Raw genomic sequence first — 57,671 nt, 5'->3', positions numbered from 1 at the left:
GTAAGTTCTTCTGTCATTTTTTTGATCTCTGCTTGTGGTCGACGGTTGGGATCGACAAAGGGGAAGAAGGTCATAGTTACTATCCTTTCTGTTCAAGATTTTATTTTTTGAATAAACTGTTAAAATAAAGTCCACCATTCTTTATCTTCACGTATTTTACTTTGAAATTGTTCTGGGGTATAGGTTTCCCGCCAGTAGTATTTGTTGTAAAGCATATATTTTCTCATAATCACTTCAATCGCATCATCTAACACCTTATTTAGCCCCAGATACTTAACATTAGTAATTCCACCATTAAAGAAGTCGCCATGAAAACACGTTCCTATACTATTAGGAGAGAGACTGTAAATAGGTATCTGGTTAAAATAAATATTATATTCATAATTAGATATGGTAGCAATTGGATCATCAGGCTCATCTTGTTCAGAGTCATAAGGCGCATCAGCTAATAAATGACCAATTTCTGGTCCAAAATCAATAAATGAATCATCGTGAGTAAGAGTTAAGTGAAAATCTAACTGTCTCAGCTGTGTCTCTAGAAATTCAGTATTTTTTTTAACAGCTGCTAAAGGTCGGTACTTTGGATCACTGAAATCAAATGGGGAGTTCCATATATTTGTGTCTCCGATTATTTGTTGATTTTGTTTATATAGGGCCAAAGCATGTTGTGCGAATTGTTTTTGTGAAAACAAATCTTTCCAATAAATAAGATTATGAACTTGACAATCTCGAATGACTTCAAGAATTGCATCATTAATGCTACTTACTTTTTTTTGCAAATTTTTTTCATGACTATCTGGTAATCGTGATTTATCAATAATCACACCATAAGGGGTAACCCAATAAGCAGTATAGAACTTACCTTTTAAACGATACTCCGAATACACAAAATATTCCATCGGATGATTCGGTACACGAGGGTCCCAATAAATTTTCGATAGCTTTGGAAATACCTCTGGACCATAATCAATAAAGTTATCATTATGTATCAAAGTCAAATCTGGATCGATTGCATGGAACTTTTGAGTGAGTTCTTCTGTCATTTTTTTGATTTCTGCTTGTGGTCGACGATTGGGATCGATAAAGGGGAAGAAGGTCATAATCGTTTTTCCTTTCTATGCTATAAAAGTTTTTTAAATTAAAGTATGACATGTAAATAAGGAGTGTGGGGGACTGTTTTTTCGTCAATCAGAAAAAAGTGGGGATTTATAATGGAACAAGCAATAACTGCCTAATTCAAAGTGAACGAAGCTTTATATGATTTTTAGCGCTTGTTGTGTTTCTCCATGAGATTTGTATTTATTCTACTAGTGGAAAACATTACTATTGTTGTTTCTATGAGGCATTGAGTGCGAGGTATAGCGGAACTTTCGTAGTAACTGAAGGTTAAGTCAACTTGAGAGAGGTTCATGGATCTTCTCCAGTATTGATTTAAATAAAAAAAGATGCTGGCAAATTTCACCAACATCAAAAAATATATATACAATTACTATCTGTTATGGCATTTAAAAAATTGTTGCTGTAGTGGGATGATGCAAGAAGTTTTCAACTAACTGCGCATCTTCATCATCTTTTGAAATAATGATCGTTGTATCGAAACCAGCGATGGTACTGACGATATGTGGCGGTTTGATTTCATCTAAGACAGCAGCAAACAACGGGGCATTATCTGGTAAGGTATGGACGATAGTCAAAAAATGAACTCGTTCCACTTTTAACACGATATCTTCAATCATCTGGATCAAACGTTTTTCATCTTCGCTTTTTGATTCAGCTGTCTCCTTTTCTTTGAACAGGACAAAATGGGAAACACCATTTTCATCAGGCGCCTTGACGATTTTTAAGTCACGTATATCTCTGGAAATCGTCGCTTGAGTCGCAGATACACCCATTTCAGTCAGCTTAGCTAACATTTCATCTTGTGTACGGATCGTATAATCTTCAATGATTTGTTTAATCAACAAGTGTCGCTCAGTTTTTCGCATTTTAGTTCTCCTTTAACGAAACTTTTCACAAGTATCATAACAAAAAAACGTTGAATTGCCCATCTTTATTTTCCAGTTACCTGTTTATTTTTTCACGAATTGCTTATAAAAAAACAAAGAAATAAAGTAAAAAAATGAGAGGGAGAAAAAGAAGACACAAAAAAATAAGTAAGTTGATTTTTTTTCTTGAAATTTATGCCCAATTCAGTTAAACTATTGAATGTTGAGCAGAAAAAGATCACTTTGGTGTATCTTACGTCACTACTCAATAAATCCACATTCTTGTTGGATCGTTGGTCGGTGCTTGAAAAAGTTGGCTAGCGAGTTGGAAGACAAGAAGAGGGAAAATAAAAACCAAATCGGAGGAAACAAACATGGCAGTAATTTCAATGAAACAATTACTAGAAGCCGGCGTACACTTTGGTCACCAAACTCGTCGCTGGAACCCAAAAATGAAGAAATACATCTTCACAGAAAGAAACGGAATCTACATTATTGACTTGCAAAAAACAGTTAAATTAGTAGATGCAGCTTACGATTACATGAAGAGCGTAGCAGAAGAAGGCGGCGTTGCTTTATTCGTAGGTACGAAAAAACAAGCACAAGAAGCAATCAAAGATGAAGCTACTCGTGCTGGACAATACTTTGTAAACCACCGTTGGTTAGGTGGAACATTGACAAACTGGGATACGATCCAAAAACGTATCGCTCGTTTGAAACAAATCAATGCAATGGAAGAAGATGGAACTTTTGCAGTTCTACCTAAAAAAGAAGTTGCTGGTTTGAACAAACAACGTGAACGTCTTGAAAAATTCTTAGGTGGTATCGCTGATATGCCAAGAATCCCAGATGTAATGTACATCGTTGACCCACGTAAAGAACGCATTGCCGTTCAAGAAGCACACAAATTGAATATCCCAATCGTAGCAATGGTTGATACAAACTGTGATCCAGATGAAATCGACGTAGTTATCCCATCAAACGACGACGCAATTCGTGCCGTTAAATTGATTACTTCAAAAATGGCTGATGCTTTCATCGAAGGAAATCAAGGGGAAGATCAAGTAGTTGAAGAAGATTTTTCAGCAGAAAACACAGCGACTTCAATCGAAGAAATCGTTGATGTTGTTGAAGGCGACAACTCTTCAGCAGAATAATTTTTAAATGATGGAGCTGTTTCAAAGGCTAGGCGACAAGCCTCACTCTCCTTTGAAACAGCTTTTTTTAAAGAAAAAGCATACAACTAGGAGGAAGTAAAAATGGCAGACGTTACAGCTAAAATGGTAAAAGAACTACGCGACATGACTGGCGTAGGTATGATGGATGCGAAAAAAGCATTGGTTGAAGTTGAAGGTGACATCGAAAAAGCAGTAGATCTTTTACGTGAAAAAGGAATGGCTAAAGCTGCGAAGAAAAACGATCGTATCGCCGCTGAAGGTCTTGCTTCAGTTGCAGTGAAAGGGAATACTGCAGCAATCGTTGAAGTTAACTCAGAAACAGACTTCGTTTCTAAAAACGAAATGTTCCAAGATTTAGTAAAAGAAATCGCTGAACTAGTTGCTGAAAACAAACCAGCTGACATGGACGAAGCAATGAAAATCAAAACATCAAAAGGAACAGTTGAATCTGACTTGATCGAAGCAACACAAGTTATCGGTGAAAAAATCAGCTTCCGTCGTTTTGAAGTAATCGAAAAAGATGACAACGCTGCATTTGGTGGTTACCTACACATGGGTGGACGTATTGCTGTATTAGCTGTTTTAGAAGGTACAACTGACGAAGCAGTAGCTAGAGACGTAGCGATGCACGTAGCAGCGATCAACCCTCGTTATGTAAACGAAACACAAATCCCTGAAGCTGAATTAGATCACGAACGTACAGTCTTGACTGAACAAGCATTGAACGAAGGCAAACCAGCGAACATCGTTGAAAAAATGGTTGAAGGACGCTTAAACAAATTTAAAGCTGAAATCGCATTGGTTGACCAACCATTCGTTAAAGATCCTGATATGACTGTTGAAAAATATGTTGCTTCTAAAGGCGCAACTGTGAAATCATTTGTCCGCTTTGAAGTCGGCGAAGGTATCGAAAAACGCGAAGATAACTTTGTAGAAGAAGTAATGAACCAAGTGAAAAAATAATCCGGTTTACGGACTTGTTTAATGGTACGATGTTTGGTCCAAAGAAAATAGAGATCATTCTGCATTTTCTTTGTGACCACATCGGTTCCATCGCTTATTTGAATGAAATGAGGAGCAGCGACATTCGTCACAGCTCTTTTTTTTAGGGCAAGAGATATCAAGAGCATAGGTATTTTCGTGCCTAAACTATCTGGATATGGTAGAATGTCAATAGAAAATATTGGAGGAATGAACATGGTCACACCAAAATATCAGCGTGTCGTCTTAAAATTAAGTGGAGAAGCTTTAGCTGGAGATGAAGGGTTTGGAATCAAACCACCAGTTATCAAAGAAATCATCCAAGAGATCAAAGAAGTCCACGAGTTAGGCGTAGAGATGGCAATTGTTGTCGGCGGTGGAAATATCTGGCGCGGTCAAATTGGCGCACAAATGGGGATGGAACGTGCACAAGCGGATTACATGGGCATGTTAGCAACTGTGATGAATGCTTTAGCATTACAAGATACATTAGAAAATGTTGGTGTTCCTACACGCGTCCAAACCTCAATTGAAATGCGACAAATCGCAGAACCATACATCCGTCGTAAAGCAGAGCGTCATTTAGAGAAAGGGCGCATCGTTATTTTTGCCGGTGGTACTGGAAACCCTTATTTTTCTACAGATACAACTGCGGCATTACGTGCAGCTGAAATTGGCGCTGATGTTATTTTAATGGCTAAGAACAATGTTGACGGTGTTTATTCTGCCGATCCAAAAATCGATTCAACAGCAGTGAAATTCGATGAATTGACACACATGGAAGTCATTGCAAAAGGATTACAAGTAATGGATTCAACTGCTAGTTCATTGAGTATGGACAATGATATTCCGTTACTTGTGTTCAATCTTAATGAACATGGAAACATTCGCCGAGCAATCTTAGGTGAAAATATCGGAACAACCGTAAGGGGGAAATAAACAATGGCAGATGCAATTATGACAGAAGCAAAAGACAAGATGCAAAAAGCAGCACAAAATCTACAACGTGAACTTGGACAGATCCGTGCCGGCCGTGCGAATGCGAGCTTATTAGATCGTATTACTGTTAATTATTATGGCGCACCAACACCATTGAACCAATTAGCATCGATCCAGATCCCAGAAGCAAGAGTATTGATGATCACACCATTCGATAAAAGTGTGCTTCAAGACATCGAAAAATCGATCATGGCAAGCGACATCGGTATCAGCCCAACAAATGATGGAAATGTGATTCGTTTAGTCATTCCTCAGTTAACAGAAGAACGTCGGAAAGAATTAGCGAAAGACGTGAAAAAAGAAGCTGAAAATGCGAAAATCGCTGTCCGTAACATTCGTCGTGATGCAATCGATGAATACAAAAAACAACAAAAAAATGGCGATATCACAGAAGATGATTTGCGCGACTTAGAAAAAGAAGTGCAAACTTTGACAGATAACAGTATCAAAGAAGTGGATAATATCGCTGCAGACAAAGAAAAAGAATTGCTTGAAGTATAAGAATCAATAAAGACAGGTGGACAGTGTGAAGTGCTGTCTCCTGTTTTTTACTTTTTGACTAAGAAAAACTAAAAAATCCTTTGAATTTGCGTAAAAAAAGGGCTATACCATAGGAAATAACGATAGATATTGCTATAATGGTAAAGATAGTTGTAATTTTTTAGTATGGGAGGAAAAAGAATGTTACGTTTTTTTCCGCAAAAAAACAAATATATTCAAGAAAAAAGTGAGCACCATTTTGATGCGCAGAGAGATATCCCGAAACATATCGCCATCATCATGGATGGGAATGGTCGTTGGGCACAAAACCGTCGTCTTCCACGAGTGGCTGGCCACAAAGAAGGCATGGAAACCGTTAAGAAAGTCACTAAAAAAGCTTCTCGACTTGGGGTAAAGGTGTTAACGCTCTATGCGTTTTCAACCGAAAATTGGAAACGTCCAAAAGAGGAAGTCAATTTTTTGATGCAATTACCTGTAGACTTTTTTGATACGTTCGTCCCTGAGTTGATTGCTGAAAATGTCAAGGTACAAGTGATGGGCTATGAAGAACTCTTACCGGAACATACGCAAGATGCAGTACGCCGTGCCATTGAACAAACCAAAGAAAATACGGGAATGATCTTAAACTTCGCACTGAATTATGGTAGTCGGGCAGAAATCATCTCTGCAGTCAAAGCAATCAGTGAACAAGTAAAAGAAAACGATCTTTCTACGGAAGACATCGACGAGGACATGATCGCGGATCATTTGATGACCGGTTTCTTACCTCCCGAACTTCGCGATCCAGGATTAGTCATCCGGACAAGTGGCGAAGAACGGATCAGTAATTTCTTATTGTGGCAGATTGCTTATAGTGAATTATATTTTTCAAAAGCCTTATGGCCAGATTTTGACGGTGCCCATTTAGAAGAAGCAATTGCTTCTTATCAACATCGAGACCGTCGTTTTGGTGGCGTAAAAAGTGTAGATAAAGGAGAACAATCATGAAGCAACGTGTGATCACTGCGGTCGTAGCATTGGCATTATTTATTCCGATCATTTGGATCGGAGGAATTGGTCTTGAGCTAGTAGCGGCTTTATTAGCAGTAGTTGGTGTCTATGAACTTTTTCGTATGAAAGGATTGACACTATTAAGTTTTGAAGGAGTTCTTTCTGCTGTTGGTGCAGTTTTTCTTGTCCTGCCGAAAGAGCGCTGGTTTTTCTTTTTACCTGAACAAACAAATGAATTTATGTTGTTTTATTTGACTGTGATGATCCTATTGGGTGCCGCTGTCTTCTCAAAAAATATGTATACGATCGATGAAGCTGGTTTTCCAGTTGTTACCAGTTTATATGTCGGTTTTGGTTTTCAAAACTTTGTTAGTGCGCGTACAGAAGGAATCAACGTATTGCTTTTTGGCTTGTTCATCGTTTGGGCAACCGATATTGGCGCATATCTAGTTGGTAGACGTTTTGGTAAGCGTAAGCTATGGCCAGATATCTCACCCAACAAAACGATTGAAGGTGCATTAGGGGGAATAGGTAGTGCGTTAGTTGTTGCCTTACTATATTTCTTACTTTATCCACCACAAGAATTGTTTGGACATGGCTTATTCGTCATGTTACTCCTAACGATCATTCTATCGATCGTAGGCCAATTTGGGGATCTAGTCGAGTCGGCAATTAAACGCCACTATGAGGTCAAAGATTCAGGGAACATTTTACCTGGACATGGTGGGATCTTAGATCGATTCGATAGTCTATTGTTCGTCTTTCCAGTCATGTACTTATTTGGATTGATATAAATAAAAATTCTGTAAAAGAAGCTTCCGAAGCCAAAAGTTTTTCGTCCGTCAATCAGACACGATCGGTAAGGAGATTCTTTACAGGATTTTTATTTTTTACATCTTAATAGGTGCTTGGTGAAGTGTCGATAATATGGTAAAATTAAGTAGTTTTATTTTAACTGAATAAAAAATAATGATTAATGTAAAGGAGAATAGGATGAGAACAATTATCACGTTCATTATCGTTTTTGGCATCTTAGTGATCGTACATGAATTTGGCCACTTCTTCTTTGCGAAACGATCAGGAATCCTAGTTCGCGAGTTTGCGATTGGCATGGGACCTAAAATCTACGGTCATCAAGCAAAAGACGGCACGACTTATACATTGCGTTTGTTACCGATCGGTGGCTATGTGAGGATGGCTGGGAATGGGGACGACGAAACGGAAATGGCCCCAGGAATGCCGTTATCACTCTTGATGGATTCAGATCATGTCGTAAAGAAAATCAATTTAAGCAAAAAGATCCAATTGACCAATGCGATCCCGATGGAATTGATCCGTTATGATCTTGATGAAGCACTTACGATCACAGGTTATGTGAATGGTGATGAAACGCAAGAAGTAACGTATGCAGTGGATCACGATGCTTCGATCATCGAGGCGGATGGGACTGAATTGAGGATCGCACCGAGAGATGTGCAGTTCCAATCAGCCAAATTATGGCAACGAATGTTAACGAACTTTGCAGGTCCAATGAATAATTTTATTCTAGCGATTCTATTATTCATCGTATTAGCGTTCATGCAAGGCGGGGTGACAGTCACAAATACCAACCAAATTGGTGTTGTTACGCCAGACGGAGCTGCGGCTGCAGCTGGACTGAAAGAAAATGATGAAATTCTTTCAGTAGAGGGAAAATCAATCCGAACATGGAATGATCTGACAGCGATCATTACTGAAAATCCAGATAAACCACTTGATTTTGAAGTTGAACGAAATGGACAGGTTTCTTCTGTTGAAGTGACACCGAAAGCAATTGAGTCGAATGGTGAAAAAATTGGTCAACTTGGGATACAAGCACCAATGAAAACTGGCTTCTTCGATAAGATCATCGGTGGAACACAACGTGCATTTAGTAGCTCTTTGGAAATATTCAAAGCATTAGGTTCATTATTTACCGGCTTTAGCTTGGACAAATTGGGTGGACCGGTGATGATGTTCCAATTGTCTTCTGAGGCAGCGAATCAAGGGATCATGACAGTGATTGGTTTGATGGCGATCTTATCCATGAATTTAGGGATCGTCAATTTATTACCGATTCCAGCATTAGATGGTGGAAAACTAGTCTTGAATATTTTTGAAGGTGTCCGTGGTAAACCACTTAGTCAGGAAAAAGAAGGCGTTTTGACGCTCGTTGGTTTTGGCTTCCTGATGCTATTGATGGTATTAGTAACATGGAATGACATTCAACGATTCTTTTTCTAGAAAAAGTAGGGTATAATGACATGCGTTAGATTATTTGAGGAATAAAGGAGTTTATATAATGAGACAATCAAAAATGTTGATTCCAACATTAAGAGAAGTTCCAAATGATGCGGAAGTATTAAGTCATCAAATCTTACTACGTGCCGGTTACATTCGTCAGGTTTCAGCTGGGATCTATTCTTACTTACCACTTGCAAATCGTGTATTAGAAAAATTAAAAACGATCATGCGCGAAGAATTTGAAAAAATCGGCGCAGTAGAAATGTTGATGCCAGCGATTCTACCTGCTGAGTTATGGCAAGAATCTGGTCGTTATGAGACATACGGTCCCAACTTATACCGCTTGAATGATCGCAACGATCGTCAGATGATCTTAGGACCAACACATGAAGAAACATTTACAGAATTGATCCGTGACGAAGTCAATTCATACAAAAAATTACCTTTGAATCTTTATCAGATCCAAGCAAAATACCGTGACGAAAAACGTCCTCGTTTCGGACTATTACGTGGACGCGAATTTATCATGAAAGATGCATATTCTTTCCATGCGTCTCAAGAGAGTTTGGATGAAACATACAAAGATTACGAAAAAGCATATACAGAGATCTTTAAGCGTTGTGGTCTAGAGTTCCGCGCGATCATCGGTGACGGTGGCGCGATGGGCGGAAAAGACTCAAAAGAATTTATGGCGATTTCAGAAATTGGTGAAGACACGATTTGTTATTCAACAGAAAGTGACTATGCAGCAAACTTAGAGATGGCGACGAGCTACTATGTGCCAAAAAAATCCCATGAAACACAATTGGAAATGGAAAAGAAAGAAACATCAGATGTGAAAACCATCGAAGAAGTTGCAGCTTTCTTTGACGTTCAACCACAAAAAATCATTAAATCTGTACTCTTCACAGCAGATGAGCAGCCTGTTTTAGTTTTAGTTCGAGGCGATCATGAAGTCAATGATGTGAAATTGAAAAACTTCTTAGGTGCAGATTTCTTAGAAGAAGCAACAGAGGAAGAAGCGAAAAACTATTTAGGCGCTGATTTTGGATCCGTTGGACCAATCGGAGTGTCTGAAGAAGTCAAAGTTTATGCGGATCGTCACGTACAAGATCTGGCAAACGCAATTGCGGGAGCGAATGAAACTGGCTACCATTATATCAATGTCAATCCAGAACGTGATTTCAATGTCCTAGCATATGAAGACTTACGCTTTGTCCAAGAAGGCGATCCTTCGCCAGATAATAATGGCGTATTAGCTTTCACTCGAGGAATCGAGATCGGGCATATCTTCAAACTAGGTACACGTTATAGTGAATCGATGGGCGCTACTGTTCTTGATGAAAATGGTCGTGAAAAACACGTGATCATGGGTTGCTATGGTATCGGTGTGAGCCGTCTGCTTTCAGCAATCGTTGAACAAAATGCAGACGAAAACGGTATTCACTGGCCAAAAGGCATTGCACCATTTGATCTACATGTCGTACAAATGAACTTAAAAGATGAGTTCCAAACGAACTTGACGAATGAAGTGGAAAAAGCAATGAACGAAGCTGGTTATCAAGTACTTGTTGATGATCGCAATGAGCGTGCAGGTGTTAAGTTTGCTGATTCTGACTTGATCGGATGTCCAATCCGTATCACCGTCGGTAAAAAAGCAGTAGATGGCATCGTCGAAGTGAAAATCAAAAAAACAGGTGAAATGGTCGAAGTTCGGAAAGAAGAACTTGTGAATACATTACCGATTTTATTGAATCAAGGCGAATAAACAGAGTGGAAAAGTCGTATCAGTCTTTTAGAAGACGGAAGCGACTTTTTCATTTCCTTTGGTGATTAGGATAAAGGGTGTTCAAGAAGCAACACTTCAATAATAAGCCAAAAAAATCAAAAATGAAAAAGCCATTTTCGATTTTTCTGTCTTATTACTCAGTGCTGACCGCTTCTTTCACAACCTGATAAACGGTGTTCGAAAGCTAACTCCTACGATATTAAGCCAAAATTTGAAAAAATATGAGAAGCTATTTTCTCAAATTCTTTCTTAATACTCGGAGTTGACCAGCTTTCTCACAACCTTGATAAACGGTGTTCAAGAAGCATCACTTCAATAATAAGCCAAAAAAATCAAAAATGAAAAAGCCATTTTCGATTTTCCTGTCTTATTACTCAGTGCTGACCGCTTCTTTCACAACCTTAATGAAAATTTCCCCAAAAAGGGTTATACTAAATAGTATTGAAAAGTAAGGGTCGGAAATGGAATGATTTCTGGTCTTGACAGAAAGGGCGTATATTTTTGTCAGAAAAACGAGAGTTATTTGAGAAATTATTGGAGCAGATCCAATTAGAAGAAACAGAAAAAGCACATCCGCTTATTTCTGCTGGTGAAATGGAACAGGTGGTGGTCCATCGTAAATCTCGTCTGTGGGAGTTTACGTTACGTTTTCCAGCTATTTTGCCTGTGATGCTTTATCGCTCGTTGGTGCAGCATGTCATGCTTGCTTTCAAAGAGATTGCTGAGGTGAAGATCACAGTTCAAGCGGCGGATCAAACATTCGATGAACAACTCTTACAAGATTATTGGTCGCAAGCACTGGAAAGTCAGCAGTGCGATACGCCTTTAGTGCAAAAGGTGTTAAAGACGCAAGTGCCAACGATCAAAGATCATAAGGTGATTTTGCCTGTTGATGGTGAGGGAGCGATCGGCTATCTTAAACAACAATATCTACCATTAGTAGAACAGTTATTTGTCAGTTACGGCTTTCCTAAGTTTCGGATCGAACCAGAAGTTGATGAGCAGCAAGCAGAAAGAGTCCTAAAGCTTTTTGAAGAAAGACGACAAGAACAGGCTGAGGCGTTTATGAAACAAGCGGCTGAAAGCTTGATTGTCCATGAACAAAAGAAAAAAGAGCGCAAAGAGCAATTGCCAGCGCTTGACGGTCCGATCCAACTAGGTAGAAATATCCCGAACGATGAGCCAATCACACCGATGATCAATATTTTGGAAGAGGAACGCCGAGTAACGATCGAAGGCTACGTGTTCGATAAAGAAGTACGCGAGCTTCGTTCCAAACGTAAAATTTTGACATTGAAGATCACAGATTACACTTCTTCATTTATCGTCAAAAAGTTTTCAAATAATGAAAAAGATGAACAAATCTTTGAAGCAATAAGTACGGGTAGTTGGTTGAAAGTTCGTGGGAGTGTCCAAGAAGACACGTTTGTTCGTGACCTAGTGATGAATGCCCAAGACATTTTAGAAGTCAAACATGCACCACGTAAAGATTATTCTCCTGAAGGGGAAAAGCGTGTCGAATTACATCTTCATAGTAATATGAGTACCATGGATGCGACGAATAATATCGCAGATCTTGTGGCACAAGCAGGTAAGTGGGGACATAAAGCAATTGCAATCACTGACCATGGCGGTGCACAAGCATTTCCAGAGGCACATAGTGCGGGGAAAAAAGCTGGTGTGAAGATCTTGTATGGTGTCGAAGCGAATGTGGTCGATGATGGGGTACCGATTGCGTATAATGACGCCCATGATTCATTGAGTGAATCTACTTATGTCGTGTTTGACGTGGAGACAACAGGTTTGTCTGCTGTTTATGATACGATCATCGAGCTAGCTGCTGTTAAGATGTACAAAGGAAATGTCATCGAAAGTTTTGATGAATTTATCGATCCTGGACATCCCTTATCCCGAACGACGATTGATTTGACAGGGATCACGGATGAAATGGTCCGCGGTTCAAAATCAGAAGAAGAAGTTTTACGCTTATTTTTAGAATTCTCAAAAGATGCGATCTTGGTCGCCCATAATGCGGCATTCGATATGGGATTCTTGAATACAAGTTATGCCAAATACAACATCCCAGAAGCAGCTAATCCAGTTATAGATACCTTAGAATTAGCTCGTTATTTATATCCACAATTCAAACGGTTTGGTTTAGGTGTGCTATCCAAAAAATTCGGAGTTAGCTTGGAACAGCATCACCGCGCGATCTATGATGCGGAAGCAACCGGACATCTGGCTTGGATATTTATCAAAGAAGCGATGGAAAACCATGAAATGTATTATCACGATCAGTTGAATGCCCATGTTGGTGAGGGGGATTCTTACAAACGTGCGCGACCTTTCCATGTCACATTATTGGCTAAAAACCAAGCTGGATTAAAAGACTTGTTCAAATTGATCTCGATGTCAAACGTTGATTATTTTGAACGTGTGCCACGAATCCCTCGGTCGCAACTGAAAAAATTCCGACAAGATCTATTAGTTGGCTCTGCCTGTGACAAAGGTGAGATTTTTGAAGCCATGATGCAAAAAGGGGTAGAAGAAGCACGTAACCGCGCGAAGTTCTATGACTATATCGAAGTCATGCCTAAAGCTGTCTATGCACCACTCCTGGAGCAAGAGCTTGTCAAAAATGAACATGATCTAGAAGAAATCATCCGTAACTTAGTAGAAATCGGTAAATCATTGGATAAAATCGTTGTAGCGACAGGAAATGTCCACTATCTAAATGAAGAAGATGCGATCTACCGTAAAATCTTGGTCAATTCGATGGGGGGAGCCAATCCATTGAATCGTCATAGTCTGCCTGAAGTGCATTTCAGAACGACGGATGAGATGCTGACTGCATTCACCTTCTTAGGTACAGATTTAGCAAAAGAAATCGTGGTAGAAAATACCAATAAGATTGCGGATATCTGTGAAGAAGTCGTGCCAGTTAAAGATGAGTTGTATACGCCTAAAATCCCTGGGTCGGAAGATGAAATCACGGATCTAAGTTATACGAAGGCAAAGCAAATGTATGGTGATCCATTACCGGATATCGTAGAAAAGCGTCTGAAAAAAGAACTGGATTCGATCAATGGTAATGGCTTCTCAGTGATTTATTTGATTTCGCAGAAGTTAGTGCATAAAAGTAATGAAGATGGCTATTTAGTTGGTTCGCGTGGTTCTGTCGGCTCTAGTTTCGTCGCAACCATGACCGGGATCACAGAGGTCAATCCATTGGCACCCCATTACTATTGCCCGGATTGTCAGTATTCGGAATTTTATGAAGATGGAACTTATGGTTCAGGATTTGATATGCCTGAGAAAAAATGTCCAAAATGCGGCACTCGTTTAAACAAAGATGGGCATGATATTCCGTTTGAAACATTCTTAGGTTTCCATGGCGATAAAGTACCCGATATCGATTTGAACTTCTCAGGGGATTATCAAGCAGAAGCCCATCATTATACGAAAGTATTGTTTGGCGAAGAGTATGTCTATCGTGCGGGAACGATCGGTACTGTTGCGGATAAGACGGCGTATGGATTCGTTAAAGGGTTTGAACGTGATCATAATTTGCATTACCGAAGCGCCGAAGTGGATCGCTTAGCCAAAGGTGCTACTGGAGTCAAGCGGACGACTGGTCAGCATCCAGGGGGGATCATTGTTATCCCCGATTATATGGATGTATATGACTTCACGCCGATCCAATATCCGGCAGACGATCAGAATTCAGAATGGAAAACGACCCACTTTGATTTCCACTCGATCCATGACAATGTTTTGAAACTTGATATCCTGGGGCACGATGATCCAACGGTGATCCGGATGTTGCAAGATTTATCCGGGATTGATCCACAAACGATCCCAACAGATGATCCGGAAGTGATGCGGATCTTTTCTGGTCCCGAAGTCTTGGGAGTCACACAAGAACAAATTTATTCTAAAACTGGTACGTTAGGGATACCGGAATTTGGTACACGCTTCGTTCGTGGAATGTTAGAGGAAACACACCCAACGACTTTTGCGGAATTATTGCAGATCTCTGGTTTGTCTCACGGGACTGACGTTTGGCTTGGAAACGCAGAGGAATTGATCAAACGTGGCGACGCGACGCTTGCTGAAGTAATCGGCTGTCGTGATGATATCATGGTTTATTTGATCCATGCTGGCTTAGATAGTGGGATGGCGTTCAAAATCATGGAGACGGTGCGTAAAGGATTATGGAATAAGATCCCTGACGAATTGCGTGAAACGTATTTGACCGCAATGAAAGAAAATAATGTACCTGACTGGTACATTGATTCTTGTTCGAAGATCAAGTATATGTTCCCGAAAGCCCATGCGGCTGCTTATGTCTTGATGGCGCTACGGGTTGCGTATTTCAAAGTTTATTTCCCGATATTATATTACTGTGCTTATTTCTCTGTTCGTGCAGATGACTTTAATCTTGTCGCTATGTGCAAAGGAAAAGAAGCGGTCAAAGAAGCCATGAAAGAAATCACGGACAAAGGGTTAGATGCTTCTGTGAAAGAAAAGAATCAGTTGACGGTTTTAGAGTTAGCTAACGAAATGTTGGAACGTGGGTTGAAATTTGGGATGATCGATTTATATAAATCCGACGCAGTAAACTTTGTGATCGAAGGGGATACGCTGATTGCGCCATTCCGCGCGGTACCAAGTTTAGGAGCCAACGTAGCGAAACAAATCGTTGAAGCGAGAAAAGATGGTCCTTTCTTATCCAAAGAAGACTTGGCAACTCGTGGGAAAGTCTCAAAAACGTTGATCGAGTATATGACAGAAAATGGTGTCTTGAAAGATTTACCCGACGAAAACCAATTATCGTTATTTGATATGTTATAAAAGTCAATCCAAGAAATGAAAATGAATCAAAATGAAAGCAAAGACTAGTAATGCTCGCTGCAAGTTGCATCTAACGATATGGCTTGTCATTTAGAGTAATTTATGTTATAGTTATTTAAGGTAATGATACTAACTGTGAGTGAGCGGAATTTTCGCTCACTCTTTTTAATGGAATTACGGATCTAATTTTAAGGAGGCGAAATCTTTGAGTAGCGTCGTTGAAACAGTCACAGAAATGGTGACACCGATCTTAGATGAACAAAAGTTTGAGCTAGTAGAAGTAGAATTTGTCAAAGAAGGAAAAAACTGGTTTTTACGGGTGTTTATAGATAAAGAAGGCGGAATCGACATTGAAGAATGCGCATTTGTCAGTGAAAAATTAAGTGAAAAACTTGATACGACAGAGCCAGACCCGATACCACAAGCATATTTCCTAGAGGTATCTTCTCCAGGCGCAGAACGCCCTTTGAAAAAAGAGGCAGATTATGAAAAAGCACGAGGAGAGTATATCCATGTGTCTTTATATCAACCAGTTGACGGAGAAAAACAATACGAAGGGTTTCTCCAATCATTTGATGCTGAACAGCTTACATTGAAGATACGCATAAAGACACGGGAAAAAGAAATTGTTTTTGACCGTAAGAATATTGCCAAAGCTCGCTTAGCAATCCAATTTTAATCACGGAGAGGAAACAGAAGAATGAGTAAAGAAATGTTGAACGCGTTAGATGCTTTAGAGGCTGAAAAAGGAATCTCAAAAGAAATCGTGATCGACGCTTTAGAAGCTGCGTTAGTTTCTGCATACAAACGCCATTACGGGCAAGCACAAAACGTAGAAGTAGAATTTGAACAAAAAAAAGGCAAGATCCATGTCTATGCAGTGAAAGAAGTCACCGAAGAAGTGATGGACTCACAATTAGAAGTATCTTTGAAAGACGCCTTGTTGATCAATCCTGCTTACGAGATCGGTGACAAGATCCGTTTTGAAGTCACACCAAAAGATTTCGGTCGTATCGCTGCTCAAACAGCGAAGCAAGTCATTTTGCAACGTGTACGTGAAGCAGAACGCACGATCATCTATAACGAATTCAGTGCTTATGAAAAAGACATTATGCAAGGGATCGTTGAACGTCAAGACAAACGTTATATCTATGTCAATTTAGGTAAAATCGAAGCAGTCCTATCAAAACAAGACCAAATGCCAAATGAATTCTATCAACCACATGATCGTATCAAAGTATATGTATCTCGTGTTGAGAATACATCAAAAGGCCCTCAAGTCTTTGTTAGCCGTAGTCATCCTGATCTTTTGCGTCGCTTGTTCGAACAAGAAGTACCAGAAGTTTATGATGGACTTGTTGAAATCGTCAGCGTTGCTAGAGAAGCAGGCGATCGTTCAAAAGTGGCTGTTCGCTCAACTGATCCGAATATCGATGCTGTCGGGACTTGTGTCGGTCCTAAAGGCCAACGTGTCCAAGCAATCGTGAATGAGTTGAAGGGCGAAAACATGGATATCGTTGAGTGGGATGAAGACCCTGCGGTGTTCATTGCGAACGCATTGAATCCTTCACAAGTCGTGGATGTCATTTTTGACGAACAAAATCCAAAAGCTTGTACGGTCGTTGTACCGGATTATCAATTGTCATTGGCAATCGGTAAACGCGGACAAAATGCGCGTCTAGCAGCCAAATTGACGAACCACAAAATCGACATCAAATCAGAGTCAGACATGACTGAATTCTATGAGAAAAAAGCTCAGGCAGAAGCAGCGATCTCTGAAGAATTACACGATGAAGCAATCATCCAATCAGATTTGACAGATGATGAATATCAAACAATCGCGTTTGAAGACGAAACAACTGAAGTAACTGAACAAGAAGAAATTTAACTGCTAGTGAAGGAGGCAAAGAGATGAAACAAAGGAAGATCCCTTTACGCAAATCTGTGGTTTCAGGTGAAATGAAACCAAAAAAAGAGATGATTCGTGTCACACGTTCAAAAGAAGGTGTGGTATCGATCGATCCTACTGGAAAAATGCCTGGACGAGGAGCGTATGTCTCACTTGAGCCGGAGGAAGTACAACAAGCTTGGGATAAACATCTCTTGGATCGTGTACTTGAAGCTAAGCTAACAGATGAATTTTATCAAGAACTATTAGATTACGTCACTCACCAAAAAGCCCGAAAAGAGCTATTTGGCGAATGAATGGAATGAATCGGCAAAAAGCCATGAATCTTATTGGTCTAGCGATGCGTGCAGGGAAAATGATCACAGGTGAAGAATTGACGATCGGAGACATCCGTCGCCAAAAAGCCAAGATCGTTTTCGTCGCAAGTGATGCCAGTGAGAATACCAGAAAAAAAATCAAAGATAAGAGTTCGTACTACGAAGTTCCTTGCTTTGAGCTGTTTTCTGAGGAAGAAATCACGCAGATGATCGGTAAACCTCGGAAAGTGATAGGAATCACGGACACCGGCTTTGCAAAAAAGGTCAAGGAGCTAATTGAAGGTTAGGAAGGTGATTGCATGGGCAATAAACGAATTTATGAACTAGCGAAAGAATGGAACAAGTCTAGTAAAGAGGTCGTTGATAAAGCGCAGAAACTTGGAATCGATGTGAAAAATCACATGGGTGCAGTCAGCACACAAGATGAAAAGAAACTGCAACAAGCGTTCAACCAACCACAGCAGAAAAAGCAACCAGTACAAAAAGCAAACCAAAAACCAGCCGGACAACAGCCAAGTAACCAAAAGAAAACAAACGAACCATCGAACCAACAAAAAAATAAAAGTAACCGCAACTATCAAGATCGCGGTCAAGGGAGCGGTCAAGTGAATCAAGGAAAAAACCAATCAACAAATCAGAATAAGAGTAATCAGACAGGTGGAAACAATCAAAACCGTCAAGGAAATACTCAAAACAATAATCAAAATCGCCAAGGAAACAACCAAGGCAGTAACCAAAACCGTCAGGGAACTACCCAAGGAAACAACCAAGGTAGCAACCAAAACCGTCAGGGAACTACCAACAGCCAAGGTAGCAACCAAAACCGCCAAGGCTCTACCCAAGGAAACACTCAGGGCAGTAACCAAAACCGTCAAGGAGCGAACCAAGGCGGTGGACAAAATAGAAACAACAACAATCGCGGCAAATTCAACAATAACAACCGCAATCGTTTCAACAAAAAAGGGAAAAAAGGCAAACAACAAACGTCAAACAAGCCAGCAGTCCCACCACGTAAATTCCGTGAGTTACCTGAAGTATTAGAATATACAGAAGGTATGAACGTTGCAGATATCGCGAAGAAAATTCATCGCGAACCAGCAGAGATCATTAAAAAATTATTTATGTTAGGTGTAATGGTCAACCAAAACCAAGCATTAGATAAAGATACGATCGAATTGTTAGCAACAGACTACGGTATGGAACCACAAGAAAAAATCCAAGTAGATATCGCGGATATCGACAAATTCTTTGAAGCGGATGAAGTGAATCCAGAAAAATTAGTTTCACGTCCGCCAGTTGTAACGATCATGGGTCACGTTGACCATGGGAAAACAACTTTACTAGATACTTTACGTCATTCACGTGTAACAAGCGGAGAAGCCGGTGGTATCACACAGCATATCGGTGCGTATCAAATCGATATCGATGGCAAACCAATCACATTCTTGGATACACCAGGACATGCTGCCTTTACAAGTATGCGTGCGCGTGGTGCAAGTATCACTGATATCACGATTTTAGTTGTTGCCGCAGATGATGGCGTAATGCCACAGACTGTAGAAGCGATCAACCATGCGAAAGCAGCTGGTGTCCCAATCATCGTTGCAGTCAACAAAATCGATAAACCTGGTGCAAATCCACAACATGTGATGCAAGAATTAAGTGAATATGAATTGATTCCTGAAGCATGGGGTGGCGAAACGATTTTTGTAGAAATCTCAGCGAAATTCGGTCAAAATATCGAAGAACTATTAGAAATGATTCTTTTAGTCGCTGAAGTGGAAGACTTAAAAGCTGATCCAACACAACGTGCAATCGGTACAGTGATCGAAGCACGACTAGACAAAGGAAAAGGTCCTGTGACAACATTACTTGTTCAACAAGGTTCATTGAATGTTGGAGACCCAATCGTTGTCGGAAACACTTACGGTCGTGTACGTGTAATGGTCAACGACTTAGGACGCCGTGAAAAAACAGCTGGACCAGCAACACCAGTTGAAATCACAGGATTGAATGATGTACCTCAAGCAGGCGATCGTTTTGTTGTCTTTGAAGACGAGAAAACAGCTCGTGCGGCGGGTGAAGAACGCGGCAAACGTGCGATGTTAGAACAACGTGCAGCAACTAGTCGTGTAACATTGGATAACTTGTTTGAAAGCTTAAAAGAAGGCGAATTAAAAGAAGTCAATGTCATCATCAAGGCTGACGTACAAGGTTCAGCAGAAGCATTAGCTGCTTCATTGAAGAAGATCGACGTTGAAGGCGTACGTGTCAAGATCGTCCATTCAGCTGTTGGAGCAATCAATGAAAGTGATGTGACGCTTGCTGCGGCAAGTAATGCGATCATCATTGGTTTCAATGTTCGTCCGACACCACAAGCGAAAATCCAAGCAGATACAGAAGAAGTGGATATCCGTCTTCACCGTATCATCTACAAAGCCATCGAAGAAATCGAAACAGCGATGAAAGGGATGCTAGATCCTGAGTTTGAAGAGAAAATCACTGGTCAAATGACTGTCCGTGAAACCTTCAAAGTATCAAAAGTTGGAACGATCGCTGGTGCCTTTGTCACTGATGGTTACATTCGTCGTGATAGCGGTGTGCGTGTCATTCGTGATGGCATCGTCATTTTCGAAGGACAATTAGCAAGCTTGAAACGCTTCAAAGACGATGTTAAAGAAGTGAAAATGGGCTTTGAATGTGGAGCAATGGTTGAGAAATTCAATGATCTTAAAGTAGACGATGTTATCGAAGGCTTTATCATGGAAGAAATCAAAGTCGACTAATTTAAAAAAAGGAGGCCGCTCAATATGGCTAACTATCGTGACCGCAGAGTCGGTCAAGAAATTTTAAAAGAAGTGAATGATATCTTACGCAAAAAGGTACGTGATCCACGTGTGGAAAACGTAACGATCACAGATGTGCATGTCACAGGTGATCTGCAACAAGCAACGATTTATTATAGCCTTTTATCTGACTTAGCCTCAGATAAGAAAAAAGCGCAAGAAGGGTTGAATAAAGCAAGTGGACTGATTCGTCGGGAATTAGGACATAACATGAGCATTTATAAAACACCTGAATTGACGTTTGAGCTAGACGAATCAGTTGTATATGGTAACCACATCGATGAATTATTGCGTAATTTGAACAAAGACTAATGTTCTGACGAGTTGACTCGTTCGTATCAATGGTCAAACAGAGGTCGGGACAGAAGTGTTCAGCCTCGAGAAATAAGGCGCCATCCACGAAAATTGTTCTTCAAATTTTTGTGGATGGCGCCTTATTTCCGAAGAGGTTACTTCTGTTCCCGCCGTTTATTCGGTTTTAGGTGGTGGGAGAGAACTAATGTCCCACTCCCTGTTTTTTTGTTGTATATTTTCATTCGACACTAGTGAGAGCAAGACGAAATACAACGAAAGAATCAAAAATTGAAAGTGCCATTTCCGAATTTTTTCGTTGTATTCGTAGCAGATGATCATCGCTGAATTGTCCGCTTTTGGGGAAAACATGTTTCATCATAAAAGCAAAATATGAGAATTGACTGATCAAAGAATCATCCGATCATTTACCAGATAACCACTTGTATAACCAATCAAAAGGTGCAAAGAAAAGATTTTCCATAGGTGCTCCCTCCTTTACAAAAAGAATACCACCTTTCTATTTACAACAGTGTGAACTTTTGTTACGTTTATGTTTCTAAAACAAAATAATCGTACATTTAAGGATCAATCCCGTCAGTTATTGTTCCTATGTGTTATAATAATTCAGTTAATACTTAAAAGAATGGAGAACAAAAGATGGAAGGCTTATTACCTTTATGGAAAGAACGCGGCATGACTAGCCACGATTGTGTATTCAAATTACGAAAAATTTTACATACAAAGAAAATCGGACATGGTGGGACATTAGATCCTGATGTAGATGGTGTTCTTCCAATTTGTATTGGTAAAGCCACTAAAGTCATTGAATATCTGACGGATTCGGGGAAGACCTACAAAGGAGAAATCACACTTGGCTACAGTACGACGACTGAAGATAAATCAGGAGAAGTCGTCGAACAGCGAGCTGTAATTGAAGCGTTGACAGAGGACCAAGTAGATGAAGCAATGGCTGCTTTTGTCGGTGAGATCACACAGATCCCTCCGATGTACTCGGCTGTGAAAGTCAATGGCAGACGTTTATATGAATATGCGCGAAACAATGAAACGGTGGAACGACCTGTTCGCAAGGCACAGATCTATCGTTTTGAACGAACGAGCGAAATCATCTGGTCAAAAGAAGCAGGGACCGTTTCGTGGCGGTTTGAAGTCGAATGTGGCAAAGGCACCTATGTTCGGACGTTGGCTGTTGATACGGGGAGTAAGTTGGGCTATCCGGCGCATATGTCAGATTTGACGAGAACAGCTAGTGCTGGCATGGATGAATCCCAAGCAATTACTTTAGCTGAAGTAGCATCATATATGGAAAATGGCACGATCGACGAATATTTATTACCCATTGAAACAGGTGTAGCAAAGTTCAAACAGGTCGATATCGATGAAACAGTGTGGCAGAAAGTCAAGAATGGTATGCGTTTAGATTACCAAGTATTCGGTTTATCAGAGATGCCATCAGAAGAAATTGCCCTTTTCTATCAAGGAAAAGTAGTGAGTATCTACCAACCAAATCCAAAAGAAAAAAATAAGTTGAAACCAAGTAAAGTTTTAAGAAATGAGGTTTAATGTAAAAATGGAAATCATCAAAATCAGACACCCTTATCAAGTTTCTCAAATTCCGAAAGAAGACGTCGTATTGATCTTAGGTTTCTTTGACGGAGTTCATTTAGGACATCAGAAAGTGATTGAGACGGGGCGAGAGATTGCTCAAAGAGAGGGTCTGAAATTGGCACTGATGACATTTAATCAACATCCGTCAATCGTCTTTAAAAAAATCAATCCAAGTAGTGTCAAATACTTGACTACGTTAGAACAAAAAGAAGCAAAAATGGCAGAACTTGGTATCGATTATCTTTACGAAATTGAATTTACTTCTGCTTTTGCCCACTTAGCCCCTCAAGATTTCGTTGATCAATATATTGTGGGACTCAATGCTAAGTATGCTGTTTCTGGTTTTGACTATACGTATGGTCCAAAAGAAATTGCGGATGTTCCTCATCTTCCTGGTTATGCAGAAGGTCGCTTTGAAGTGGTCACTGTACCAAAAGAGCAACAAGAAGGGGAAAAAATCAGTTCTTCACGGATCCGTCAAGACTTGGATGCTGGGGATGTCGCGAGTGTGGCTCATTTACTCGGTTACATTTATGAAATCGACGGTGTGGTCATCCATGGGGACGCACGTGGTCGTTTATTAGGATTTCCGACAGCCAATGTCAAAGTCAAAAGCACCGTGCATTTACCAAAAGTGGGTGTCTATGTTTGTGAAATCAAAATCGGTGACACGTGGTACCCAGCGATGGGATCGATCGGTCATAACGACACGTTCGGTGATGGACGTGAATTGACAGTCGAACTGTATATTCTAGATTTTGACCAAGATATCTATGGAGAACATGTCTACATTCGTTGGCACGAATTTATCCGAGATCAAGTGAAGTTTGATGGAGCAGAAGCTCTGATCGAACAATTGAAAGCTGACGAACAAGCAACTGCTGATTTTTTTGAACATGTTGAGTGAGCCAATATCGTATTCGAGAATAAGGAAGAAGCCCGATCAGTGATGCTGAAGGGCTTTCTTTTTTTGGAAAGAATTTTTTAGTGCGTATGATTTGCTTTCACCTACACTGCGTAGTGTACACTGTCTTTATAGCTAATAACGAATGTTTTAAAAAATTTGTTATTAATGTGATAAAAGAAAGGGTGTCTTCTATGTATAAAGAATTAGAACAGAAAGTAGCTGTAGTAACTGGCGGGTCCAAAGGGATCGGTACAGCCATTTCTCAGCGTTTTGGAGAAGAGAAAATGAAAGTCGTTGTAAATTACCATTCTGATGCTGATGGAGCCGAAGAAACAGTAAAAACGATTGAAGAAGCTGGAGGTCAAGCTTTAGCAGTCAAAGCTGATGTGGGGACAGAAGAAGGCGTGCAGACTCTGATTGATCAAGCGATAGAAGCCTATGGTCAGTTGGATGTTTGGGTCAACAATGCTGGAACGGAAAACCAAAAGCCAACGCATGAATTAAGCTTGGAAGAATGGGAAACCGTGATGCAAGTCAACTTGACTGGTGTGTTTTTAGGAACAAAAGCTGCTATCAATTATTTCAAGAAATATAAAGTAAAAGGAAACATCATCAATCTTTCCTCTGTCCATGAACAAATCCCGTGGCCGACCTTTTCACATTATGCCGCTTCAAAAGGTGGGGTAAAACTATTCACACAAAGTGTAGCCATGGAATATGCACCTGAAGGAATACGTATCAATAGTATTGGACCAGGAGCAATCAAAACACCGATCAATGCCGAAAAATTTGATGATCCAGAGCAAAAAGCAACGACAGAAAGCATGATCCCGATGGAACGTATCGGAAAACCAAGTGAAGTTGCGGCTGCGGCTGCATGGTTGGCTTCAGATGAATCAAGCTACGTCACAGGTATCACATTGTTTGTAGACGGTGGTATGACTCTTTATCCTTCATTTCAAGGTGGGAAAGGGTAGGGATTGATTGATGGGAATCTTAATTGCATTAATACCAGCGATTGGCTGGGGGATCCAACCACTGGTTTTGAAAAAAATCGGTGGGCGTCCTACCAATGAAATATTAGGTACGGGTATTGGCGCGTTACTCGTTGGTCTAGTTGTTCAATTGTTCATGTCACCCGGTGGTATTTCGATTACTACATTTTTGATCAGTCTTTTATCGGGAGCATTTTGGGTCATTGGCCAAATCGGACAATACACCACGTTCAATTTGATTGGTGTATCAAAAACAATGCCCATTTCTACTGCGATGCAGCTTGTCGGAACGTCACTGATCGGTGTTTTCGCTTTTGGCGAATGGGCAGGAACAACAGGAAAAGTGATCGGTGGAGTGGCGATCGTCTTACTAGTGATTGGTTCTGCGTTGACAGCAGTAAGCGATGGAGGAAGTAAACAAGGCGGAATAACTAAAGGAATTTCAATTCTTGCTTCTACGAGTATTGGTTATTGGGTATACAGTGCATTACCTAAATTAGTCAATGCAGACGGTGTTGCCATCTTCTTTCCACAAATGTTAGGTGTTTTCTTAGCAGCAGCTATTTACGTAGTCTTGAAGCAACCAAAAGCTTACGGGGATGGAAAAAGTTGGAAAGCAACGATCGTCGGAGTCATTTTTAGTTTAGCTGCATTTGCTTATATATTTTCAGCTAGCGCCAATGGAGTGGCCACTGCCTATATCATCACGCAACTGAATGTAGTGATCTCTACACTAGGTGGTATGGTTATTTTGCACGAAAAGAAGAGCAAGAAAGAATTAAGGTACACTTTGATCGGCTTAGCTCTGATAGTTGGCGGAAGCATGATCACCGTATTGATTTAAATAAAGCAGTGTAAGACATTAATCGAATGTCTTACACTGCTTTATTTTGGGGTGGTCAACGAAATATCGGTTTGTTTTGAAACAGCTTCGTTGAACCATGTACCGAAACTTTGAACATAGTTGAAATTTCCACTAATAATAAATTCCGCACATGTATCATCTAAAACATTATAAAAAAAGTAACGATCTTTTTTATTTGAATAAACGTCTTGATGATAGCTGATCATACAATCTCTAAATTGATGCAAAGATTCCAAAGTTTCGTATTGAAGGTAGAATTTCAGGACTACTGCACTTTTTATTGGTTGATCAGACTCCATGAAGCTTGGTTTAGTTTTAAGGGAGAACTGTAGAAACTCCGACAAATTTTCTTCTGAAAACTTCCATTTTCCTCCAACTTTTATTCCATGTAGTTTCCCTTCGCGTAAATAGTTCCGTACAGAACGAGTGGTTACTCCTAGAATTTCTGCAAGTTCATTGACTGAATAATAATTTTTCATCAGTTTGCCTCCCCCATTTTCTTGAATGATAGAAACAAAAAACTATCGCCAAGTATGTGTTAAATAAATAATTATTGATGTTATTACTTCCCTATCAATTATATAAAAGGTAGTTTGATATGATAAATAAATAGAGAAAAATTAAGGTTATCTTTCAAATTATTATACTCAATATAAAGCATTAAGACCATATGTTTTGAAGATTATTGTTATGTTTTTAAAAATTTGCAAGAATATCAACAATTTAAATATCAAGTCTAACGTCAATCATCGAAAAATTTTTTCTAGACATTACTTTGGAACTCGAAAATATTTCAAAATCGAATGGTCAGTTACTCTTCAGTATGATGGCATAAATCCTACGATCGATGAAAACATCTAAGGTGAAATAATTAAGAGAAATAAATTTATTCCTATATTTTCCTAACAAATATATTGACTTTTGTATTGATCGCGTTATACTAATGTTAGGAAAAAAAGAGAAAATTTTTCCTAAATACTAGAGAGGAGGACAGTGATAGTTAGCCAAAAGGAACTGAGAAAGGTATCTCAGAAAATCGAATGACTGTTATACCCAAGTAACGTCATGTGATTGCTCTAGATGCTTAACAAATGGACCAAAGCTTACACCGTTCTTTTTTATGGTAGAAACAAAGTTAGCACACTAAAAAACTCCCCTTTTTTATATAGACTAACTTTAGTTTCCTAAAAATTCCCTTTTTGTGAGGCAAATTATTTCGTCTATGATTTGCCTCACAATGATTAATTAAAAATCAACGAGGACAAAGATTAGCTAGTAAGGACACACCTGATCTATATAGGAAATCTTATGTTTTTACATAACATCCTGAGATGAGAACTATTACTTATTCGGTTTTGACTTCTCTACTATGTAAAATAAATGCAGGAATCAATCACCCAACAAGAATAGTAAGACTATTATCTTTGAAAACAAGAACGAGTAATATTTAATACTTATGAAAAGACAGTTCAAGTAAAGTAAGCTTCAGAACACAAATAAATTCGAATACATACTGTCAAAAGAAATCGAGCAATATAAGAAATATTGGTTACCGTGTTATATGCAAGGAGGAAAAACAAATGAAATTGAGCAAAACAATCGCTTATGAAAAACTAGGAAAAATAATCTACTTGTCATCAGATGATGGAATCCTGCTATTGGAGGATGAAGTAGCGACGTATATCTTCGAGCTTCTGAAAAAGGAACAGACCCTCCAAGAAATTAAACAAAAAGTGAAAGAAAAGTTCAAACAAGCAAATGGACATACAAAAGAAGTAACTGATTTATTTATTGAAAATTTTTTAACAGATTTATCGAACCGATCGATCGTTTGTTAAATGAAAGTCACATGATCTAACTCTATGTTTGATGATTCAACATCAAACAGCTCTAATTGTTTGCTACCAAGAAAGTATGCCTGTTACAGCTGAAGGTGCAAAAAAGCTTAAAGCTGTTTTATTTTGAGTTATCGAACGATAAAATAGATCGCAAGTCATACTTGCGGTCTATTTATTTTGTATAAAGGTATATATATAGTCAGGTTCGATGATCACCATTGAACTTGGCTATATAGAATCATTGCTTTCTTGCTGACGATGGGAGACAAAGACATAAAAAAACTGATTGGTGGTAAACGAAAAGTAGTGTTACTATGCTTTTTTCTATCAATGAAAAAACCTCTATGCTATATTGGGATAAATATGGTATATTTTACTTAAATAGAAATAGCGGAAAGATACTAGCTGTATCGTATGAAAATCGAAAGATTAAGTAATTTTTATAAAAATTTTTATTGCGGAATGATACCGGTTACATCCAGCTGCTATTTATTTGCTCGACATGAGAAATGAAGATTACTGGTGAAGATAGGTAGCGGAACTGACTTAGCATTAAAAATCAATGGACGAATATAGTGAGGGGAAAATGAATATGGCGAAAAAATTTGGGATTTTATCAATAGAAGGATATGTAAAAGGGGGAGAGGGGCTAGTGGAACAGCTTGTGCTTTCCATACCTGAACAAGAAATTGAATTATTCGCAATCAATTACTTTGAAGAACAATATACTCAAACGAAACTTGATCAAAAGACAAATAACTGGCGTTTATTTGATTGTTCCTATTTATGTACAGAAACGGATTATGTTAAGGATCAATTTATTCAATCAATGAAAGAGGAAAATTACGACTGTTTCATAGTCTTAGGTGGTACTTCGAGTGTCGAATTTGCAAATGTGCTACGTAGCCAAGGGCTTTCGGTAGTCACTGTACCAGTATCTAACTATCTTGATTACCCAAGTGGTGACTATACAGTAGGATCAGATACATTTATCAACGGAGTAACAAAAGTGATTGATCGAATCGTTGATACTGGACATTCCCATCAAAAAGTAACCTTCATCCAAATTGACGATACCATCACAGGCAAAGTGACAAGAGAATTATCTTTGACAAATGAAATCGATGTTTGTATTGCGAATCAACTTGATTTAACGAATAACAAAAAATATCTTTTGAAACATATGAATAGTCATCCCATGTACTTTTTATTGAACCGTTCAGTTAGTTCAATCGAATCTTTTGTTGAAACATTTTGTCCGACTTTATCAGACTACCGAAGCATCGTTTTAGATAATTTAGCAATTGGCCAGTCGATGATCACCGCTTTTGATCGTATTGCAGTGATCAAATTAGGAAATGCGTTGATCGATTTACTTAAAGACAGTCAATGTTTGGATGCTGAATTGTATTTTTCGCATGGGAAAGTGTTGCTTGAACAATCTCCTTATCATCATCATGTGAAAAAACAAGTGGTGAAGTAACTATGAGTAAGTATATGATTACAGGATAGAGCCCTGCGTTTTACGCCATTCTTTTCAGAAAGCAGGAATTGATCAAGCTAGGATCGATGAACTTTCCTCGCTATCGGTCGACCATAAGATTCCAACTCACATCGACACTTGAGTTGGGATCTTTTTTATTGTTGTTATTTAGTAAAAAAGATAAGATAAAAATTTTTATAAAATAATCTTTTAAATCACTTTGCATCATGTTATTATATTTATGGAAAACAGTTATTTTATTTGCACATACATTTAAATAGTCAATAGGTTTTTTACTAACCATTTATCTATATAAATGGAAATATAAAAATATATGCTATTTAGTTAGGTTTGTAATAGTAATAAAACAACTGTTTTATATTAAAAAATAATTGTTATCATAGGGGGAGAAATGAAAAAAATTAGTTATCGAAAAAAATACGAATGGATCGGATTAGGTATGCAGTTAGCTTTAGTAGCAATCGGTTTGATTTATTACTTTTTTATCTATCGTTAGGGGAATGAAAATGAAAATAATAGTAAAAAAACGGTGGAATGGTGTTTATCTTGATAAAAAGAAAAACACAGCAAAAAAAGCCATCGAGAAACTAACGCCACCGAAGAAAATTATTTTACCAATGTCTATGCATCTTGGAAAACCTGCTAAAGTTGTCGTTGAAGTAGGCGATAAAGTGGCAATTGGAACAGTCATTGGTGAAAAAGATGGAAGAATATCTGCCAATGTGCATAGTTCAGTGGCAGGAGTCGTAAGAAAAATCGAGAACCGTATGATCAATCAGCAGTCAACTAAGGTAGTCATCATAGAAAATGACTTTTCTGATCGTATGGAATTATTACATACAAAAAACAAAGATTTACATAACATCGTAGCGAATGCAGGAATCATAGGAATGGGAGGTGCTGGCTTTCCAACTGACATAAAGCTACTACCTAAAGAAGAACAAAAGATCCATACCTTGATCATTAATGCGGCAGAATGTGAACCCTCTATTACTAGTGATAGAAGACTATTGATTGAAGATACCGAACAAATGATGAAGAGTATACAAATCATTTTGGATACTTATCAAATCCCCAAAGCAAGGATTGCGATCGAAAAATCATCTGTACAAGCGATTGAACATTTACGCAAGCATCTGATTGATCCAAGAATCCAGTTACATATCCTAGGCGATCTATATCCTCAAGGTGCGGAAAAATTAGTGATCAAGCATGTATTATCTCAGGAAATCCCTAAAGGTAAACTCCCTTTTGATGTCGGTGTGATCACATTGAATGTAGCGACGATACACAGTATTTTTAGTGCTGCGCTGAAACAAATCGCTTCATTTGAACGAGTAGTAACAGTCTCAGGTACACCAATCAAAGAAGGAAAAAATTTACGTGTTCGAATCGGCACGCCAGTAGAGGAATTGATTGATGCTTGTGGTGGGTTTGTGTCATCACCTCTTAAAGTATTGAATGGTGGGCCGATGATGGGGAAACTGATCCAATCATTAGATGAACCAGTCACAAAAACAACTAATTTGATTTTAGCATTGTCAGAAGCAGAGGCAATGATACCTGAGGAACAAAAGTGTATCAAATGTAGCGAGTGTGTGAATGCTTGTCCAATCGGTCTGCATCCAATCTTGATCAGTCAAGCCTACCGTCATCAGGATCTTCAGACAGCTGAACAGTTAGGCGCGTTGAATTGTTTAGAATGTGGTGCTTGTTCATTTATCTGTCCTTCAAAAATCGATTTATTAAAAGATATCAGAGCGGTAAAAAATCAGATCATGGAGGCAAAAGGATGAGTACGAAATTTCTAGGAAGCGGAACAATCAATGGTCCGCATATCCGTAATGATTGGACAAGCCAATGGAAAATGAAACAAGTGTTGATTGCCCTTATATTTCCAACGATTGGCGCTATTTACTTTTTTGGTTGGCGTTCGTTAGTAATGATCATTACCAGTATCATCACATGTATATTACTTGAAGCGATTATCCAAAAAGCGAGTAAACAACCGATCACGGTCAGTGATTTGACTGCTGTGATCACTGGTTGGCTGTTAGCTTTGACATTGCCTACTAGTGCACCTTTATGGACAGTACTTGTCGGGGATTTTATTGCTATCGTCCTTGTAAAGCAACTAGGAGGTGGGTTAGGACGGAATTGGATCAATCCCGCAGTAGCAGCACGAGTCCTGTTAAAGCTCTTTTTATCTCCTTGGATCACCAATTGGATCGCGCCAGGACCAGATGTGATCACAACTGTGACGCCGCTTGTGGCACTTGGTCATTTTTCTCGAGAAATCAGCGCAACTACTCCTGAATGGTGGAAACTTTTCTTAGGGATTGATCTAGGCGGTCCAATGGGGGAAACAAGTAAACTGCTCTTATTGATTGCAGGGGGCTATTTGATCGTGCGAAAAATCATCCATCCATTCGTTCCTCTGTTGACCCTAAGCTCTTTCTATCTAGCGATTTTAATTTATAGTGGGTTTAATTTTAGCTTTGCTACAGCCCATTTGCTCAGTGGAGCATTGATTATGGCAGCTGTTTTCATGGTAACAGACTATACGACTTCACCTGCAACCGATAAAGGGAAATATTATTTCGCTATCGGCTGTGGTGTCCTGTGTGCCGTTTTAAGAATCGTTTTAGATTTGCCAGGCGGTATCGGCGTAGCGATTGTTGTTATGAATCTAACGGTACCATTCATCGATCAGTGGACGATGCATCGGGTGTATGGTGAAAAAGGGTTTAAGATAACACCGATAATTGATAAAGAAAATAGAAAAGGATTATCAAGCTTCAAGTGATAATTTATAATGAATATGACTGTCACCCGACTAGAGAAATTTAGTCGGGTATTTTAAGGTTAAATTGCTACTCAACTATATTTTTTTGCGAAAGAACTCAATAATTTCACCTGTGAATGAAATTATTGAGTGTCAAACCATTTATTAATCTGCTACGCTACAGATGGATATCGTTCGTTATTTTATAGTGTATTGAAACAAAAGTTACCTAACACCCAAATACTTCATGTTTAGAACGATAGCCAATCACAGCTAAAAAGAATGGAGAGACAAATGAACAAACGACAACTAAAAATGATGTTATGTTTTCTGGTTCTGTTTTTAATAAGCATACCAGCAAATATAAACGCAGAAGCAACGAATGAGTTAGAGGGCCAAAGAACTTTTCCGGTTCAGCACACCGAATGGTTAGATGCAACAGATGCGACGATTTTTGGGGAGCACGCGTTGCGACGTGAGAGTTTAGAAGATCAGTCAGATCAATTACAAACGATTATTGATCACACCAATTCTTTAACAAAACAGTTATATATTCCAACTGGTACGTATATCATCAATAAAAATGTGGTGTTAAGAAGCGGTCTCAAGATCAAAGGAGAAGAAGAGAATCCAACGATATTGAAAAATGAAACAGGACAAAACGTTTATTTGTCAGATGAAAATTACCAGACAAGCCACAATATTGAGATTCATTTATTGTTTTTTGATGGAGTAGGAATTTTTACGCGTTTAGCAAATAACATTACCATCAATGATAATGTGTTTTATCATCCTGTGTCTTTATATCCGATCAACCTACAGACATCCAATGGGGCGACCATGCAAAATAATATATTTATGAGAGATCATGAACATGCCACGCCAGATACAGAAAATCGGGCAATCTATATTGGTGGTTTTTCGACGGTTGGAAGATATGAATATATGGAAAACGTACAGATCACAGATAATCTATTTGGATTACGGATCAATGAGTTAGAGGCAATCAAGAGCTTTAGCAATCCTGAGATTATCAAAACCATCAATCGTCTACAATCTGCGTTGGAGTCTGAACAAATGTCTCTTGAACATAACGAACAAAACTATCTTTCTTGTGGTGTCAATTCATATAGTAATTCGAAGAATGTTTTGATAAAAGATAACTTCTTCCAGCAAATGTACGAGAACGAGGATCGATATGGTGTGGTAGGTGATCATGCCATCTATCTAAGAGGATCCCAGAATGTACAGGTTGTAGGCAATCACGTTCGTGGATTGCACAATGGACCTTATGGTGGATTTAAATTCAAATCAGGACGTAACATCACGATCATGAATAATTATCTACGTAATACCGGTATTATTATGTATGAAACACCAGAATTTGGATTAGGAGATAGTTTTGCTCAAGGTCAAGTAGCGGAGTTATCGAATTGGTTAGTCGCAAATAACGTGTTTGATTTTAAAGAATGGCAGGATAAATACGCGATTGGGATAGAGTATAATCGGCATACTGGAAAGGACAACGTATACAATGGGGTATTTATTGATAATAAATTTATCAATTATCACAACATTCCAGCCAACCGCCGTAGAGAGCTACTGATCATGAATCAAGCCTCTGAAGGTTTTAAAGGAGAGACAACGTATGTTTCTGGCAACACACGTGATGACATATCTGATCGTCAATTAAATGTTGAGTATTGGACCTCAGCAGAGTATGAAAAAATGCCAAAGGATTGGAGAAGTTTGATCGATTCTACGTTGTATGATCAATATAAAGAAACGCAAATACCAATACAAGATGCATTTCCTGTTGGCCGGACGGTTGAGATTATTTTAGGTGAATCTTATGATCCATTTGATTTTGTTGAGCAAACCCATATAGAAGAAAACGATCGTCCTGAAATCACTATTTTGAATCCTGAAGTTCTATCAAAAGTTGGTCAACATAAGCTAGAGCTAATGCTGTCATATCCAAATGGACGAACAGTGCGTGTGGTTGCAAATGTGACAGTCCTGTTTCAATAATATAAAAAATTAAAGCGATTCAAAAACCAGCTGAAACTTCTGGGCATATCACTTTCTAGCCAAAGTCGAAAGAGTTAAAATATTTCCGCCCGATAAAGATTCACAAGTAGTCATTTTATCAGAAACACCAAGTTTTACCGCTTAATTTTCGATTGAAAAGGCGGCATTAATGAGCTTTGCTAAATAGGTGATTTCGGCAAAAGAATAGAAGCAGGAAATTACTCATATCTCTTCTATTTTTTCGCACCAAAAAACAAGGTTGGTTGAACATTTCCTCTTTTTATAGACATAGTATAAAGAGGGAGGATGTTCAACTGATTTTTATTTTTCCTAAGTAGTTTATCAATCAGTTAAATAAAAATACAATTATGAAGTGAAAAGGAAAAGGTACAAGAAATGTAAAATAAAAGTATTGTTGATTTAGTAGAGATTATCATAGCAAAAGAATTTTTATGCTGTGATGAAATATGTAGCAGATGAAGCGAATAAAAGACAGAGAGGATTAGTTGGTAAGGATAAAAATGGATTGGTTACTGAAGTCATACAGGAAATATGTGTATGGCTTTTTTTGTTTTACTGATTTTATCATACTTGATTGAGATAAATTTAACGTTTATGCGTTCAAAATAAGTTTTTATGATTAGTTTAAATAATAACGATGTTATTAGGCTATATTAAGCTTATGGTTTAACGGCAATTCATGATTTTTTGTATATTATGAAAAATAGTTCTAAAGATTAAAAATTTTTTGTGATTAAAATTTTATTTGTTACTAGTATGAACCATGGTTAAGAGAATTATTACAGAAGGTATAGCTAGAATGGTCAGAAAAATAATAGTTATCTTTTGGAATAAACCTTTAACATTACATACATAGAAGGTCTTAGGTATAAAATAATGATATATTTAATGGTTCGGATAAGCTTATGCTTTTTTAGTATGATGTGTTTTAGTATGGGTATTTGCTTTTTATGGAGAATAAAAAAATTAGTACGACAAAACCTTGGGAAAAGTTTATCAAGGTCAGACTATTTTAAAAGCAAAATCTATTTAATGAAATGTAAGTTTTATGTCTATATAGGATTTTTTGTGATTTCAATAAACATAATACTGTTACGCTTTCATTAGTACAATCTTTAATTTATGCAAATCGAAACTAATGTAGGTAGCCTTAAAGAGCATATACATAGACAGTTCCTCATTTTAGTGAATGGTTATAATAAATAAGGAATAAAAAATATTAAGACAGAGAAAGTTTTATTGGCGATTGCGCAAAATACACAAAAAAAGTTTTTGATATCTGTCAAAAGAGGGGAGAGAATCAGTGAGATTATGAATGATATGCTAATTAATAATCAATCAAAATGGATTCGATTCAAAGTAAACTGAAGAAAGAAAAAACAAATCCTCGGAACATAAGGTTTCTGCTTATATCCATATTACATTTTGCGAGCATATCTGTTATTACTGTAACTAGCTCCTATAAGAATTAGATTTATCGCTATCTCTTTTTTTAAAATATCGTATAATAAGTATAGAAATAGCACAATGAGAGAAGGTGCACTTTTTGGAAAGCAACGACCAATATTTAGAATATGCAAAGCTAAATAAAGATAAATTTATTGAAGCAATCATTCAGAGTAAAATTCCTGATGATGAAAAAGATGCGGTTTTTATGGCGGGAAGCCCAGGAGCAGGTAAAACAGAAGTGGCACTAGGTTTAGCTGAAAACTATGATAATCATGTTGTGATTGATGCTGACTACTTTAGAACACAATTTCCTGAATACAATGGGAAGAATTCAAGTGTTTTTCAGAAAGCTTCTTCTTGGTTGGTGGAACAATCCTTAAAATATGTATTAGAAAAAGGTTATTCTTTTATATTAGATGCTACTTTTGCTATTCTTAGTGCTGAAAAAAATATCCTTAGAGCGTTGAAAAATAATTTTCGTGTGACGATTTTTTATGTTTATCAAGATCCACACACTGCTTGGGATTTTACTCGAAAACGTGAAGTTGCTGAGGGACGTCATGTACCAAAGAAAATTTTTATCAATGCATTTTTCAAGTCTAGAGAAAATATAGAAAAAGTAAAGGAAAGATATCCTGAAGTCGTTCTTCATATCATGATCAAAGACTACAAAAATAATATTTCTGAAGTACATTATGCGGCAGATAATATTCGTTTAGTACTACCAGTACAATATACTTCAGAGGAATTGGAGGAGGAATTACATGACTGAAAAAGAACAAGTACAGCAAATAGTAAAAAAATATAATAAAAGTATTGCTGACTTATCAGAAAATGCCACCGCTAAAGAGTTTAAAACGGTGATGAAATATGTAGCGGACGAAGCGAATCGTAAACAACGGAAATTAGTTGGATTGGATAATTAACTTTTTTGAACCACTCTAGGCTAGAATTTTATATTCACATTTAAAAATAGTATAAAAAATGTATGAGACTTACAAAAAAAGGGATAAACCTATAGAAGTGAATAATCTCATGCATTTTTGCTGAGTTTTACTTGTAGTAGAACTCCTATGATATCGTAACTTAGGATAATGTGCATTATGAAAACTAGATATAATGCAATACTTGTGATTCTAGTAATTAAAATTCCTAATCTAATCATTAGATTTCCAAGATGTATTACTTAATTTAGTAGTATTCTTGGGAATCTTTTTTAATAGCACGGAGTCCTGTTTTCTGGTATTTAGTATACGATTATGATGTAAAAGACACTTTTTCTGATGAAAATTAAAAATAATCTGTGATCTAAGATATAATAAAAATAAATACACATTCAATGTTGTAGAAATTTTTATCTATTTTAAAGGTCGGAGATAATATTATGCATTATTTTAGTATTGGAAAGAAGTATACGAGAAAAGAGATACGTAAAGAGCTAGGTTTTATAGAACCTGAAAAAATTGGTGGGATCTGGAGTACTGGTTACTTGCAACACGAAGAAGATTTTTTTATTTTTGCTAATATTTCGACAGCCGGCAGAACTGGACATGATTATGGAAATCGTTTAGACGAGAACAGGCTGTATTGGTACACTAAAAGAAACACAACAATTAATTCTCCAACAACACAAAAGTTGATCAGCGGAAAATTTCCAGTTCACATCTTCATTAGAGAAGATAGTAATGATCCTAAATTTGAATATAAAGGATTAGGAGTTATGATGGATTACGAAGATGGTACACCTACTGCAATAACATGGAAAATTATACCATCAAACGATATATCTACAGTTAAAAATCAAACAATAGAAAGATTAAAATTTCTAGAAGGCAAAAAAATTAGTAAGAAAGTCAATGTTTATGAAAGAGATCCTAAAGCACGTAAGGCATGCTTAAATCATTATGGTTACACTTGTGTAGTATGCAATTTTAATTTTGAGGAGAAATATGGAGAAATTGGAAAGGAGTTTATTCATGTCCATCATGAAAAAGAATTAAGTAGAATTGATGATTCTTATGAAATTGATCCAATTGAAGATATGAAGCCTGTTTGTCCTAATTGTCATGCAATGATTCATAGAAAGAGGCCTGCATATACTGTAGGGGAACTGAAAAATCAATTGAATTCGAAATTATATAATTCATAGTATAAAAAAGAAGTGAAACGCTTAAATATAAATTCTCTTTAGAATTCCACCTAATAAACAAAGAAAGATCTTAGAAGAATTGGAACTGTCTAGAATAACAGACGGTTTTATTTATCCAGAAATTAGTCAAGTAGTCCGGTTCTTAAAAACAAAGTACTGTTAAAATCAAAAAACATACTTATATAGAACTAATCATTTGAACGATAATCATAGTAATTTTATTGTTTAACCCGCACCTTCCGCTACACCCATATCTCTCTACTCGCCGAAGCAGGCATGCCAATCAAGGCAATCATGGAACGTGTGGGGCATGCCAACATGAAAACTACATTGGAAATTTACAACCAAGTCTCCAATACAACTAAAGAAAAACTGATCCAAGAAATCGATTCTTGGATTTTTTAGTGGATTTGTTTGCTAAATACGTATAGTATGCTTTTATAAGAGTGGTCGAAAAGCGGTACGACTTTTTGACGTAAGGAGAAAGAAAAACTAATGAAAGAAACAAACAAATCCGCAGAACATAAGGTTTCTGCTTATATCCATATTCCATTTTGTGAACATATCTGTTATTACTGTGACTGCCGTGTATTTTTTGATAGTCTAAATTAATATATTTTGTTTTATATGTATTACTTTGAGTATATGATATAATTTTTTTTGAAATTGGTACCCTGAATAAAAGTATTATATTCTCATCAAAATTTATCATAAACATCTCTATAAAGCCTATGAAAGACTTTGTTCAAACACATCTGATTATTTCTTTAGTGTACTAACTTATATTGTGAGGAAAAAAATGCAACTTATATACATTTATATAAATCAACCAAATAAAGAAGCAATTAGTTTAAATTTATATAGTGACTATTTTTATCGAATAGAAAACAATGAATTGAAGAGAGAAAAAAATCAGCAATTTTCTTCTTTTATCTTTCAAAATAACATAAAAAGTATAAGTGCTTTTATTGGAGAAAATGGAACGGGAAAATCAATATTATTGGAAAATATAATTTCTACACTTCTTAATAAAGGAGACAATGGATATTTTTTACTATATAAAGAAGACGATAATTTGTACTATACAAGTAATAACTTAAAAATCCAATATTAACAAATTTGAAACTAACTAAGATCTCTAATAAAATTAAAATCTTTTTGAGTTCCAATATTATTGACAGCAGTAAAAGATATAGTGAAATTAGCGGTGATAGCAATTTAACTTTGAAATATAAAATGGATACTTATAAAGAAAACTATAAAAAAGAAGAGTTTAAAGCCCAATTAAAATTTGTACTAAAATACAAAACTGAAGTAGAGCGTATTATTAATATACCTTCGGAATTACAAGTCCAAGTGAATTCAGAAATTCAAAATTTGCTATATAGCCAATATTTAAAAACTTTGGATGAAAAGATAAGTAAGTTTGAAAAGTTATATACAAATATTAATAGTATAGAAATAACACTTCAAAAAAGTAGCTTTTTTGAACTTGATTCTTCTTCTATCATTTCTTTGATTGGGCTTAAAGATTCACAAACTTCTTTTCCCGATGAAAAAAAACAATTCAATCAATTTTTCACTGAATTAATACAAAATAAAAAGCAAGAAATAATTGGAAATTTAAGTAAGCTTAAAAAACAGAGTAGGATTATAGGAGATATAGTCAAAACTATTGAAAAAATCTCTCGTGAGTCATCAAATAATAATCAGGTGAAAGAAGGAAGTTATTTTTATATATATAATTATTTAGTTGTTCAAATTATTTCATTTTTTGATTTTTTATATGATGAGTCAATTTTAAATTTTACTGAATCAAGTAATTCTAAAAATTATATCATTGAATGGGCTGAAGATTGTTTACGTGGACTTACAGGTAATGATTACTTTATAAAAATTTTTAGTTATGAAAAATTTCTCAAAAGGCTTCATTCTATATTAGAAGATTGTTATAGAACCATGGTTGAGAATAAAGAAAATTTAATTTTATGTGTTAATATAGAAAATAAGAAAAGTTTAATTTATCAAGTAAGTGTAATTTTTTATACTGTTTTGCAGTTGTTTGAAGATTCTCCATTTTATGATAAAAGGCAGAGTTTAAGATATTTGGGGTTTAACATTTTTAGTGAGTGTTTAGCTGGTCTATTAAACAATACCGAGAGAATGATTTCGATGATTGATGACATTTGTAAAAATGAGCCAAATGATTCTATCGTATCTATGGAGTTAAGCGAGGAAAATATAGAAAACTATTTTTGGGAAATGCAAAATATAAAATATGTATGTAATCCACTTTCATTTAGTTGGAGAGATATGAGTAGTGGTGAATATGCTATGCTTAACTTATTTTCTTTTTTTCCAGAAGAGCATGAAATTGAAGAAGAAATACTACTAATTATTTTTGATGAAGGAGAATTACATTTCCACCAAAGCTTACAGATAAAGTTTATAAATATTTTGAAACAATTTTTCAAAAGAATGTTTCCAAATAAAATTATTCAAATATTGTTAGCTTCCCATTCTCCTTTTATAATTACAGACATACCAAATTGTGATGTTTATCTTTTAAATAGTGATTCGAATGATGTACTATCCAGACTCACACAAAAAACATTTGGTGCTAATATCCAAGATATATTATATAATCCTTTTCAATTAAAAAGAGGTATGGTAGGAGAATATGCCAAATCTAAAATAAACTTACTACATGAAGAGATTAACAAAAAACAATCTGAATATCCTCATGAGGATATATATGGTGCTATCAATATTATTGGAGAGCCTTTAATTAGAAACCGGCTATTAAAAGAAATGTATGATAAAAGAAAGGAAAATTATTTTGATACCAATAAGGAAATTGAATATTTAAAACAACGTATCAAAGAACTAGAAGGGAACTCAGATGCTAACAATAACTAATGAGGTAATTATTGAACATATTAATTATTTAAAAAAAAAAAATAAAAATGGATCTTACAGTCAAAGCTCAACTTATTTTAAATGTATTACACTAAGCTGTTATGAAGATTTGGATATAACAGAAGAGTCTAAGCAGTTTATTGTTGACTTTTTTTCGAAAAAATTTGATTCTATCATTAAAAGTCCTCTTGATCAATTGATAGAGATTGAAGAAATTTTTTATAGAACATTGATTAAATACGAAGATAAAGAGTTAGCAGGTGTAAAATCAGCAATAGATAAGAAACTTGAAAATATTATGGGATATAGAAATTTTTCTAATAACTCCGGAGTATGGAACGCATTAGAGTTTTGTAAATGTATAGAAGTAAATACCTGTCCATATTGTAATCTTCAATTCACATATAGCATAGATGAGAATAATAAGAGTATACGTCCGCATTTAGATCATTTTTATCCTAAAAGTAAGCATCCTATATTATCAATGTCCTTATATAATCTAGTCCCTTCATGTTACACATGTAATTCATCTTTAAAAAGGGATATCGAACCATTAGAAATACTTGATTGGTATCCTTATGATAATGATATATATAGTAAGTTTAATATTAAAAGAACGTTTGATAGTGATATTAAGGATTTTTACTCTGCATTATTAGGATATTCTGACGAATATACTTTAGATTTTTATACAAAAGAAGATAGATTAAAAGAATCGCTTAATAAATTTATTGATTTGTTTTTTTTGAAAGAAAGATATAGTATGCATAAAACCAAACTAAATAAGGAGTTAGTAAATTTCTTTTCTTATTCTTCATCATATATGAAAAGTTTAGATCAAGCTTATGATTTTGGCTTGACATATGATCAATTAATTAATAGCTTTATTACAAATGATTATGATGATTATGTATTGTCAAAATTGATAAATGATATTATATTGGAAGAACAAAAGTTTATATACTAATAGTTAATGATGTACCATCAGGAAAGCTAGTAAAAGAGACACTAAAAAATAGTGAATAATGTTGATATTAGATGCTTATAATCATCTAGTATCAACATTATTTTTTTATTATATTGTTCTATACTAAAAATTATTTAAAATGAAAATAGTACATAGTGAGTATTGACATTCAAGTAGTATTCTTAGATTTCATATTTTATATAATACGAGATGTTGAATATTGATATTCCATAGGCATTATTGATTTCAAAAGTAATTTTTCTGGAAAACATAAATATTCTATGATTTAAGGCACGATAATGATCTCAAATCGATAGTTAATGACATATTTAATTTAATTAATCTATCAAATGTTATAGTTAAAAAGTAAACTAGCACTGTTTGTTTATGTGAAAAAAAACACAATGGAGGGGTAAGATGAAATTAGTAGAATTGATAGTGAAAAACTTTAGAGGATATAAGGAGGAGACAAAGCTTTCAGTGGGAGAACTAACGGCACTAATTGGGAAAAACGATGCAGGAAAGTCAACCTTGCTTGAAGCCCTAGAAATTTTTTTTAATAATAAGCGAGTGGTTTGTGAAAGAGAAGATTTGTCTGTAGATTGTGACTCAAGCGAAACAATTGAAATCTCATGTTTGTTTACAGATTATCCTTTAAATTTAACAATCGATTCAGGTTCAACAACTACCTTGAAAAATGAGTATTTATTAAATAGAAATAATTTGTTACATATAAAAAAAAGTTATAGGTGTACCTCTCAGAAACCTAAGCCAGAAGTGTCAATTATATGTGATCATCCCGTTAATAAAGAATATGATGATGTATTACAACTTAAAAAAACTGAATTACGGGATAGAGCAACAAAATTGAAAATAAATGAAAGTGAATATGATGCTCGAAATAATGCTTCAATAAGAAAAGCAATCTGGAAAAACTGTGAAGACTTGAAACTTATGGAGAGAGGGATTGTTGTTAACGACCCTGAATCTAAGAAAATATATACAGTGTTAGAAACTTACTTGCCTTCTTATGCATTATTTCAATCTGATCGTAAAAGTAGTGATAGCGATAATGAAATTGCTGATCCAATGAATGTTGCTATTTCAAAAGCTCTGATGGGGCTGGAAGATGAAATTGTTAAAATCAAGGAATCGGTTCAAAAAAGTGCTATTGAGTCAGCGGAAAGAACTCTAGAAAAATTAAAAGAAATGGATCCTCATTTAGCTGATTCACTTATTCCAGAATTTAAATCTGAGCCAAGATTTGATTCTCTTTTCAAACTATCTATAAAATCGGACAAAGGAATATCTATAAACAAACGTGGAAGTGGTGTTAGGAGGTTGATATTACTAAATTTTTTTAGAGCTGAAGCTGAAAGACAATTATCTGAAAGTGAGAGGAAGAGTAATATTATTTATGCATTTGAGGAACCTGAGACATCTCAACATCCAACACATCAAAAAGTTTTATTTAAGTCATTTTTTGAATTATCAAATAAAGAAAATTGTCAGGTGCTATTGACCACCCATACACCTGCATTAGGTGAATTACTTCCATTAGAAAGCTTAAGGCTGATAACAAAAAATGAACTGAATAAAAATATAATTAAGCAAGATAATGAAGATATCTATGAAGAAATTGCTAATAGTTTAGGAGTTCTATCAGAATATGTACCTAGTAATTCAAAAGGTATTTTGTTAGTTGAAGGAAAAGAAGATATATACTTTTTTAATCATTTGACAGAGATATTAAGAAAAAACAGAATTATAGATAAGACTTTCGATGAAGTGGGAGTGGTTCTATTGCCAACTGGTGGATGCAATAATTTAAAAGAGTGGGTAACACTTAAATTGATAGAAAAATTAAATTTGCCATGGGCAGTATTTCTTGATTCAGATAGAAAAAAAGAAAATGAAGGAACTAAAAATGTAGAAAGAATTATAGAATTAAATGATCAAAATATTACTGCCTTTACAACTAAAAAAAGAGAAATTGAAAACTATTTTCATCCTGCAATATTTGATGATGCAGTACTAATAGAGGATTATAATGATGTGAAGAAAGCAGTTAATGATTATGATAGTAAAGTAAGCAAAAACAAAATTATTTCAACATATTGGCATAAAATGACATTTGAACAACTTCGTGAAAGGGAAACTTTTAATGATGAAAATGGAAATGTACGTTATGAGTTAACCGAAATAATACAAAATTTATTACAATTATTTGCTTGATTTTGTTTAATAGTCTATTAATTCCAAAAAAAAACTATAACAGGATTAGGTAAATAAATTTTAAAAAATAAATTTAGGGAGAGAAAAATTATGTCAAATAATTCGACATGGCTAGGTAGAGCAAGTAAAAATCTATTATCTCTAAGTGAGGAAAAAAACAGTTTCATTAAGGCTAAGTCTGAGTGGGTTTATTGTGGTTTAGAAGATACAGAAACTGTAGAATCTACGTGTCAATTATGTGAACAAGAAAATTTGAGATATGAATATACAATTCGAAATAAATTCAATTTCAATGAAATTATAGTAGGAAGTTCTTGTATAGAGAAATTTATAGATGAAATGAAAGCTACTAAAAATACTTTGTTGGATATCCAAGGGAAAGTTGTTTCTAAAGAAAGGCTAAAAAAAGATAAAAAGAAATACTGGGAGAAAATTTTATTTAAAGCATTGGATGAAAAATTTTATAAAAATGATTTTCAGCAAGGTATTACAAATAAAATTAAAGATGCAGAAGCAATATCAATCAACCAAGCAAAATATTTACGAATACTATATAATGAATTAAATGAAAATGAAAAAACAGCATTCAAAAATTTGGTCATAATAAACTTGCGCAAAAAAAAATTTAAAGAACAATATTATGAACTGCAAAATTCAAAGGATTTAATTTTTATTAATACGATTTTGTCTTCTCAACAGAAAAAATTACTAATAAAAGAAACAAGTTAATTTTCTAGTGTTATAAATTTATATTAAAGTACAACTATTATAATAATAATTTCTTAAAAGCTGGTAAGAAGATTTATATGTATGATTTTCTGCAAATTCTAAGTATTGAAAAATTCTTATTTTTAAAACCTTCCTACTTATAGAAAAATGCTTGGCAACTGCGTTAAAGTTTTTAAAATTCAACAAAGCGTTTTTTAATGCTTGGTCATTTACCATTAAAATCCCTGCTCCAATATCAGCTGCAACTTCTTTATCAAAATCTTCTGGCAAGTAGTCTTTTTGAGAAATAAAATCAGAAAATGCATGAGATTCATTAAGATAGGAATAATCCCTATAATAGTGAATAATCTCATGCATTTTTGTGAAGTTCTTATATTCATCTGATAAATTTTGATTTGTCGTGATAATAAATTCGTCTTGAACTTTGCTAATTGATCCGAGCAATAATTTATTTAAATTACTTTTGAATTTATAGTCAATGAATTCAATATTTTCAACCTCAGTCATATATTGCTCGATGTCGGAGCATCTAATGTATTCGACTTTCTTTGATAGATGTTTTGCTGCTTTGTTTGCAATGTCATTAGCAAGATCTGATACTTCGAAATAAAGACCATCGCAAATACAGTCCAAAACAAAGGCTCTCCAAAATCATTTCTTATTTTTCTTGGCTTTAGCTCGTTGAATTAAAAACTCCATGTATTCATTTATTTCTTCTTCAAGTTCTTGAATATCCTCAACTTCCATGTCAGCAGTATTGAGCTTGAAGTGAGAAAGAATGTTATTACCAACACTTTCGTCACTATCAGTAGGCGCACTAGGATCAGAAGTTCGATTTAGTAGGTAGTCAGCAGAAACGTTAAAGAAATCTGCTACCATAGCAAGTTCGTTTTCACGTATAGGGCGAGATCCTAGTTCTATTTTTTTGTAAACACTTATATTAATGTTTAAAGCATCAGATACTTCTTTTTGAGTAAATCCTCTATTTTCTCTTAACTTCTTTATTTTCTCGTATGTTTCCATTTCAGAACTCCCAGATCTATTTTAATATAGTTTATCATATGAACTTTTGAATAAATAAAAAAGTTCTATTTTACTCTTGACGGTTCTATATAGAGATGTTATAGTTCTGATATAGAACTTAAGGTTCTTTAATTCTATAAACAAAAAAGCGTTCACGAGAAGAAAATAAATTTCTGTTCCGCAAACACTTAAGATAAATCCTAGACAAATTTATTTTAAGCGATTTGAAGGAATAATACAAGAAAGATATTTTCCTTAACGGTTATAAGTCTTGTTGAGGTGGTGTGTACCAACCGTTGAATGGCGCACAAGGTGGCAATGGAATCTTTAAGTAGAGCCATGTTAATGATCAATTGAATTAGAAGGTTTCTAGCTTTTATCAAGGTCTAGGTTTTCCGTTTTGACTACATGTTGTGGTAGGGCATTGAAAACATGGAGTGATTTCCGCTTGATAAATGAAGGGTGTCTATTTTTGAACGGTCAGATGACTTCTGATAACAATGTCGTGAGACCGGTTGGGAGTGATTGCTGAAGCATATCGAATGAAAAGATATGTAGAGGCTTAGCAAAAGGAGGAGTGTTGTACACCGTATGTCGTAGGTCTATCTAACGTGCCGTGACACGAGAAATCGTGAGCCGTTGAAGGATGATTCTATGAAACGAATGGATGATAGTTTATTTCATAGCGTAAGCGAACTTTTAAACTATTGTCAGCAGTACCCTGCACATTCTACTACGATGAACAAAGAATCTATTATCTTGAAAAAGGTTGTTGCATATAAGTGACACATAGCAGCAATCTTTGATAATTACTTTAAGCATAGCTAGATTATTCTAGCTGTGCTATTTAAATTTATTCTATAAAGGAGTAGTGAATGAGAATCTTATTATCAGAAATCAAGCAGAATCAAATCAAGAAAGATGAGTTTAGATTAAATGTGTTGAATTCTGTTATTAAAATAATGCTGGATGAAGGTATCGATTTAAAGGGTTGGAAATTAGATGAACAGCCCACAGATAATATTTTTTGCTTCTACAATCCTGATAGCAATAAATCCTTCGATATCTTAGTTGCTGGAAAAGATAGATTTATACCATATTATGTTGGAGAAAGTGATGAACAAGATATCAACTCATTTCCAGTATCTACTATAAAAGAAGCTATCGAAAAATATATTAATGAATAATATTATAAATAACGTTGTAGTTTAACTATGTTTGTTATATTATGTAGTTATCAGGATGAACGTTATAATCAATATCATTCTTTCGCTAATTAGGTTCAAGTAATGTTCTTCTGAAATTAAAAACTCGAAGGTGATTACTATGAAATTCAGTTATGCCGTGTACAAAGATGAAGAAACAGAAATTCAGATGCATGTAGATGAGCTTCTTCGTCACCCCGATTATTTGAAAATTAAAATGAACCTTTACTGTCCTGGAGAAGAGTGTGATGCAAAGCTAAGTATTATAAGATTGAGTAACGGGACTGACTACTTTAGAAGGCATAGAGGATATGATCATAGTGAAACTTGTGGATATTTGGAGTTGGATCAAGTACCAGTTAAAAGCATAACTGAATATGTAACTGAAAATGGAAGAATGACTGATGACGGAATAAATAGACGAAAGCAAGATGCTATGAGAACACTTGATAATTATTTAAATCCTCAAATACCAATTAGAGAAGAAATTAAACCTAAAAATAAGCCAAGAAAGGTAAGAGAACCTGGAGAAGAAACTGAAATAAATGTAGGTACCAAAGTGGTGTATGATCCTAATGCTGAAATAATAGAAAAAGATACTAAAAATGGAGATAGAAAAATTCTTGAGACTCGGTTTTATTCTCGGATGCCCCATCAAATATCTATGAAGAATTCAAATAAAAATTTGAAAACTTCGGCAGTTTTAGATCAAATCATATTTAGTGAGAGTAATCTATATGTGGAAATAAAAGCAAATTTTGAAAATATAAGTTTAAAATTTATACTACCTGAGGCTTTTTTTAATAACTCAAGAACGAGACTAATGCCTGATGAACTATTGAATTATTTGAAAATTATTAATGAATATATTCAAAAAGAAAATAAAGAGATCTTCATCACTACTATGTGCCAATCACAAGAAATCGATTTAGAAGATTTAGCCCTTTGGATATTTGAACCAGAGTTTATGTCTTTTCAAACTAGAAATGGACAGAAATTTGCAACACTAACAAGTCTGGTAATTGCGATACAAACAAAAAGTATATAGGACTACATTAAGATACAACTAGACATTCTGGTTGTATCTTTTATTTTGTAATAGGAAGGAGCAAAATAATGTTTAAAACTGTATCTGACAAAAATGAATTAGAAGAATTCTGGATTCAATTAGAACAAGATTTTTTTGGACGAATTGATAGTGCTATCTATAAAAGTAAAATCGATAAAGAAAAGAAAGCAGATGAGATCCACCTTGCAAAATTGGAAGTAGAAAGAATAATTGAACATCGTTTTAATAAATTGAAGGATAAGTTTTTGTATGAGACTTTGACATGCCAAGATGTTCGTCAATATTTCAATAAAGACGAAAAATCCTATCGAAAGCCAATTAATGATTTTATAACTAAATGTTTAAACGATGGAGATATTTGGAATTAATTCATACGAAAAAAATATTACACAAGAAAGAAGGTCAATTATTTGGCAAATCGTATTCAAGAAATTGCCTTAACTGAAAAACAGTTAGGTAAGAAAATCAAAGCAGTATTTAACATGGAACGTGATATGTACGTGAACGGAAATCAGTTGAGAGGACGTATTTTTACAGCTTCAAGCGCTGAGCAACGTGATTTTGAGATCTATGTACCCAATTTAAGAAACTCGCAATCATTTGTGGGGAGAAAAGAAATTCGTCTGATTGAACCTGTTGTACGTGTAAACGCAAAACGAAATAATATTGGTAACAGTCGTTCGCTGGATCTAGTTGTTTATGCGAAACGTTTAGAAGTAGTGCAGGAGGGATAAGAAAAATGGGTTTAACATTTGAAAATAATACGATTCAGAATTTTGACATTCAAGCAACTTTTGGAACAATGAATTTTCTTGAAGTAGATCAAATTTTTGAAAGAGATGAAGAAAATCGGGTAACTGATACAGTACGTGAGCAACGTGTGACTGTTTATTCCGAAAAGTTAAATGATCAAATCGAAATTGCGATTACACCAGATTATAAAGTAGAAGGCATTGAATATGATGACAGAATCGAACTGACTGGTGAAGTGACTGCGTTAGCTTGGTTAAGTACGTATGAGGGCTATAACAATACGATCCAGTCGGAACAAGCTTTTAAAATTCGAGCTGCCGGTATTAAGAAGTTTGGTATTACTCGAACAGTGGCTCCAATCAAAGAAAAGAAGGAAAGCTAATATTGGGGCCTAGCTTTCCTTCTTGCATCAAAAGTCATAGAGTAACAGATTTTAGCCATTCTATAACTTTTTGATAGTTTTCTATCGTTGTATCGTATTCATCTAGAAAAGAAGGCATATTTTCTTCAGTCGTTTGTCGTTCCCAAACGAGTTTATCAAAAATTTCAATATCAGTGAAAGTTAATGAATGATCTTGATAATTTTCATTCTTTGTACCTAGTTTAAAAAGTAATGTAATGATTGAGTATGTTTGATTTTGTCCTTTTGTAACTAAAAACGAGGAAGAAGCTTTATCATGATCCATGTCTAAGAAACTATCAGAAAAAAATATAGCTAATGAATTATCCTTTGTATACCAAACAACAGAAGCACCAGAGTCCATATCGATGTGCATGTCAGGATGTGGTTTCATTGAATTCTTTGAGTTTTCTATAATTGGAGCATGAACTTTTATCTGCTGGTCACTGCTGAAGGTGATAAGAAATAAATCTTTTAAAAGACCTCCATCATTTCTTTGAAGTTTGAAATTAGCATAAGGACTAAGAGTGAAAAATACATCACTATCCTCATCGGGATGTGGAAGATATTTCGGCACATCACTAATTAGGTCTAACGAATAATTTAAAGGGGCATTGTCTCGAGCATTATTACTATTAATTAAAAAGAAGGCAAGTGAAATAATGGTTCCAGGTGCTAAAAGTTTTACAAGATAGGAAGAAATTCTTTTAAGCTTTGTTTGTTGTTCCGATTGAGAATTTTTTGCCACTAGACTTAGTTTTGAAGAAATTGAATCTAATGACTCTTGTATTCGGCTGTTTTCTATGTATTCTAGAATCTTTTTTAGAGTAGGTCTTGGATCATGATTAGCCACTTATATTCACCTCAATATTTTTATAATTAATATTATTATAACAAAAATAATTGAAAGGTTTAGCTAAGGTGTGGAAAATAAATTGGAAGTTGAAAATAAAAAAAATGACAAGAAGAAAATTTTTATATTAGATGCATTATACGTTATTGCACATCTTCTTTTTTTACTTGCTCTACCAATCTATGTTTATATAGTGATGGTCTATTGTCAGTGGATTTACAATTTATTAATATAAAAACGAAAATCATAGATTCTATTCAGAAAAATATAAGATAATTCCATGTGGTTAGCTAAGTAATGATATCATGATCGGATTATAGTTTTTCATAAGAGAAATGGTAAATTTAGAGAAAATAGGTCTTTTGTTAAGTTCCCTATATAAAATTGCCTGAATAGATACAATACCATATAATGAAACCAAAGATAGAATGTGAAAGGAGTGCTATATGATGGTATTAACGGTAAAAGAGATTGAGCAGCGTGTAAAGCCTGTTGCTGAAAAATATGAAGTGCCAGTCGTTTATATTTTTGGATCGTACGCAAGAAATGAAGCGACCAATGAAAGTGATATTGATTTCTTAGTGGGTACGGAAGGCATGCCAGAAGAATACCGTTGGTTAGTCTATAGTGACTTCTTTGAAGAGTTAAAAAAAGCGGTGGATCATGAGATCGATCTAGTAGAGATTGAAGCACTAGCAAATACAAATCCAACAACAATTCAAAAGAATTTTACAAAACAAGTAATGGAGGAGCGATTAAAAATATTTGAAAAATAAAATGAGAGCAGATTTGCGTATTTTATATGGGTCATTGACTTATTGTGATGACATCGATCAAACACTCAATCGTTTTGATAGAAACTACGAAGTTTTTATCAACGATCGAGTGTTTTTTCATGCTGTTAGTATGTCTTTGATGCAAGTGGGGGAAATGTCTAATAAGTTATCCGATACATTTAAAGAAGAAACGAGTAAGGAGGTAGACTGGCGGAGGCTTAAATACATTCGCAATTTATTTGCACATGCTTATAGCAATGTAAATGAACGGACAGTATGGGAATTTGCGACGGTATTTATACCTGTCTATGCGACATTTTGCCGGTCAAAAATAAAACAATTGGAAAGAATGACATAAAAAAAGCAGCCACAAAGGGCTGCAAGAGAAAGGAGAAATGAAAAAAAGTGTTTAGGAGTTTGTTTGGTATGTTGTAAGAATAATCGATCAAACTTAATTGAACCTTAAATGAGAATAGAAAAATAGAAATAAGGTGAGTGATTGCTAAAACAAATAATTCATTATCGTGGGAAAAGAATTCGCTACTTCAAAAGAAATCTGTTGGCACTGTATCAAGTGCTATTTTTTATGCCTTATTTAGGTGTTTTAAGCTACTTCATCGGTTATCGATGGATTTACCCTTTGATTGAACAAAAGGCGAACAACTGGCAAGTATACGTGTTACCTGTAGTGATCATCTTAGGTATATCTTTAGCAGGTATAACCGTTAATTTCATTTTCATCCGCTTATCAATTGTTCGTTCAGGATACTTTTCACGTGTCGAGCAACAACAACTTCTTGCTCGAATGATTCTTGATAATGGATATTACACGAAAAAACAAGTGAAGACGTCTAATGGGAAAACAAAAGAGAAGATCAAGTTTCCGAAGGTTTATTACAAAGCAAAGAAAGGAAGTATTTTTGTCTCCTTTGAGACTGCAGGAAATAAATTCCAGGATAAATTTGAAACAATTGGCGGTTTTTTAGAAACAACTTTTCATGCGGATAATATTGCGAAGATCGATGAAAAAGGATTTGTTACTTACCAGTTAGTGACAGATGTCTATTCGCAACGTATTTCGATCACAGAAATGCAAGCGGATAAAGGAAAAGTCCAATTGATGAAAAACTTGTATTGGCATTTTGATAAAGATCCACATTTATTACTTGGTGGAGGTACCGGAGGCGGGAAAACATTTACGCTTTTAGCTTTGATTTATGCACTTTGTCGAGTTGCGGATATTGAGATTTGTGATCCTAAGAATAGTGATCTGATGGCTCTAAACCGTATTCCAATGTTTGCAGGAAAAGTCCATACAGGTAAAACCGATATCATCAATTGCTTAAGAAATACTGTTGAATTAATGGAAGCTCGCTTTGAAATGATGAATCATAGTGAAGAGTTTAAGATGGGAAAGAATTATGCGTACTATGGTTTAAAACCAAAATTTGTCATTATCGATGAATTTGCTGCTTTTCGAGCGGAAATCGGAACGGACTACAAGTCGGACGGTGAAGTGGACGAATATCTGACTCAACTGATTTTAAAAGCTCGACAGTGTGGCATATTTTTTATTGTTGCAATGCAGCGACCAGATGGCGAGTTTATCAAAACAGCTTTACGTGATCAATTTATGTTTCGCATGTCTGTTGGAAGATTATCTGAAGCAGGTATATTGATGATTTTTGGGGATGAGAATAAAAATAAAAAGTTTAAGTTCGTAGAGAAAATTCTTGGGCAAAAAGTGTATGGTCGAGGATATGCAGCACAAGGCGGAAGTATTGCCCAAGAACTCTATTCTCCACAAGTACCAATGACGTTTGACTTTATCTATGAGTTTATCAAAATAAACGATGAGTTAGGGTTTCAACCAATTGAAGCCGAAACCAAAGAAGAACTTTCTACGACGATCGGTAAACATGTAGACAAAGAAGCATTAGCGGAAATGGATGAAGAAGCGAAGTCAAAGAATGCTTTATTAAATAAATTAACCGACAAGTATGTTGCGTAGAGAGGAGGAACCAATGTTTTCCTTTGAAGAAATATATAAGGAGCTAGGTGAAGGAGTCGCACTAAAAACATTAAAGGCTTGGTCAATCAAAATAGAGAAATTGACAGATAGAAAGTTTCAAAGAAGGTACGCAAAAAATACAGCAAATTATACGTATAGTTATAAAGTTTTCTCCAGAGGAGATTTGCTTGATTTTAAGCAACTCATTTTATTGAGAAAAGAACATGTTCCCTTGGATGAAGCGATTAAACTAGCTTTTGGTTCGGAGGAATGGAAGAAGTTTCAGGCGAATAAAAAGGAATTACTCGAGATGAAACAAGACTTGAAGTCTTTGCTTGAACTGAGCAAAGAGATTATTGCGGATAATTCCTATTTAAAACAAAAAATAGAGGCAATGGAACAAAGGTAGCTATACGCCTATTTATTTCAGGGATAGTTGCTGTAGTAAGTGTGGGCGGGTGAGCGCAGCGAACCCACACCCGCTCACACTTCTAGCAACTGTTATATCCCTGATCAAATAAAAAGGCGTGAGGTGGGCGAATGCCCACCTCAACGAATGAACCCCCCTTTTATAACATGGGGGTAGAATTTAACATACCGATATAAAAAGTGTCGTTTATCCCTTGGGGCACAAGAGGTACAGCGATTTTATTTTTGTCACATAAATGGGCGAAAGTTGTCACATTTATTGAAAGTAGTTGGTAATCGTTGCGAGGTATTGAGTTAAAGCGATTCCGTAAAGAATTAGGAATGAAACAGCAAGAATTAGCTGATAAGTTGCAGATCGAACGTAGTTTGATTTCAAAAATTGAGAATGGCAAACGTGCAATTTCCAAAGAATTGGCTGAAAAAGTGAGTGAAGTTCTTCATATTGATGGTGGTAAAGCCTCTGTGGAAGCAAAAATCGATTTTTTAAGAGTGCGTTTTAAAACAATGGATGTCCAAACGGTTATTAGTAAGTTACTCCACATGGATATGGATTGGTTCACTCATGAAGCTCGAGGGTTTTATCACTATACCGAAACATTTTCGTATGGATCGATTCGGCTGTTTCGGAATCCAGAAAATATAAATATGGGAATCATGCTTGATTTATCTGGTGAAGGTTGTCGGCAATTGGAAGAAATTTTTGAAGAGGATCATGATCGGACTTGGACAGAGTTTTTTCGGTCTTTATACGATGATGATATTTTTGGCAAAGGCTTGGTTGTCGACACAAAAATCACCCGAATTGACATTGCACTAGATGAATTGATTGTTAAAGGGCAGCCGAATTTTGATTTATACAAGTTAAAAGAAAAGATGGAAGCTGGTTTGATTGGCACAACCTTCAAAAATTTCGATTTTAGTGGCGGCTATTCATTTGAGAAAGGACAAAAAGTGAATAAAGGCTTGTCTCTTTATTTTGGAAGTCGTCAATCACCACTTTACTTTAACTTTTATCAAAAAGATTATGAATTAGCACGTAAAGAAGGTCTATCGATTGAGAAAGCGAGAGAGACCCATGAAATTAAGAACCGTTATGAAATCCGGCTTTCTGATGAGAAGGCTTTTTTGTTTGTGGAATACTTTTTATCGACTGGTGAGAGTTTAGATTGGTTAGTCAAAGAGATTATCAACGCTTCACTGGTTGTATATGAAATCGAAGAAGGAATGCGCGTTTATTGTAAAGAATGGTACAACGTGATTGATAAACTAGAAGGTTTACGTTTATCTGTTCAAGGAGAAAAGCCTTCGATAGAAAAGACACTACGGTGGTTATCTAACTATTTAGCGCCTTCCCTAAAAATGATCAAGCTGATTGATTCACGCTTAGGCACAAATGAGTTGATGGAACGGATCGAATTTGCAGAATTAAAAGAAAAGCATGAAGAACTGATTGAACAAGTCTGTGTCGGTGCGAAGGACTTGCTGCTGACAAGTGAAAGTAATCTTGGACTAAGAGATTATATAAAAAAAGAATTTCATTTAGAAAACGAATATGTGCAGTAGGAGGGAGAACAATGACCAGTAGAGAATTTATAGAAAATCATTTGATCAAAATGATCATAAAAGAAACTGAAAAATTAATTAAGACGATCAACGACATTACAAAAATCAAAAAAATAATTGAGGATCTAGATGAAAATAAGAAATTAACTATTCCAGTGTTAACTTCTAAAGTGAATGATTGTGAAGGAGAAATTCATTTTAGAGAAACTGCCTATCGTCGAATCGATAGCCTTTATGAGATCCATAGAGGGAATTTAACGAATGAAGAAAGGGCATTGTGGAATGAATACTTTGAAAAGAAAAAAGAATTCGGAGTTCAAGTCACCAAATTCCAAGAATTTGCTTCAAAATATCGTTTTTTTCTACCAAATAACGCCCAAGATATGCAAGAAAAAGTACGGAAATCACTTGCTAAAAAAGGCTTTTTAGTAGATGGGTATTTTGAAGGAAACTATGAGACCTGGATTGGTGTTTATGCTCGCCCAAAAGAGAAGCCGACTTATTTAGATCCCAATGATGGGGAAGCAGCAGATTTACAAAATCAGTATCGAGTCGATGGATTTAAGCAAGATTTTTCGGAATGGTTTGAGTGGGAAATAAAAAATAATGAATTAGTCAATGACGTATAGGGGGATTTATATGGATCAGCATGAAGAAAAATCTCTAAAGTTTGAATCTGTTATTATGAATTATTGGAATACTAAGATGCTCGAGACGAAATTTAAGTTTCTACTAGCATTAACCGAAAATGGTATCTCACAAAAAGATTTCGATTTTAGTTTGATTGAATCGGAATACTTTTATGATTTTAGAAATGAGATGGATTCTCTATGGGAGAAAAAGAAAAAACAAATATATAATAACTTACCTTTAGATGCTTCTGAAGGAAGAGTTAAATACGAGTGTCATGTAGTATTCTATAACATTATTCAACCAGAATATGTTGAATTTCGGAAAAAAATTCTCAAAGACTTTAATACAAAAAGTCCGTTGTAACAGAAAGTCTGTGTGAATATTATGTATTTGAAAGAGTTAGGAGAACCGATAAGATTTGGTGAATATATCTATAGATACAATGAAATGATTCGATATGTTTTGAATGAATTATCATTCGTTAATTTAAACGATCCACAAGTAAAAATTTTGCTTAAAGCAGAATTAAGAAGAGCAGAAAATTCATTTTATACCTTTTATGATCGGAACCGAAGAGAGCCAGATTATGCTTACTTACAAGAAATGGTAACGAATTTTGGTATCAACCGAATCCAGTATTTTCAACCTGAAATGAATATACTTTCTTTAGATAATTTTGTGCATGGGCATATCCAAAGATTAAAACTAGATAAATTATTGACCGGTCTTGTGTTTGATTCGCAAGACCTTATTTTTGTTGAAAAATACGAGCGCCAACGTGCTGCAACATATTTTGAAGCGAATGACGTATATTTGCGTGGCTATGAACAGGAACGTATTTCAATCAATACGATGTCACAGCAGATTGGTTATAAAAAAATGAAGGAAGAATTTTTGAATGATCCATTGATTGCTTCTTTTAGGAAAAAGTAAGGAGGGAATTGATGCCTTTTTCGGAATCACTGTCTGTCATATTGAAACGAGATTATGGATTTAATATCTTTACTGCTACACCAATCAAAAGAGAATACGAAGTGTATGAAGCTGTACAAAAACGACTAAAGCGAAAGGATCTTCCATTTCGTCCAATCGTAGATATTTGCTACGAAAGACGATTGACTAGGCACACCTATTTATTTGTAGAAGCAATCTGTGTCCGAAATAAACATGATGTTGTGATCCGAAAACAGTACAGTTTTTATAAAGCTTCCTACTATTTTGGAGATACCCCTAAAAATGTAAAAGTATATTGTGCAAATGGCACCTATAAAGATGTGTTAAAAGCCATGAAAAAATTCGATTTTTTAAGATAACAAGATCGATTTAAAACAATTGTAAAGAAAATAACAATATAAATATGGTAAGTTTTAGAAAACGTTAACAAAGGGAGGAAGTAATGAATAAAAAAGTGCGAATTGGTATTGTTAGTATGGCATTGATTACCTTATGTGGTATTGGGTTCTATTTTTTGAGTGAAACAAGCTATCAAAAACAAGTAGAAGTGGCAGCAAGTGAACTATCGTCAAATGAGAAGAAGTTGAAACAGGTCCAAGTAGAATTATCCGCTATTTATACAGATGACTCCAAACAGTTTTTAAAAGAAGAAGTGAATCAGGAGAAAATCAATTCATTAGTTGAGCAGCTTGAAGCTTATGAAAAGACAATTAAGGAAACGGACCAATTACTATTAGATTTAAGAAAAAGTGATCAGAATAAATATCAGTTAAATGTTAACAGTGTCTCATCAATTAAGAATCAACTGCAAGCAGCACAAAGAAAACTAAATGGGAAATATTCTGTCAATGGACTATTTCAAAAACCTTATCTAATCGGTGCTGAAAGTGACCAAGATGTAATAATTATTGATGATTTGTCTGAGGAACAATTGAAGGATGTCAGAGATATTTATTACCAAAAGGAGGTAAAAGAAGAACAAAGTTTTGAGGACATACTGAATGAAGGACTTGATCTAGCGACTGAACAAGTCAATCAAATCAATAAAACAAATAAAATGATGGAAGAGTTATACAAAGATGGCAAAGCAACTGATCTAGCGGATCGTGAAAAATACGAGGCTTTAAAAAAAGAAGTCGAGTTGATTAAAAACGAGAAAGCGAAAGAGTCTTTTAATAATTCTTTAAAAGTGATTGAAGAGAACGTGAAGGAACGTGAAGCTTTAGCAGAACAGGAGAAGGCAGCTGCAGAGGAAGCCCAACGTCAACAAGAAAACGTAAAAGAACAAGAAGTTGCTCTAACTGAAACAGCTGAAAACCAAACTCAATCAACTGAACCTGTACCAGCTCCAATTGAAGAAGTTCCAGTAGTAGAAGCACCAACTATTCAACCAGTTGTCCCAGTGGCGCCCCCTGCTAATTCAGGGAGTGGTGGTTCAAGTAACTCAAACTCTACAGGAGGCAACAACGCTGCGGGAAGTGGTACACCAGGAAACGGGTCTGGAAATACTAGTGGTGGGAATACAGGAAACAGCACGGTACCTGAACCGCCACAAGCACCGTATGCATTGAATCCCTACACTGGAAGTGGAACGTTCTATGCGACGTATGAAGCAGCAAATAGCGCAGGAAGAGCAGCAATAGATATAAACGGATATCGTATTATTACAGAGTTTTGGTCGGATGGTACTGAGAAATATTATTTAGAGTTCTATTGATTATTATACATGTAAATTAAGCGAACCAAGAGAGTGATTTCTCTTGGTTTTTTCTGATAGGAGATGGATTAAAATAAGTAGATATTGCCGAAGCCCTTCAATCATTGAAGGCTTTTTCTTTTGTAAAAAATATAAGGAGACCATACATGAAAAAATTTCAAATCAAATTAAGAATCTGGTTCATTATTGGTATGTTATTAAGCTCATTTTTAAGTCAAGGTTTATTAGCTGTTGCTACAACCACTGAACCTGTCGATCAAACTAGTCAAATAAAAAATAAACCAAGTAGTGATCAAGAAAAAGTAAATGACTATTTAAAGAAAAACAAGTTAGTTCAAGGTCAAGATGGAAAACTTTATA

The 57,671-nt window shown here is 35.7% G+C and carries 55 protein-coding genes and 2 pseudogenes (2 of these 57 only partly in view); 50 read left to right on the top strand and 7 right to left on the bottom strand.

Features of this window, described 5'->3' with window-relative positions; all coding sequences use genetic code 11:
* The 3 genes from IGJ14_RS08325 to IGJ14_RS08315 all read right to left on the bottom strand — a co-directional run.
* Window positions 1-74: the 5' end (the start) of a hypothetical protein gene (locus IGJ14_RS08325; RefSeq protein ID WP_019722836.1), read on the bottom strand. The gene continues 910 nt to the left of window position 1, outside the view; 74 of the gene's 984 nt are visible here — the first part of the coding sequence; the start codon lies at window positions 72-74; the stop codon falls past the left edge of the window.
* Between the two features lie 45 nt (window positions 75-119).
* Window positions 120-1,100, bottom strand: coding sequence for a hypothetical protein (locus IGJ14_RS08320; protein WP_019722835.1), 981 nt, complete (start codon window positions 1,098-1,100; stop codon window positions 120-122).
* A gap of 405 nt (window positions 1,101-1,505) precedes the next feature.
* On the bottom strand, window positions 1,506-1,985 hold the full coding sequence (locus IGJ14_RS08315; RefSeq protein ID WP_010735183.1) for an arginine repressor: 480 nt from the start codon (window positions 1,983-1,985) through the stop codon (window positions 1,506-1,508).
* A 374-nt stretch (window positions 1,986-2,359) separates the two neighbouring features.
* Here IGJ14_RS08315 and rpsB point away from each other — a divergent pair, with 374 nt between their 5' ends.
* The 20 genes and pseudogenes from rpsB to IGJ14_RS08215 all read left to right on the top strand — a co-directional run bounded on the left by rpsB (window position 2,360) and on the right by IGJ14_RS08215 (window position 25,277).
* Window positions 2,360-3,142, top strand: a complete 783-nt coding sequence (gene rpsB, locus IGJ14_RS08310; protein ID WP_010735184.1) for a 30S ribosomal protein S2 — start codon at window positions 2,360-2,362, stop codon at window positions 3,140-3,142.
* Between the two features lie 102 nt (window positions 3,143-3,244).
* A complete protein-coding gene (gene tsf / locus IGJ14_RS08305; protein WP_019722834.1) occupies window positions 3,245-4,126 on the top strand; it encodes a translation elongation factor Ts in 882 nt (293 codons plus the stop codon).
* Between the two features lie 234 nt (window positions 4,127-4,360).
* On the top strand, window positions 4,361-5,083 hold the full coding sequence (pyrH, locus tag IGJ14_RS08300) for a UMP kinase (RefSeq protein ID WP_010735186.1): 723 nt from the start codon (window positions 4,361-4,363) through the stop codon (window positions 5,081-5,083).
* Between the two features lie 3 nt (window positions 5,084-5,086).
* Window positions 5,087-5,644: a ribosome recycling factor gene (frr, locus tag IGJ14_RS08295; protein ID WP_065095887.1), complete on the top strand. Its 558-nt coding sequence runs from the start codon at window positions 5,087-5,089 to the stop codon at window positions 5,642-5,644.
* Between the two features lie 180 nt (window positions 5,645-5,824).
* A complete protein-coding gene (locus tag IGJ14_RS08290) occupies window positions 5,825-6,631 on the top strand; it encodes an isoprenyl transferase (protein ID WP_010735188.1) in 807 nt (268 codons plus the stop codon).
* Complete coding sequence (locus tag IGJ14_RS08285) at window positions 6,628-7,428, top strand: phosphatidate cytidylyltransferase (protein WP_019723223.1); 801 nt, start codon at window positions 6,628-6,630, stop codon at window positions 7,426-7,428. Before IGJ14_RS08290 ends, IGJ14_RS08285 begins: the two co-directional genes overlap by 4 nt.
* 199 nt (window positions 7,429-7,627) lie before the next feature.
* Entirely contained in the window at window positions 7,628-8,896 is a 1,269-nt protein-coding gene (rseP, locus tag IGJ14_RS08280; protein WP_019723222.1) for an RIP metalloprotease RseP, read from the top strand.
* Between the two features lie 58 nt (window positions 8,897-8,954).
* Entirely contained in the window at window positions 8,955-10,664 is a 1,710-nt protein-coding gene (locus tag IGJ14_RS08275) for a proline--tRNA ligase (protein ID WP_019723221.1), read from the top strand.
* Between the two features lie 522 nt (window positions 10,665-11,186).
* Complete coding sequence (locus IGJ14_RS08270; protein WP_019723220.1) at window positions 11,187-15,539, top strand: PolC-type DNA polymerase III; 4,353 nt, start codon at window positions 11,187-11,189, stop codon at window positions 15,537-15,539.
* A 205-nt stretch (window positions 15,540-15,744) separates the two neighbouring features.
* Entirely contained in the window at window positions 15,745-16,218 is a 474-nt protein-coding gene (gene rimP / locus IGJ14_RS08265; RefSeq protein WP_019723219.1) for a ribosome maturation factor RimP, read from the top strand.
* A gap of 21 nt (window positions 16,219-16,239) precedes the next feature.
* Entirely contained in the window at window positions 16,240-17,427 is a 1,188-nt protein-coding gene (gene nusA, locus IGJ14_RS08260; RefSeq protein WP_019723218.1) for a transcription termination factor NusA, read from the top strand.
* A 23-nt stretch (window positions 17,428-17,450) separates the two neighbouring features.
* Window positions 17,451-17,744, top strand: coding sequence for an RNase P modulator RnpM (gene rnpM, locus IGJ14_RS08255; RefSeq protein WP_010735195.1), 294 nt, complete (start codon window positions 17,451-17,453; stop codon window positions 17,742-17,744).
* A complete protein-coding gene (locus IGJ14_RS08250) occupies window positions 17,741-18,052 on the top strand; it encodes a YlxQ-related RNA-binding protein (RefSeq protein WP_010735196.1) in 312 nt (103 codons plus the stop codon). Before rnpM ends, IGJ14_RS08250 begins: the two co-directional genes overlap by 4 nt.
* Window positions 18,053-18,064: 12 nt before the next feature.
* Window positions 18,065-18,205: pseudogene (locus IGJ14_RS08245) on the top strand (translation initiation factor IF-2 N-terminal domain-containing protein); the annotation flags it as partial.
* Window positions 18,200-20,551 (top strand): translation initiation factor IF-2, encoded by a 2,352-nt coding sequence (gene infB / locus IGJ14_RS08240; RefSeq protein WP_375060626.1) that lies wholly within the window; start codon window positions 18,200-18,202, stop codon window positions 20,549-20,551. The pseudogene IGJ14_RS08245 and the gene infB, both read left to right, overlap by 6 nt.
* 24 nt (window positions 20,552-20,575) lie before the next feature.
* The gene (gene rbfA, locus IGJ14_RS08235) at window positions 20,576-20,923 is read left to right on the top strand and encodes a 30S ribosome-binding factor RbfA (protein WP_010735198.1); all 348 of its coding nucleotides are present in this window, start codon (window positions 20,576-20,578) and stop codon (window positions 20,921-20,923) included.
* A gap of 639 nt (window positions 20,924-21,562) precedes the next feature.
* Window positions 21,563-22,486, top strand: coding sequence for a tRNA pseudouridine(55) synthase TruB (gene truB / locus IGJ14_RS08230; protein ID WP_108144584.1), 924 nt, complete (start codon window positions 21,563-21,565; stop codon window positions 22,484-22,486).
* A 7-nt stretch (window positions 22,487-22,493) separates the two neighbouring features.
* Window positions 22,494-23,438, top strand: a complete 945-nt coding sequence (gene ribF, locus IGJ14_RS08225; protein WP_430607491.1) for a riboflavin biosynthesis protein RibF — start codon at window positions 22,494-22,496, stop codon at window positions 23,436-23,438.
* A gap of 191 nt (window positions 23,439-23,629) precedes the next feature.
* On the top strand, window positions 23,630-24,415 hold the full coding sequence (locus tag IGJ14_RS08220) for a glucose-1-dehydrogenase (RefSeq protein WP_019724461.1): 786 nt from the start codon (window positions 23,630-23,632) through the stop codon (window positions 24,413-24,415).
* A 10-nt stretch (window positions 24,416-24,425) separates the two neighbouring features.
* On the top strand, window positions 24,426-25,277 hold the full coding sequence (locus tag IGJ14_RS08215) for a GRP family sugar transporter (RefSeq protein ID WP_108144582.1): 852 nt from the start codon (window positions 24,426-24,428) through the stop codon (window positions 25,275-25,277).
* 41 nt (window positions 25,278-25,318) lie between these two features.
* On the opposite strand, the gene IGJ14_RS08210 is transcribed toward IGJ14_RS08215, so the two are convergent.
* Window positions 25,319-25,777, bottom strand: coding sequence for a helix-turn-helix domain-containing protein (locus tag IGJ14_RS08210; protein ID WP_029594287.1), 459 nt, complete (start codon window positions 25,775-25,777; stop codon window positions 25,319-25,321).
* Window positions 25,778-26,878: 1,101 nt separating this feature from the next.
* On the opposite strand from IGJ14_RS08210, the gene IGJ14_RS08205 reads away from it, so the two are divergent.
* The 14 genes and pseudogenes from IGJ14_RS08205 (at window position 26,879) to IGJ14_RS08140 (ending at window position 43,925) form a co-directional block, all read left to right on the top strand.
* Window positions 26,879-27,136 carry a PqqD family peptide modification chaperone gene (locus IGJ14_RS08205; protein ID WP_019724034.1) on the top strand — a complete coding sequence of 86 codons (258 nt, stop codon included), beginning with the start codon at window positions 26,879-26,881 and terminating at the stop codon, window positions 27,134-27,136.
* 592 nt (window positions 27,137-27,728) lie between these two features.
* Window positions 27,729-28,619, top strand: coding sequence for a 6-phosphofructokinase (locus IGJ14_RS08200; RefSeq protein WP_019724035.1), 891 nt, complete (start codon window positions 27,729-27,731; stop codon window positions 28,617-28,619).
* A gap of 527 nt (window positions 28,620-29,146) precedes the next feature.
* The gene (gene rsxC / locus IGJ14_RS08195; RefSeq protein ID WP_019724037.1) at window positions 29,147-30,436 is read left to right on the top strand and encodes an electron transport complex subunit RsxC; all 1,290 of its coding nucleotides are present in this window, start codon (window positions 29,147-29,149) and stop codon (window positions 30,434-30,436) included.
* Entirely contained in the window at window positions 30,433-31,446 is a 1,014-nt protein-coding gene (locus IGJ14_RS08190) for an RnfABCDGE type electron transport complex subunit D (protein ID WP_019724038.1), read from the top strand. The genes rsxC and IGJ14_RS08190 overlap by 4 nt, the downstream gene beginning before the upstream one ends.
* 273 nt (window positions 31,447-31,719) lie before the next feature.
* Window positions 31,720-33,456 carry a glycosyl hydrolase family 28-related protein gene (locus IGJ14_RS08185; protein WP_181265181.1) on the top strand — a complete coding sequence of 579 codons (1,737 nt, stop codon included), beginning with the start codon at window positions 31,720-31,722 and terminating at the stop codon, window positions 33,454-33,456.
* A 1,567-nt stretch (window positions 33,457-35,023) separates the two neighbouring features.
* Window positions 35,024-35,698, top strand: a complete 675-nt coding sequence (locus IGJ14_RS08180) for a zeta toxin family protein (RefSeq protein WP_019724287.1) — start codon at window positions 35,024-35,026, stop codon at window positions 35,696-35,698.
* Window positions 35,691-35,852: a hypothetical protein gene (locus tag IGJ14_RS08175; protein ID WP_104872297.1), complete on the top strand. Its 162-nt coding sequence runs from the start codon at window positions 35,691-35,693 to the stop codon at window positions 35,850-35,852. Before IGJ14_RS08180 ends, IGJ14_RS08175 begins: the two co-directional genes overlap by 8 nt.
* Before the next feature lie 458 nt (window positions 35,853-36,310).
* The gene (locus IGJ14_RS08170; protein WP_019724033.1) at window positions 36,311-37,075 is read left to right on the top strand and encodes a DUF3427 domain-containing protein; all 765 of its coding nucleotides are present in this window, start codon (window positions 36,311-36,313) and stop codon (window positions 37,073-37,075) included.
* A gap of 246 nt (window positions 37,076-37,321) precedes the next feature.
* Window positions 37,322-37,480, top strand: a pseudogene (locus IGJ14_RS08165) (tyrosine-type recombinase/integrase); the annotation flags it as partial.
* Window positions 37,481-37,874: 394 nt separating this feature from the next.
* On the top strand, window positions 37,875-38,189 hold the full coding sequence (locus IGJ14_RS08160; protein WP_430607483.1) for a hypothetical protein: 315 nt from the start codon (window positions 37,875-37,877) through the stop codon (window positions 38,187-38,189).
* Window positions 38,190-38,311: 122 nt separating this feature from the next.
* Window positions 38,312-39,994: a hypothetical protein gene (locus tag IGJ14_RS08155; RefSeq protein WP_430607480.1), complete on the top strand. Its 1,683-nt coding sequence runs from the start codon at window positions 38,312-38,314 to the stop codon at window positions 39,992-39,994.
* Complete coding sequence (locus tag IGJ14_RS08150; protein WP_430607478.1) at window positions 39,978-40,961, top strand: HNH endonuclease; 984 nt, start codon at window positions 39,978-39,980, stop codon at window positions 40,959-40,961. Before IGJ14_RS08155 ends, IGJ14_RS08150 begins: the two co-directional genes overlap by 17 nt.
* Before the next feature lie 417 nt (window positions 40,962-41,378).
* The gene (locus tag IGJ14_RS08145) at window positions 41,379-43,196 is read left to right on the top strand and encodes an AAA family ATPase (protein WP_430607475.1); all 1,818 of its coding nucleotides are present in this window, start codon (window positions 41,379-41,381) and stop codon (window positions 43,194-43,196) included.
* 90 nt (window positions 43,197-43,286) lie between these two features.
* Entirely contained in the window at window positions 43,287-43,925 is a 639-nt protein-coding gene (locus tag IGJ14_RS08140; protein WP_430607473.1) for a hypothetical protein, read from the top strand.
* Between the two features lie 18 nt (window positions 43,926-43,943).
* Here IGJ14_RS08140 and IGJ14_RS08135 read toward each other — a convergent pair whose 3' ends face one another.
* Together IGJ14_RS08135 and IGJ14_RS08130 are read right to left on the bottom strand one after the other, a co-directional pair.
* Window positions 43,944-44,558, bottom strand: a complete 615-nt coding sequence (locus IGJ14_RS08135; protein WP_430607471.1) for an ImmA/IrrE family metallo-endopeptidase — start codon at window positions 44,556-44,558, stop codon at window positions 43,944-43,946.
* A gap of 18 nt (window positions 44,559-44,576) precedes the next feature.
* A complete protein-coding gene (locus tag IGJ14_RS08130; RefSeq protein WP_430607469.1) occupies window positions 44,577-44,948 on the bottom strand; it encodes a helix-turn-helix domain-containing protein in 372 nt (123 codons plus the stop codon).
* Window positions 44,949-45,823: 875 nt separating this feature from the next.
* Between IGJ14_RS08130 and IGJ14_RS08125 the strand changes: the two genes are divergently transcribed.
* The 5 genes from IGJ14_RS08125 (at window position 45,824) to IGJ14_RS08105 (ending at window position 48,357) form a co-directional block, all read left to right on the top strand.
* The gene (locus tag IGJ14_RS08125; RefSeq protein ID WP_229078118.1) at window positions 45,824-46,135 is read left to right on the top strand and encodes a hypothetical protein; all 312 of its coding nucleotides are present in this window, start codon (window positions 45,824-45,826) and stop codon (window positions 46,133-46,135) included.
* A 139-nt stretch (window positions 46,136-46,274) separates the two neighbouring features.
* A complete protein-coding gene (locus tag IGJ14_RS08120) occupies window positions 46,275-47,201 on the top strand; it encodes a hypothetical protein (protein WP_430607467.1) in 927 nt (308 codons plus the stop codon).
* Window positions 47,202-47,269: 68 nt separating this feature from the next.
* Window positions 47,270-47,590 (top strand): hypothetical protein, encoded by a 321-nt coding sequence (locus IGJ14_RS08115; protein ID WP_430607466.1) that lies wholly within the window; start codon window positions 47,270-47,272, stop codon window positions 47,588-47,590.
* Window positions 47,591-47,632: 42 nt separating this feature from the next.
* The gene (locus IGJ14_RS08110) at window positions 47,633-47,956 is read left to right on the top strand and encodes a hypothetical protein (RefSeq protein ID WP_195514360.1); all 324 of its coding nucleotides are present in this window, start codon (window positions 47,633-47,635) and stop codon (window positions 47,954-47,956) included.
* A gap of 5 nt (window positions 47,957-47,961) precedes the next feature.
* On the top strand, window positions 47,962-48,357 hold the full coding sequence (locus IGJ14_RS08105) for a DUF961 family protein (RefSeq protein ID WP_195514359.1): 396 nt from the start codon (window positions 47,962-47,964) through the stop codon (window positions 48,355-48,357).
* A gap of 34 nt (window positions 48,358-48,391) precedes the next feature.
* Here IGJ14_RS08105 and IGJ14_RS08100 read toward each other — a convergent pair whose 3' ends face one another.
* Window positions 48,392-49,228: a hypothetical protein gene (locus IGJ14_RS08100; protein ID WP_430607463.1), complete on the bottom strand. Its 837-nt coding sequence runs from the start codon at window positions 49,226-49,228 to the stop codon at window positions 48,392-48,394.
* Window positions 49,229-49,677: 449 nt separating this feature from the next.
* On the opposite strand from IGJ14_RS08100, the gene IGJ14_RS08095 reads away from it, so the two are divergent.
* From IGJ14_RS08095 to IGJ14_RS08045, 11 genes are all read left to right on the top strand, one after another.
* The gene (locus tag IGJ14_RS08095) at window positions 49,678-50,004 is read left to right on the top strand and encodes a nucleotidyltransferase family protein (protein ID WP_178946428.1); all 327 of its coding nucleotides are present in this window, start codon (window positions 49,678-49,680) and stop codon (window positions 50,002-50,004) included.
* Window positions 49,994-50,362, top strand: a complete 369-nt coding sequence (locus tag IGJ14_RS08090; RefSeq protein ID WP_430607460.1) for a HepT-like ribonuclease domain-containing protein — start codon at window positions 49,994-49,996, stop codon at window positions 50,360-50,362. Before IGJ14_RS08095 ends, IGJ14_RS08090 begins: the two co-directional genes overlap by 11 nt.
* A gap of 228 nt (window positions 50,363-50,590) precedes the next feature.
* Window positions 50,591-52,015 (top strand): FtsK/SpoIIIE domain-containing protein, encoded by a 1,425-nt coding sequence (locus tag IGJ14_RS08085; RefSeq protein WP_430608477.1) that lies wholly within the window; start codon window positions 50,591-50,593, stop codon window positions 52,013-52,015.
* 13 nt (window positions 52,016-52,028) lie between these two features.
* Window positions 52,029-52,424, top strand: a complete 396-nt coding sequence (locus IGJ14_RS08080) for a hypothetical protein (protein ID WP_430607457.1) — start codon at window positions 52,029-52,031, stop codon at window positions 52,422-52,424.
* A 299-nt stretch (window positions 52,425-52,723) separates the two neighbouring features.
* Window positions 52,724-54,007: a replication initiation factor domain-containing protein gene (locus IGJ14_RS08075; protein ID WP_430607456.1), complete on the top strand. Its 1,284-nt coding sequence runs from the start codon at window positions 52,724-52,726 to the stop codon at window positions 54,005-54,007.
* A gap of 11 nt (window positions 54,008-54,018) precedes the next feature.
* Complete coding sequence (locus tag IGJ14_RS08070; RefSeq protein WP_430607453.1) at window positions 54,019-54,636, top strand: hypothetical protein; 618 nt, start codon at window positions 54,019-54,021, stop codon at window positions 54,634-54,636.
* A gap of 10 nt (window positions 54,637-54,646) precedes the next feature.
* Entirely contained in the window at window positions 54,647-55,003 is a 357-nt protein-coding gene (locus IGJ14_RS08065; protein ID WP_430607451.1) for a hypothetical protein, read from the top strand.
* A gap of 21 nt (window positions 55,004-55,024) precedes the next feature.
* The gene (locus IGJ14_RS08060) at window positions 55,025-55,573 is read left to right on the top strand and encodes a hypothetical protein (protein ID WP_430607449.1); all 549 of its coding nucleotides are present in this window, start codon (window positions 55,025-55,027) and stop codon (window positions 55,571-55,573) included.
* Between the two features lie 11 nt (window positions 55,574-55,584).
* Window positions 55,585-55,953: a hypothetical protein gene (locus IGJ14_RS08055; RefSeq protein WP_430607447.1), complete on the top strand. Its 369-nt coding sequence runs from the start codon at window positions 55,585-55,587 to the stop codon at window positions 55,951-55,953.
* An 83-nt stretch (window positions 55,954-56,036) separates the two neighbouring features.
* Window positions 56,037-57,311: a hypothetical protein gene (locus IGJ14_RS08050; protein ID WP_430607444.1), complete on the top strand. Its 1,275-nt coding sequence runs from the start codon at window positions 56,037-56,039 to the stop codon at window positions 57,309-57,311.
* Between the two features lie 146 nt (window positions 57,312-57,457).
* Window positions 57,458-57,671: the 5' portion of an MSCRAMM family protein gene (locus IGJ14_RS08045; RefSeq protein WP_430607442.1), read on the top strand. It continues 2,879 nt past the right edge of the window; only the first 214 of its 3,093 coding nucleotides appear in the window; its start codon is at window positions 57,458-57,460; its stop codon lies off the right edge, out of view.

The organism is Enterococcus sp. DIV1304_2 (genome assembly GCF_050555445.1).
Lineage (GTDB): Bacteria > Bacillota > Bacilli > Lactobacillales > Enterococcaceae > Enterococcus_B > Enterococcus_B pernyi.
Note: the sequence above shows the minus strand (reverse complement) of the source record. Positions and strands in the feature narration are given on the sequence as shown.

Bases quoted from the DNA above. Each gene is read 5' to 3' on its own strand.
- IGJ14_RS08320 (WP_019722835.1), bottom strand. From the start codon at position 1,100: ATGACCTTCTTCCCCTTTATCGATCCCAATCGTCGACCACAAGCAGAA.
- IGJ14_RS08315 (WP_010735183.1), bottom strand. From the start codon at position 1,985: ATGCGAAAAACTGAGCGACACTTGTTGATTAAACAAATCATTGAAGAT.
- rpsB (WP_010735184.1), top strand. From the start codon at position 2,360: ATGGCAGTAATTTCAATGAAACAATTACTAGAAGCCGGCGTACACTTT.
- tsf (WP_019722834.1), top strand. From the start codon at position 3,245: ATGGCAGACGTTACAGCTAAAATGGTAAAAGAACTACGCGACATGACT.
- pyrH (WP_010735186.1), top strand. From the start codon at position 4,361: ATGGTCACACCAAAATATCAGCGTGTCGTCTTAAAATTAAGTGGAGAA.
- frr (WP_065095887.1), top strand. From the start codon at position 5,087: ATGGCAGATGCAATTATGACAGAAGCAAAAGACAAGATGCAAAAAGCA.
- IGJ14_RS08290 (WP_010735188.1), top strand. From the start codon at position 5,825: ATGTTACGTTTTTTTCCGCAAAAAAACAAATATATTCAAGAAAAAAGT.
- IGJ14_RS08285 (WP_019723223.1), top strand. From the start codon at position 6,628: ATGAAGCAACGTGTGATCACTGCGGTCGTAGCATTGGCATTATTTATT.
- rseP (WP_019723222.1), top strand. From the start codon at position 7,628: ATGAGAACAATTATCACGTTCATTATCGTTTTTGGCATCTTAGTGATC.
- IGJ14_RS08275 (WP_019723221.1), top strand. From the start codon at position 8,955: ATGAGACAATCAAAAATGTTGATTCCAACATTAAGAGAAGTTCCAAAT.
- nusA (WP_019723218.1), top strand. From the start codon at position 16,240: ATGAGTAAAGAAATGTTGAACGCGTTAGATGCTTTAGAGGCTGAAAAA.
- rnpM (WP_010735195.1), top strand. From the start codon at position 17,451: ATGAAACAAAGGAAGATCCCTTTACGCAAATCTGTGGTTTCAGGTGAA.
- IGJ14_RS08250 (WP_010735196.1), top strand. From the start codon at position 17,741: ATGAATGGAATGAATCGGCAAAAAGCCATGAATCTTATTGGTCTAGCG.
- rbfA (WP_010735198.1), top strand. From the start codon at position 20,576: ATGGCTAACTATCGTGACCGCAGAGTCGGTCAAGAAATTTTAAAAGAA.
- truB (WP_108144584.1), top strand. From the start codon at position 21,563: ATGGAAGGCTTATTACCTTTATGGAAAGAACGCGGCATGACTAGCCAC.
- ribF (WP_430607491.1), top strand. From the start codon at position 22,494: ATGGAAATCATCAAAATCAGACACCCTTATCAAGTTTCTCAAATTCCG.
- IGJ14_RS08220 (WP_019724461.1), top strand. From the start codon at position 23,630: ATGTATAAAGAATTAGAACAGAAAGTAGCTGTAGTAACTGGCGGGTCC.
- IGJ14_RS08215 (WP_108144582.1), top strand. From the start codon at position 24,426: ATGGGAATCTTAATTGCATTAATACCAGCGATTGGCTGGGGGATCCAA.
- IGJ14_RS08210 (WP_029594287.1), bottom strand. From the start codon at position 25,777: ATGAAAAATTATTATTCAGTCAATGAACTTGCAGAAATTCTAGGAGTA.
- IGJ14_RS08205 (WP_019724034.1), top strand. From the start codon at position 26,879: ATGAAATTGAGCAAAACAATCGCTTATGAAAAACTAGGAAAAATAATC.
- IGJ14_RS08200 (WP_019724035.1), top strand. From the start codon at position 27,729: ATGGCGAAAAAATTTGGGATTTTATCAATAGAAGGATATGTAAAAGGG.
- rsxC (WP_019724037.1), top strand. From the start codon at position 29,147: ATGAAAATAATAGTAAAAAAACGGTGGAATGGTGTTTATCTTGATAAA.
- IGJ14_RS08190 (WP_019724038.1), top strand. From the start codon at position 30,433: ATGAGTACGAAATTTCTAGGAAGCGGAACAATCAATGGTCCGCATATC.
- IGJ14_RS08185 (WP_181265181.1), top strand. From the start codon at position 31,720: ATGAACAAACGACAACTAAAAATGATGTTATGTTTTCTGGTTCTGTTT.
- IGJ14_RS08175 (WP_104872297.1), top strand. From the start codon at position 35,691: ATGACTGAAAAAGAACAAGTACAGCAAATAGTAAAAAAATATAATAAA.
- IGJ14_RS08170 (WP_019724033.1), top strand. From the start codon at position 36,311: ATGCATTATTTTAGTATTGGAAAGAAGTATACGAGAAAAGAGATACGT.
- IGJ14_RS08160 (WP_430607483.1), top strand. From the start codon at position 37,875: ATGCAACTTATATACATTTATATAAATCAACCAAATAAAGAAGCAATT.
- IGJ14_RS08155 (WP_430607480.1), top strand. From the start codon at position 38,312: ATGGATACTTATAAAGAAAACTATAAAAAAGAAGAGTTTAAAGCCCAA.
- IGJ14_RS08150 (WP_430607478.1), top strand. From the start codon at position 39,978: ATGCTAACAATAACTAATGAGGTAATTATTGAACATATTAATTATTTA.
- IGJ14_RS08145 (WP_430607475.1), top strand. From the start codon at position 41,379: ATGAAATTAGTAGAATTGATAGTGAAAAACTTTAGAGGATATAAGGAG.
- IGJ14_RS08140 (WP_430607473.1), top strand. From the start codon at position 43,287: ATGTCAAATAATTCGACATGGCTAGGTAGAGCAAGTAAAAATCTATTA.
- IGJ14_RS08130 (WP_430607469.1), bottom strand. From the start codon at position 44,948: ATGGAAACATACGAGAAAATAAAGAAGTTAAGAGAAAATAGAGGATTT.
- IGJ14_RS08125 (WP_229078118.1), top strand. From the start codon at position 45,824: ATGAGAATCTTATTATCAGAAATCAAGCAGAATCAAATCAAGAAAGAT.
- IGJ14_RS08120 (WP_430607467.1), top strand. From the start codon at position 46,275: ATGAAATTCAGTTATGCCGTGTACAAAGATGAAGAAACAGAAATTCAG.
- IGJ14_RS08115 (WP_430607466.1), top strand. From the start codon at position 47,270: ATGTTTAAAACTGTATCTGACAAAAATGAATTAGAAGAATTCTGGATT.
- IGJ14_RS08105 (WP_195514359.1), top strand. From the start codon at position 47,962: ATGGGTTTAACATTTGAAAATAATACGATTCAGAATTTTGACATTCAA.
- IGJ14_RS08095 (WP_178946428.1), top strand. From the start codon at position 49,678: ATGGTATTAACGGTAAAAGAGATTGAGCAGCGTGTAAAGCCTGTTGCT.
- IGJ14_RS08085 (WP_430608477.1), top strand. From the start codon at position 50,591: ATGCCTTATTTAGGTGTTTTAAGCTACTTCATCGGTTATCGATGGATT.
- IGJ14_RS08080 (WP_430607457.1), top strand. From the start codon at position 52,029: ATGTTTTCCTTTGAAGAAATATATAAGGAGCTAGGTGAAGGAGTCGCA.
- IGJ14_RS08070 (WP_430607453.1), top strand. From the start codon at position 54,019: ATGACCAGTAGAGAATTTATAGAAAATCATTTGATCAAAATGATCATA.
- IGJ14_RS08065 (WP_430607451.1), top strand. From the start codon at position 54,647: ATGGATCAGCATGAAGAAAAATCTCTAAAGTTTGAATCTGTTATTATG.
- IGJ14_RS08060 (WP_430607449.1), top strand. From the start codon at position 55,025: ATGTATTTGAAAGAGTTAGGAGAACCGATAAGATTTGGTGAATATATC.
- IGJ14_RS08055 (WP_430607447.1), top strand. From the start codon at position 55,585: ATGCCTTTTTCGGAATCACTGTCTGTCATATTGAAACGAGATTATGGA.
- IGJ14_RS08050 (WP_430607444.1), top strand. From the start codon at position 56,037: ATGAATAAAAAAGTGCGAATTGGTATTGTTAGTATGGCATTGATTACC.